The following is a 48,423-nucleotide window of genomic DNA, read 5'->3' as shown; positions in this document are numbered from 1 at the left end:
CCCCCCCCCTCAAACACGCTCGTGTCCATCCGGGGGGCGGCGGGGGCCCCGGCGCCGCCCCCGTCCTAATCTCTTGTGCCCGCGGGGGGGGGGGAGCCCACCCCCCCCCCCCTGGCACCGGCCGGGCAAGGCGCGGGGGGGTTGGGGGGTCCGGGGGGGGGGGGGCCGCGGGGGGGTTTCCCCGCGGGGCGCCCACCGCCTGTGGCGTCTCGCAGCCGACCCTGTCGGTCCAGCTGCGCAAACTCGAGGAGGAACTCGGCGTCGTCCTGATCGACCGCGCCGCGTCCCGCCCGGTATTGACCCCAACCGGTCAACGGGTGGTGGAGCGGGCCAGGACGGTACTGGCCGAGGCCGAGGCGATACGGGTGATCGCCAAGGAAGCGGCAGGTGCGACCACCGAGTTGCGACTGGGGGTTTTCCCCACCCTCGGTCCGTATCTGCTGCCCCACGTGCTACCCAACGTCGGGGAGCGTTTCCCGAATCTCCGGCTACTGCTGACCGAGGAGAGAACCCACCAGCTGGTGACGATGCTGCACTCGGGCGGGCTGGACGCCGCGCTGATCGCCGTGCCCGTCGATGACCCCCACATGGAGGTGCGCCCCCTCTTCCGTGAGGAGTTCGTCCTGGCCACCCCCACCGGACATCCACTGGCCGACGGGCCGGCTGCGGGGCTCAAGGACACACCCCCCACACCACCGGCCCGCGTGGCCGAGCACGAGTTGCTGGTCCTGGACGAGGGACACTGCCTGGGGGGGCAGGTGCAGTGGTGGGCCGCCGAGCACCGGGTCCGACTGCGGAAGGACTACCGCGCCACGAGCCTCGAGACCATGCGTCACATGATCGCGTCCGGCGGCGGCCTCAGCCTGCTGCCGGCCATGACGGTCCTGCCCCCCGTCCCGCCGACCCCCGGCCTGGTGCTGCGCAGGCCTTGACCAGATCCTTCTTGCGGTCGGTGATGGTCAGGTTGCCCTCGGCGTCGAACTCTCCCAGGTCACCGGTGTGGTACCAGCCGAGCCGGGACATCGCACTGGTGTGGCTCCGTACATCACCCCGCGCGGCGACCCTGGAGGCCTTGGCGCACGCCCTGATCCCCTCCGTCGCCCTGGTCCAGGAACTGTGAGCGGCCCCACCCGGACGCCACCGGGTGTGGTTCCGCCACGGTCGCCCCATCTGCTGGTGAGCTCTCAGCCGATGACCCTCCCCGACAGGTCCTGCCGAACCTCCTCCGGGAGCTCGACGGGTTTTCCCGTCCCGTCCGCGGCGACCAGGACGGTGCGGCCGCGGGCGAAGGTGGTTCCGTCGTCGGGGTTGAAGATCTCGGCTGCGAGAACCACGGAGGTTCGGCCCAGGGAAGCGGGAGCGGTACGCACCGCGTACGGTGCCAGTCGATGGGTGATCTGGTTGATGTAGTCGACGTCCTGCCGGGCGATCAGCCAGTTCAACCTGGACTCGCTGGTTCCGGAACGCGCCATCGCGGGGCTCCACGATGTGGTGGCGGCAATCCTGGCCTGCATCAGGTAGTCGAGGACCTTGACGTTGTTGACATGACCGTAGGAGTCCAGGTCAGACCAGCGCACCGGGCAGGGTGTCACCGACCCGTTCCTGCCGAGCTCCGGGACGTCGATGTGGCGCAGAGGCTCCACATCGGCCTCGTGATCCGCCAGCCATTCCCGGTCGGTCAGGGCGAGACGGGCCGGTTGCTGGGCATCGAAGTCGAAGGGGCACAGCACCGTCACGGCCCGGACCACCGGGGTCGCGTCCTGGAAGAGCGTGTAGGAAACGTCGAAGCGGGCCCCGCCCAACCGGGCGATCACCACGTCCGCACCGATCCCGGCCTCCGAGTAGCTGATCGGCGCCAGATAGCTGATCCGGTGGCCGACCACCACGACCCCGGAATCGAGCAGTCCGGAACACGGTCCGGCCCTGAAGAACGCGGTTCGCGCCTCCTGGAGGTAGTCGGCGATGACGGCGTTGTTGACGTGTCCCTGGGCGTCGAGGTCGGACCAGCGCAGAGCGATCGTGGTGCGGAACACGTCACTCCTCCGCGTCGTAGAGCGAATCGACGATGTCGCCGTAGCGTTTCGTCACCGCGGCGCGGCGAATCTTCATGTTGGGGGTGACACCGTCGTTGTCCACGGTCAACTCGTGATCGAGGATCGCGAATCGTTTCACGGTCTCCCAACGCTCGAGGCGCGCGTTGGCCTTCGCCATCTGCTTCTCGATCGAGGCCCGGATCTCGGGTCGCTGACTGAGTTCGGCATAGCTGAGGTGCCCGAGCTGGCGTTTCTCGGCCCAGGTCCGGAGCAGGGCCGGGTCGAGCACCAGCAGCGCTGAACAGTACTTGCGTCCGTCACCCACGGCGATGGCCTGCGAGATGTAGGGGATGTTCGCGGTGATCGCGCCCTCCACCTTCTGTGGGGCGACGTACTTGCCACCCGAGGTCTTGAACAGATCCTTCTTGCGGTCGGTGATGGTCAGGTTGCCCTCGGCGTCGAACTCTCCCAGGTCACCGGTGTGGTACCAGCCGTCGCTGAACACCTCCGCGGTGATGTCCGGAAGATTGTGGTACCCGGGGGTGACGATGGGGCCGCGCAGCAGCACCTCCCCGTCCTCGGCGAGTTTCGTCTCGATGCCCGGCATCACCTTGCCGACCGACCCGAAACGCGGCTCGGCCGGGACGTTGAGGAAGGCGATGGCGGAGGTTTCCGTGGATCCGTAACCCTCGACTATCAGCAGGCCCGCGGAGTAGAACCACTCCTGAACCTGGGCGGAAAGTTTCGCCGATCCGGAGATCATGAACTTCATCCGCCCCCCGAGCCTCGCCTTGAGCCTGGAGAACACCAGGGCGTCGGCCAGCCGGTACTTCAACGCCAGGGCACCGGGCATCGGGCGCCCCGCCAGCCGGTAGCCACGTGAATCGCGCCCCACGGCGAAGGCCCAGCGGGAAATCCGACCCTTCACGCCCGTGTTCGCGGTCATGACGGCGGCCCGCACCTTCTCGAAGATGCGGGGCGCACCGCACATGAACGTCGGTTTGACCTCCCCCAGGCCGTCGACGATCCGGTCGATCCGTCCGTCCACCGCGGACGCGAACCCGTAGGCGATCTGGCAGGCGATCAGCGCCTTCCCGAAGACATGACTGAGCGGCAGCCACAGGTACTGCAGGTCGGAGTCGTCGATGATCCTCCAGTGTTTGGTTCCCGCGCCCTCGTAGATCCAGGATGCGTGGTTGAGCCGTACCCCCTTCGGCTGTCCCGTCGTCCCGGACGTGTAGATGAGGGTGGAGAGGGTGTCGCGATCGGTGGATGCGATGGCCTCGTCGACGGCCCCGGGGTTCTGTTTCAACAGTTCCGCGCCGATCAGCTGCAACTGTGTGTAGGAGATGACCCGGTCGTTCAGCTCCACGTGGGCGGCGTCGATGACGACGATGGTGTGGATGCTCTCCTTCAGGACGGGACTGGCCTCCACCTTGGCCAGCTGGGCAGCGTCCTCGACCACCGCGACGCAGGTTCCCGAGTCCTCCAGGATGAACTCCACGTCACCCGCAGCGGTGTTCGGATAGACCGTCGTGGTGGCCCCGGCCGCACAGGCCACGGCCAGGTCGAGCAGGATCCACTCGAGCCGGGTTGTGGAGATGATCCCCACCCTTTGTTCCCGGGCCAGCCCTCGGGCCAGCAGACCGGCAGCCAGCTGATCGACCAAAGCCCTCGACTCAGCCCAGGTGTACCCGGACCAGGTGTTCGGGCCTTCCGGTGCACGGTCAGGGTCCAGAAAGGCCAGACCGTCGGGGGTCTCGGCCACCCGACGGCGGAACATGTCGCCGACCGAACCGGCAAAGCCGAGCAGTTCTTCTTGAAGACTCATCAAACACTCCTAAGGGACACGGCGTTGCGAGCCTAACCGAATTATGGAGGTCTTTACACAACTGGCCACGAAAGGACCATCCCCATGGTTAGGATTGCGAACTGTGACCAAGGTTGAATGGTTAGACGACGATCAGCAGCGGACCTGGCGTGCCTGGCTTCGGGCCACTCATCGCATACAGAGTTACCTCGACGCGGACCTCCGGCTGGCCGGTCTGGATCTGGCGGAATACGAGATACTCGTTACGCTCTCGGAAGCCCCGGGCCAGCAGTTACGAATGAGTGAGCTCGCCCATGCGGTCAGCCAGTCGCGTTCCCGTTTGACGCACACGGTCAAGCGTCTTGAGGCCCGGGGGCATGCGGAACGCGCCAACTGCGCCGACGACGGGCGAGGGGTACTTGCATCGCTGACCGCGGAAGGAATGCGTTTCCTGACCCAGGTCGCCCCCGGACACGTTGCAGCGGTGCGCCGGATCCTGATAGACGCCGTCACACCAGAGGACCTGGCGGCCCTGGGCCGCGCCTGCGACGCCATCCTGGCAGTACCGGACTACGATGAACATCCGTGAACCCAGTCGAGCTGCTTCGTGACCGACTCGGAGACCTGACAAACCTGCTGGACGAATCGCTTCTCACCCGGGGCATCTACTCCTCCGACGCCTCCCTCTACCGCGTGCCTCCCTTGGCCGTTGCCCGCCCCGAGAACCGCGACCAGTTGATCGCTCTCGTGCGAGCTGCCCTGAGCTGTCGCCTCCCCATCACCGTACGTGGAGCGGGAACCTCGTGTGCGGGCAACGCGGTCGGCGCGGGCCTCGTGATAGATGTCGCCAAGCACCTGAACCGCATCCACGTCGTCGACGAACGAACCCGCACCGCCGTGATCGACCCGGGAGTGGTGCAGGAAACCCTCCAGCGAGCGGCCTCCCCACACGGCCTGAGGCTCGGCCCGGACCCGTCCACCTCGTCACGCTGCACCGTCGGCGGGATGATCGGGAACAACGCCTGCGGGCCGCGGGCCCTCGGCTACGGCCGCATGTCCGACAACGTGGCGGAGCTGGAGATCATCGACGGCCACGGCCAGCTGCGGGTCCTGGGCCGCGACGACTTCCCCGAGCTGCGTTCACTGGTGATGGCCAACCTGGGTGTGATCCGCACCGAGTTCGGCCGCTTCTCCCGGCAGGTCTCCGGGTATTCGATGGAACACCTGCTGCCGGAGAAGAAGTTCGACGTGGCGAAGTTCTTCGCCGGCACCGAGGGCACCCTGGGAATCATCACCCGGGCCACGGTGCGTCTGAGCCCCGACCCCTCGCATCGCATCATGGTGACGCTCGGCTACCCGTCGATGGATCGCGCCGGGGACGACATCTCCCGGCTGTTGAAGTTCCGCCCCACCGCTTGCGAGGGCCTGGACCGGCGCATCGTGGACGTGGTGATCCGCAAACGGGGTGCCGATTCCGTCGGCCGGCTGCCCGCGGGCGAGGGCTGGATGTTCGTCGAACTCGCCGGGGAGGATCCCGCGGAGATCCGCGACCGCGCCGAGGCACTCCTCGCCGAGGCCGCGACCCGGGCCGGGTGGATCGTCGAGGACCAGGAGCAGGCTGCATCGCTGTGGAAGCTGCGGGCCGACGGGGCAGGACTGGCCGGGGTGTCGCTGGACAAACCCGCCTACGGGAGCTGGGAGGACGCGGCCGTGCCCCCGGAACACCTGGGCGACTACCTGCGCGACTTCGAGGCCCTCCTGGCCCGGCACGGCCTGCACTCGCTTCCCTACGGGCACTTCGGAGACGGCTGCGTCCACGCCCGCATCGACTTCCCCTTCGAGGCGCCCGACGGCCGGGCCCGGTACCGCGCCTTCATGCTGGAGGCCGCCGAGATGGTGGCCTCCCACGGCGGTTCGATGTCCGGTGAGCACGGCGACGGGCGCGCCCGTTCGGAACTGCTGCCGAGGATGTACTCCCCCGAGGCACTGAAACTGTTCGCCGCGGTCAAGCACCTGTTCGACCCCGGGAACCTGCTCAACCCGGGTGTGCTGGTCGATCCCGAACCCACCGACTCCAACCTGCGGATGGTGGCGGCGACCGTTTCCCCCCTGAACCTGGAGGATCCCGAGTTCGTGGCCCGGGTGCACCAGTGCTCCGGGGTCGGCAAGTGCCTGTCCAACACCACCGCCGCGGGCGGGGTGATGTGCCCGAGCTATCAGGCCACCCGCGACGAGAAGGACTCCACGCGGGGCCGGGCCAGGGCGTTGCAGGAAATGGTCAACGGTTCCCTCATCACGGACGGCTGGCGTTCACGGGAGGTGGCGGAGGCCCTCGATCTGTGCCTGTCCTGCAAGGGCTGTTCCCGTGACTGCCCCACCGGGATCGACATGGCCGCCTACAAGTCGCGCGTCACCCACGAACGCCTCAAGGGGCGGTTGCGGCCCCGCAACCACTACTCCCTGGGTTGGCTGCCGCGCTGGGGGCGTCTCATCACGAAACTCCCCGGCATCGGGCCGCTCATCAACGTCGTCGGTGCCGCCCCCGGGTTGGGGAGCCTGATGAAATGGGCCGCCGGGGTCGACGGGCGGCGGCAGATCCCGCGTTTCGCGTCGCGTTCCGCCCGCCGCCGCACCACGCTGCCGAAGGGTGGGGGCAAGGGGCCCGTCCTGATCTGGGTGGATTCGTTCAGCGACTGCTTCGAGTCGAACTCCTTCGCCGCGGTGGTGCAGGTCCTGGCCCGCCTCGGCTACGAACCCCGTGCGCTGGACGAGAAGGCCTGCTGCGGCCTGACCTGGATATCCACCGGCCAGCTCGACGGCGCCCGCCGCCAGCTCAGGCACGCCGCCGCCGTACTGGCGCCGTTCGTCGAGCAGGGCATCCCCATCGTCGGGGTGGAGCCGAGCTGCACCAGCGTGTGGCGTTCCGATGCGCCCGAGCTGCTGCCCGGGGACACCAACGTGAAGGCGTTGAAGGGCAAGGTCCTGACCCTGGCGGAGTTCCTCACCGGGGATCCCGACTTCCTGCCCCCGGACCTCACCGGTCACACCATCGTCGCCCAGCCCCACTGCCACCACGCCTCCGTGATCGGATGGCAGGCGGACCGGACCCTCTTGAAGGCGACGGGGGCCGAACTGGTGCAGGTGGGCGGCTGCTGCGGGCTGGCCGGGAACTTCGGTGTCGAGATCGGCCACCACGAGGTGAGCGTGAAGGTCTTCGAACACGACCTCGGCCCCGCGGTGGCGGCCAACCCGGAGGCCATGGTCCTGGCCGACGGTTTCAGCTGCCAGACCCAGCTGAAGGGGTTGGCGGGCCGCGAGGCCATGAGCCTGGCCGAGCTGTTGGCAACCCACCCGGCCCGCTCCACCTGACCTGCAGAACCACGAGGAAACCACTGCAGAAACACAATGAGCCAGGTGCAGAACAACAATGCCGCGCATAGTATTGCTTCCATGCGCATCCGGGAACGCAAACCTGAAACCCCTCGCCGATGAGGTGATGCGAACTTTCCCAGCGATGATGCTGTTGGGCGCACGCCAGGTCGGGAAATCCACCCTCACGCATCTGCTCGACCTGCCGCACGCCAGGTACGCGACCCTGGACGATGCCGTCACGTTGAGCAGTGCGCGGGAGGACCCGATTGGATTCGTGGCCTCCCCCGGATCGCAGACCCTGGTGATCGACGAGCTGCAGCGGTATCCGGAGCTTCTGTTGGAGATCAAGGCAGGCATCGACCGGGAGCGTCGCCCGGGCCGATTACGAATCACCGCTCTCCCGGGCCGATTACGCCGAGCTCCTCGTCCGGGGAGGTTTCCTCGAGGTGCAGGAACTCACCGCGCGTTCCCGTCGCCTGTGGTTCAACTCCTACCCCACCCAGGCGGTCCAGCGTGATGTCCGCGACGCAATCGCCACCAACCAGCCCGAACGGCTGTCCACCGTCCTCAGAGTGATCGCCGCCCGCCAGGGATACGAACTCGTGAAATCACACCTGGCATCGGACGCGGATCTTCCGGCTTCCACCGTCAGCCTTTACCTGGACGCGTTGTCCCGTCTCTACCTGAACTATCTGCTGCCCCCTGGACCAACAACTCCCTGAAACGGGTCACCGGGAAACCGAAAGCCGGCATCCGGGACGTTGGGCTCGCCGCACATCTGCTGGGGGCCACGTCCGAACGCCTCGCCGCTCTGGACAGCCCACACGTGGGAGGGCTGCTGGAAAGTTTCGTGGTGACCGAGTTGTTGAAGCAGCAGGGACGGTCGGATTCCGACTTCACGCTGAGCCACTACCGCGACTCGATGGGTGGTGAAATCGACATCATCGCCGAGCTGGCGGACGGGAGCGTCTGGGGATTGGAGGTCAAGACCACCCAGACACCGAGATCGGAACACTTCAAGCATTTGAGGAAGCTCAGGGACCGGACCGGTGACCGTTTCCGCGGGGGCATCGTCCTGAACCTGCATCCCGGGACCGTGAGGATGGGGCCCGGTTTCTGGAGCATGCCCGTTTCCGCTCTCTGGGATCACTGAGAACGCCGGTAACCCAGCCGCCCCCGGGTCACGGCAACGGCGATCACCGCCAGGACGGCCAGCCCCAGCACCGCCGGCCACAGGCTCGTCACCCTCTGACCCGTCGCTTTCTCCCACACGCTCAGCGCCCAGTTGATCGCATTGTGGGCCAGGATCGCGAGAAGGACGGATCCGCGTGCCGTGTTGGTGATCCAGGACAGGACGATCGACGCCACAACCGTTAACGCGAAGAAGGCAAGGAGATCCCCCGCGTCCCGGTGCGGGGTCTCCCATTCCGCGATCAGGAACAGGGGCAGGTGCCAGCCTCCCCAGACGATCCCGAGGATCACAGCGGCTGGAAGCGGTGAGGTGCGTTCCTGCAGTCTGGGCAGCGCGAATCCCCGCCACCCGACCTCCTCCTGGAGTGGCCCGCCGATCAGGTACGCCACCCCCATCACCAGAGGGGCGATGACCAGTGCGGGGCCGGCGAGCTCGGACCCACCCGCCGTTTCGCCCGGCAGAATTGCCAGGACCGCAATCACGGCCGCCGGGATCGCCACCAGGGCCAGCAGATAGGCCACCGGCGGCACCCGCCAACGCACCAGGGATGCCGTCCAGATCTTCAGCGACCCGGTCGTCAGCCGGGTCATCACCAAGGATGCCAGGAAGGGCCCGGCGAACAGGGCGAGTTGATTCAACACGATGTGCGCCGCCACGGGGAGTTCGTAGGGCAACAGCCCCAGGCTTTTCCGCCCCAGCAGGGCGGGCAGCCACAGGATCCAGGAACCCGCGTAGGCGAGTGCGATGTAACCGCTCAGGGGGTGTGACCGCAGCCAATTCTTCATTCCGCATCCTCTCCTCGTTCCGCGTCCTCGGCGACGGTCCTCCAGAAGTCCAGGTTGCTGCGGGTCTGCGTCCGTCCCCAGGCCAGCACCATGCGATGGTGGGGACGGTCCCCACCGAGATCATCGCGTTCCAGGAACTCCAGTCTGGATTCCAGTTCAGCCGCCCGCCGCCTCGCGAGGGGACCGACGATGGCCGGGTCCGCGTCGGCGAAGAACAGTTGCAGGAGCGCGGGATCCCGCGTCTGCGCGGCGTCAGCGGGTCGTTGCAGCCAGCCGCGCAGGGCACGAAGTCCGTCCTCCGTGATCGAGTAGACCCGGCGGCGGCGCCCGCCCTCCTCGGGGGCCACGTCCACCAGCCCTGCCTCCTCCAGTTTCCTGGGTTCGGCGTAGAGCTGCGAGTGCGGGAAGGGCCAGAAGAACCCGACGGAGATCCGCGCGTTGTGTTCCAGCTCGTACGAGGTCATGGGACCCGCGGTCGCGAGCATTCCCAGGACGATGTACGAAACCGGCCGAAGCGAATGGTCCGATTCGGAGGGTTTCATGATGTGAGGGTACACCCCGGCAAGGGCTTTTCCTCGTCAGGCGTCGCGACGGACCCAGACCACTGCGGCGATCACCCAGAATCCCAGCACCCACCCAGCCAGGGCTCCCGCCGATTCCACCAGGGGATGCGCCGGATCGGACGCGAACAGGTCGGTCCCGACGGAACCGGGCAGCCAAGTTGCCAGCCGGGTGTAGGGCCGCAGCACGGGAGCCGCCACGACGAGGAGGACGAGCGCCGTGGTGAGGGAGGCAACCAGCTGCCTGGCCACCAGGCCGATGGCGTATCCGAGCATGCCCATCACGGCAAGATGTGCCACCACCCCCGGAAGGGCCCACTCGCCCTCGGGAACCAACAGACGCACCCCGCCCGCGGCCAGCATCGCCGTCACAGTCAGCGCCACCGCTGCGGTCAGCGCCTTGGCCACCGCCACCGGGAACCGGCGGGGCATGGCTGTACAGGTGGTGGAGACCTGTCTTCCGGAGTACTCCCCCGTCGCCGCCGTCACACCGAGCAGGATGCACCCCATGGCCGTCAACGAGGGCACCAGCAGCAGGGTCTGCGCGGAACCGCTGGTCCCCGACATCAATGCCGCCGACACCCAGGATCCGGTGACCGTGAGCGCCGCAACCAGCCAGATGCCCGGGAGCCCGAGTTTGCGCCACTCCGCCGCGATGACCGCCATCTCAGGCCTCCCTTCTGGCGTGAAGCAGCACGGCCAGGATGATGGCGGCAACGCCCCAGGCGGCGCCCACCAGCATTCCGGCCCCGGGGCTGAGGGGATCCTCGATCGCGATGTCGGTCAGGAACGTGTGGGCCAGCGCAAGGTCCGGTGCGTAGCGGGCCAGAGGGGTCACCTTCGAGAGCAGGAACGAGAAGGACACGGCCGAGGAGTTGATCACCAGCAGCGTCAGGGGCAGGGCTCCACCGCGGACCAGCTCGGCCAGGGCGGCTGCGATCACTGTCATGGTCACCAGGAAGAGCACCACCCCCGCGACCCGGGGCCAGGGGTTCCCCCACGTGGCCTCCACCCCACCCAGTGCCCAGTGCGCGACCGCCAGGGTGCCCGCGGTGGCTGCCACGGCCAGGACCGTGGCGATTCCCAGGAGTACGGCGAGTTTCGCGACCATCCGTCTGGCTCCCCCGGGTGTGGCAACCATGCTGGTGGTGAGTTGCCTGCCCCGCCCGACGGCCTGGGCGTTGCGGACGTGCTCGCTGGAGACGGACAGCACACCGAGCACCACGAAACCTACCTGCGCCACGGTGAGCGCTGTGAATCCGGAGTCGGTCGTGGAGGTGTCGTACAGCGCTCCGAGCTGGCCGGTTTCCACCGCGCGCCTGGTCTGGGAGCTCGCCAGCCATGCCAGGAGCATCGGGACCGCCAGGGCCAGCAAACCGGCCAGCCAGATGCCGGGAAGGGTGCACAGTTTCAGCGCCTCGGCGCGCATCGCCCGCCTCATGCGCGCGCCTCCACGTGCGCGAAGAACGCTTCCTCCAGGCTGGGATGACCCGCCATGACGTCGGCCACCCCACCCCGGGCCTTGATCCGGCCGCCGTTGATGATCACGACGTCGTCGACGATCTCCGCCAGTTCACCGATCAGGTGGCTGGAGAGCAGAACCGTACCCCCCGCATCGGCGTGCGCCCGGAGCAGCCGGCGGATCCACCTGACCCCCTGCGGGTCGAGACCGTTGACCGGTTCGTCGAGAACCAATCGCTCCGGTTTCCCCAGCAGGGCGGTCGCCAATCCGAGGCGCTGTCCCATGCCCAGCGAATAGGTGCCGACCCGCCTATTGGCGTCGGCCGCCAACCCGACCTCCTCCAGGACCTGCTGGATCCGTCTTCCCGGGATGCCGTTGCTGGCCGCCACCCATCCGAGGTGGGCGCGTGCGGTGCGGGACGGGTGGGCGGCGGCCCCGTCGAGCATGGAGCCGACGTGCATCAGCGGATTCTGGAGCTCCCGGTAGGGACGGCCGTCGATGGTGGCGTGCCCGGCCGTGGCCCGGTCGAGGCCGAGCAGGATGCGCAGGCTCGATGACTTGCCGGCCCCGTTCGGTCCGACGAAACCCGTCACCCGCCCGGGCCTCGCCTCGAATCCCACCCCGTCCAGGATCTTCCGGCGGCCACGGACCTTGGAGACATCGTCAAATCTGATCATGGCACCGATCATGCTGCGGCGAACGTCCCCTGCCCGTCGGGCCCAGCACCGATTTCCGGTCCGCGCCTCGACCCCTGGGTTCTCAGCCCGTGGGGTGATGATTCCTCCCCTCTGCGCAACTAGCATCGTCCCATGCACCGTTTCTTCTCCGTCCAGGTATTGGCGGTGCTCGTGCTGCTCATGACCTTGTGCGGCGTCAGCACGGAGCCGGGTCCGAACAGCTTGGCCCAGTTCACGATCATTGTGTCGGCCGCCCTGCTGGTGTGCTGGATCTGGTGGGTGGCGAAGCGGGCCGGGCGGCGTCAGGCCGAGCAGCTGCGATCCCAGCAGATCGCCGCCGCCGTGACGACGGAACGGTTGACGATAGCCCGGGACCTGCACGATCTCGTCTCCCATGGCATCGGCCTGATAACGGTGCGCGCCGCGGTGGCCCGCAACGTCGACGCCGAGGACCCCGAACGCCTGGTGACCGCGCTCTGCGACATCGAACAGGCGAGCCGCGCCACCACCCTGGAGCTGCGCCGGATGCTCCAGGTGTTGCGCTCCGACCGGGACGCGCCCCTGTCCCCCACCAACCCGGGTGATCCTGACTGGAGCGGTCTCCTGGAAGCCGCTGAGCGGGCGGGACTCCACGTGACGATGTCCGATGGCGGGGGCACACCGAACAGCGAGGGGGTGGCGCTGGCCATCCACCGCATCCTTCAGGAGGGGCTGGCGAATGCCGCCAGGCACGCCGGGCCCACCAGCGTCCGCATCGAGCTCACCCGCCGCGGGGAAGTCCTGCACCTGGCCGTGACGGATGCCGGCCCGGCTCCCGGGTGGCGTTCACGTCCCGGGGCGGGCAGTGGCCTGATCGGGCTGCGGGAGCGCGTCACCGCACTGGGCGGGAACCTCCGGCACCACCGGTCCCCCGGTGGTTTCCGGCTCGAGGCAGAGTTACCGGATCCGGAGCCCGCCCGTGCCTGAGATCCGCGTCCTGATAGCCGACGACCAGCAGTTGCTGCGCCAGTCGCTGGCGCATCTGCTGGACTCCCAGCCGGGCTTCCGGGTCGTGGCGGAGGCCGCCACCGGCGTGGAGGCCGTCTCGCTGGCCCGCGAGCTGGTGCCGGAGGTCGTGTTGATGGACATCCGCATGCCGCAGCTCGACGGGATCGCGGCCACCCGTTCCATCGTCCGCGACCCGCGACTGTCCGAGGTCCGGGTGCTGGTGCTGACCATGTTCGACCTGGACGAGTACGTCTTCGGGGCCCTGCGCGCGGGAGCCTCCGGTTTCCTGTTGAAGGACGCGACCCCGGAGGCCCTGATCAACGCGGTGCGCACCGTCTCGGCCGGGCAGGCCCTCCTGGCGCCCTCCGCCATCACCACCCTGGTGGAGAGTTACCTCCCGGACGCGACTCCCTCCGGGAGGGTGGCGGACCTGACGCCGCGACAGACCGAGATCCTCCGCCTCGTGGCCCGAGGCCTGTCCAACGACCAGATCGAACGGGAACTGCACATCAGCCGCGCCACCTGCAAGACCCACATCTCCGCGCTGCTGAGCCGTCTTCAGGCCCGGGACCGCGCCCAGCTGGTGATCGCGGCCTACGAACACGGGCTGGTGCGTCCCGGAGGCCTGGGGAAACGAACCGGTTGAGCCAGCACGCAAGGCTCACACGAACGGCTGGGTCGAAACCACCGGCAGCCGAACGACAAGCCCAACACCGGCTTCCCGGACACCATCACCATGGTTTCGACACGACCCCCTCGCAGAGCGAGCAGACCGGCTCAACCAGCTTTGGCCGATTCAATGTGCCTTCAATGTGCCAGCAGCGGCGCCAGGAACTCTCCGGTGGCCGACTCCGTCACCTTCGCGACCTCCTCCGGGGTGCCGGTGGCCACCACCCGGCCGCCGCGGGATCCGCCGCCCGGGCCCATGTCGATGATCCAGTCGGCCGACTTGATGACGTCGAGGTTGTGTTCGATCACCACGACCGTGTTTCCCGCGTCGACGAGACGGTGCAGCACCGCGAGAAGTTTGCGGATGTCCTCGAAGTGCAGGCCCGTGGTGGGTTCGTCGAGCACGTAGAGGGTGCGCCCCGTGGAACGTTTCTGCAGCTCGGCGGCGAGTTTCACGCGCTGCGCCTCGCCTCCGGACAGGGTGGTCGCGGGCTGTCCGAGGCGGACGTAGCCGAGCCCCACCTCCTCGAGGGTCTTCAGGTGCCGGGCAATGGCCGGGATGGACTCGAAGAACCGCGTCCCCTCGCTGATGGACATCTGCAGCACATCGGAGATCGACCTGCCCTTGTAGTGCACCTCGAGGGTTTCGCGGTTGTACCGGGCCCCGTGGCAGATCTCGCAGGGAACGTAGACGTCCGGCAGGAAGTTCATCTCGATCTTGATGGTGCCGTCGCCCGAGCAGTTCTCGCAGCGCCCACCCTTGACGTTGAAGGAGAACCGTCCGGGCAGGTAGCCGCGGACCTTGGCCTCCGGGGTGGTGGCGAACAGTCCGCGGATCTTGTCGAAGACCCCCGTGTAGGTGGCAGGGTTGGAGCGCGGGGTGCGGCCGATCGGTGACTGATCCACCTGGATCACCTTGTCCAGGTTCTCCAGGCCCTTCAGTTTCCGGTGCCTGCCGGGCACCGCCTTGGCGCCGTAGATCTGCTTGGCGGCCGCGGTGTAGAGGATCGAGTTGACCAGCGACGACTTCCCCGATCCGGACACCCCGGTCACCGCGACGAGCCTGCCCAGAGGGAAGGAGACGTCCACGTCCTGGAGGTTGTTCTCCGACGCGCCGACGACGGTCACGGATCTGCCGTTGCCGGGGCGCCGCACCGCGGGCACGTCGATGGACAGCTTTCCCGACAGATAGCGGCCCGTCATGGACTCCTCGCTGGTGAGCAGTTCCTCGACGGGTCCGGAGACCACGACCTCACCGCCGTGCTCCCCAGCGCCCGGGCCGATGTCGACCACCCAGTCGGCGGCGCGGACGGTGTCCTCGTCGTGTTCGACGACGATGAGGGTGTTGCCGAGGTCACGCAACCGCACGAGGGTTTCGATCAGCCGCCGGTTGTCGCGCTGGTGCAGCCCGATGCTCGGCTCGTCCAGGACGTAGAGCACACCGACCAGGCCGGACCCGATCTGCGTGGCCAGCCGGATGCGCTGCGCCTCGCCGCCCGACAGCGACCCGGCCGACCGCGACAGCGTCAGGTAGTCCAGGCCGACATCCAGCAGGAAACGCAGCCGCTCCCGGATCTCCTTGACCACGCGCTCCGCGATCCGCGCCTCTCGTTCGTTGAGGGAGAGCGCATCCAGGTATTCGAAGGCCTCCCCGATGGACAGGTCCGCAACCTCCGCGATGTTCCTGCCGGCGACGGTGACGCACAGGGTCTCGGGCCTCAGCCGCGTGCCACCGCAGGAATGGCAGTTGATCTCCCGCATGTAACCTCCCCAGCGTTCGCGCGCCGAGTCGGTCTCGGACTCGGCGTAGCGGCGCCGGACGAACGGCAGGATGCCCTCGTATTTCTGCGAGAAGGACCGGGTCCGCCCGAACCGGTTGCGGAAACTCACCACCACGGCCCCGGGAACCCCGTTGAGCAGCACCTTCCGATGCTTGGCCGCCAGGTTCTGCCAAGGGGTGCGCATGTCGAAACCGGATTCGAGGGACAGGGCCTCCAGGACGTGTTCGAAGTGCCCCTTCAGATGCGGGGTATTCCAGGGGGCGATTGCCCCGTCGGCCAGGCTCAGGGTCTCGTCGGGGATGATGAGTTCCGGATCGGGTTCCAGCATCGTCCCGAGCCCGGAACACTCGGGGCAGGCCCCCCACGGCCCGTTGAAGGAGAACTGCCTGGGTTCCAGTTCGTCGATGGCGACGTCGTGCTCGTTGGGGCAGCCGAGTTTCTCCGAGAAACGTTTCTCGCGTTCGGGATCGTCCGCGGGAAGGCCCACGAACTCCACTCCGACCACCCCGTGGGCCAGCTGGAGGGCGGCCTCCACGGATTCGGTGATCCGCTGCTTGGCGGAGGCCTTCACCACCACCCGGTCCACCACCACGTCCACGTCGTGCTTGCGTTTCTTGTCGAGCACCGGGGGTTCGGTGAGAGGGTGGAGCCGCCCGTCGACCCGCACCCGGGCGTAGCCGTCGGCGACGAGCTGCCGGAAGGTTTCCTGGAACTCGCCCTTGCGGCCGCGCACGATGGGCGCGAGCACCTGGAAACGCGTGCCCTCGGCCAGACCCATCAGCCGGTCGACGATCTGCTGCGGGCTCTGCCTGCCGATGACAGCGCCACACACCGGGCAGTGCGGGATGCCGATGCGGGCGAACAGGAGACGCAGGTAGTCGTAGACCTCCGTGATGGTGCCGACCGTGGAGCGCGGGTTCCGGGAGGTGGACTTCTGGTCGATGGAAACCGCGGGCGAAAGCCCTTCGATGAAGTCGCAGTCCGGCTTGTCCATCTGCCCCAGGAACTGGCGGGCGTAGGCGGACAGGGACTCGACGTAGCGTCGTTGTCCCTCGGCGAAGATGGTGTCGAAGGCCAACGAGGATTTGCCCGACCCGCTCAGTCCCGTGAAAACGATCAGGGAGTCCCTGGGCAGGTCCAGGGAGACGTTCTTCAGGTTGTGGACGCGGGCGCCTCGCACGAGGATGCCACATTGAGCAGGTCGAGCATTCACGGTCACACATGCTATGCCGCCCGGCGCATCGATGCTGCGTGGGCAGGACGGGGCGGGTCCCGATCGGTTCCGCACCCGGAAGCCGGCGGGCGGGTGCCCGTGACGGACCGACGCGTGGCGGCGAGACCTGTGTGGCGACGGTGTGGGCGTACCGACCCGGGAGAGCACGGCGAAGTGCGTTTGTCCGGGGGTGACGTGCTCGGAAACGCATCCGGGGCGGCCAAAGTCAGCAGCGCCTGTCCGTGGGACCTCTCACTTTTGATAGGTTTGTCGGCATGCCGAGCGCCCCTGGCAAGCATTTCGACTCACATCTGCACGCTGTGCGGGAGCAGACCCACATGCTCCTGGGACGTACGATCGCCTACTCCCCTGAGGACTGGGCCGCGTCGACCCGTTTACCGGGCTGGACCCGCAGCCATGTCGCCGCCCACCTGATCAAGGGCGCCCGCAGCCTGGCGCAGGTGTGCCGGGGACTTCTCGGGGAGGGTGACGACGTCGACGGTTATGACTCCACGCTGGGGGACGACTGCGAGTTGTTGGCCATCTCCGATGGTCTTCATCTCCAGATCGAGCTCGACACGAGCGCAGGTGAGCTGGATCAGCTTCTCGTCCAGCTGTCGGGCCGAAAGGGCGACGTGTCACTGCGCCCGGGGATGCGGATCGCCGTCGAGGATCTTCCCCTGGTGCGGTTGCGCGAGTTGGTGCTGCACTGCTTCGACCTGGAACCGACTGCATCAGGACTCGATGTGGACGATGATGTCGCGATCCCGGTGCTTACTTTCGAGACCTCCCATCTCGCAAGTGGGAACGATGCCTTGGAGCTGGTCACCCTGGGAGGACATGTGCTGCGCACCGGGACGCAACCACCACGGCGGCGCGCGGCCGGCCCGGCCTCCTCCCTGCTCCTGTGGATGGCCCGGGGAATCGAATCCGACGACCTGGAGCAAGACAAAATTTGACAACCCTCTCGCCAACCCTTTTGATACGTCTTCAGTGAGATCTGCGGCCCAGCGGGGAGGAGCGGCCGTCAGCATCAAGGACTCTTCCATCGAAGGACAGTGATGACGCAACCGCCGAACCAGCCGTACAACCCCAACCAGCCCTACAACCAAGGACAGGGATACGACCCCAGCCAGGGGCAGGGATACAACTCGGGGCAGGGTCAGCCCTACAACCAAGGACAGGGATACGACCCCAGCCAGGGGCAGGGATACAACTCGGGGCAGGGTCAGCCCTACAACCAGGGACAGGGATACGACCCCAGCCAGGGGCAGGGTCAGCCCTACGACCCTGCCCAGGCCCAGCAGCAGTACATGGCCCAGCAGCAACAGGCGGCCCAGCAGTATGCCGCTCAACAGCAGTACGAGGCCCAGCAGCAGTACGTCACAGCCCAGCAGGCGACGCCGAAGAAGCGCTTCGGGGTGCGTCAGATCATCAGTCTCGTCACCGTCGTTGTTGTCCTCGGCGCCGGCGGCTGGTTCCTGTGGCAGAACTTCAAGACCAACGAGAACCTTCAGGTCGGCAACTGTCTGATCATCACCGGGACCACGACCGACGCCCAGGAGGAGAAGGTCGACTGCTCCGACAAATCGAAGTTCTCCTACGAGGTGAGCCAGGTCGTCTCCGACACCAAGTCCTGCCCGGCCAACACCTCGTCCTACGAGATCAGCAGCAAATCCCGCTACGGCAGCACCCGCACGGTGAAAGCCGTCTGCCTGATCCCGAACCTGCACCAGGACGTCTGCTACAAAGATTCGTCCAGCAGCACCGCGGCCTTCGATGTCGCGGAGTGCGGCTCGGCGAGGTTCAAGGTCACCAAACGCGTCGAGCAGGCGAACGCGTCCTGCGAAACCGGCGAGGAAGACCTCACCTACACCACCCCTGCCCGCACCTACTGCTTCGGGGAACCCAAGTGAGCCATGACGCACAACCGGTTCCCCAGTGACCGGTTGAGGCGACACAGCTAACCGCGGACGCGTATGCCGGGTCGGCCAGTGGCCGACCCGGCATACGTTTCTGTTTCCGCACTCCGTTGCAGCAATTCTTCCAGCGCCACCGAACCTCCCGCGGTGGCGAATGACTGCGCCCAGGCGAGCATCAAGGTCACCAAAAGCGCCGACCAGGCGAACGCGTCCTGCGAAACCGGCGAGGAAGACCTCACCTACACCACCCCGCCCGCACCTACTGCATCGCAACCCCGATGTGTTCCATGGCGCATAATCGGTTCCCATGAGACCGATTGACGAGCTTCGCCGCCAGGTGGCGCCTTTCCGGGTGCAGGCCGATTTCTCCCCCTCGGGGGACCAGCCGGCCGCGATCTCGGAACTGGAGCGCCGCATCCGTTCCGGCGAGAGGGATGTGGTGCTCCTGGGCGCCACGGGGACGGGCAAGACCGCCACGGTGGCCTGGCTGGCGGAACGACTGCAGCGTCCCGTCCTGGTGATGCAGCCGAACAAGACCCTCGCCGCGCAGTTCGCGAACGAGCTGCGCCAGTTCTTCCCGGACAACGCCGTCGAGTACTTCGTCTCCTACTACGACTACTACCAGCCCGAGGCCTACGTCCCGCAGACGGACACCTACATCGAGAAGGACTCCTCCTTGAACGAGGAGGTGGAACGCCTCAGGCACTCAGCGACGAGCTCGCTGCTGACCCGCCGAGACTGCATCGTGGTGGCCACCGTGTCCGCGATCTACGGGCTGGGCACCCCCCAGGAGTACCTCGACCAGCGCCTGACCCTGCGGGTCGGTGAGGAGTACGAACGCTCCACGCTGCTGCGGCACCTCGTCGACATCCAGTACAACCGAAACGACCTCTCCTCGGAACGGGGCAATTTCCGGGTGCGCGGGGACGTGCTGGAGATCTTCCCCATGTACGAGGAGAACGCGGTGCGTGTCGAGTTCTTCGGCGACGAGATCGAACGCATCTCCACCCTCGTACCGCTGACCGGCGAGGTGCTGCGCGAGGAGAACGAGATCTACGTCTTCCCCGCCACCCACTACTCCGCCGGACCGGAACGGATGGAACGCGCCATCGCCGGGATCGAGGCGGAGCTGGCGATCCGGCTGCAGGACCTGGAGGCCCGGAACAAGCTCCTGGAGGCGCAGCGGCTGCGGATGCGCACCAGCTACGACATCGAGATGATGCGCCAGATCGGCACCTGCTCCGGAATCGAGAACTACTCCCGTCACATCGACGGCCGGGCCGCGGGATCCGCACCTGCCTGCCTGCTGGACTACTTCCCCGAGGACTTCCTCCTGGTGGTGGACGAGTCCCATGTCACGATCCCGCAGATCGGTGGCATGTACGAGGGCGACGCCTCCCGGAAACGCACCCTCGTGGAGCACGGTTTCCGCCTGCCGAGCGCCCTGGACAACCGGCCCCTGAAGTTCGACGAATTCTGCCAGCGCATCGGGCAGACCGTCTACCTCTCCGCCACTCCCGGTCCCTACGAGCTGGAGCGGAGCGACGGTTTCGTCGAGCAGATCATCCGCCCCACCGGCCTGGTGGATCCGGAGATCGTCCTCAAACCGACCAAGGGCCAGATCGACGATCTCATCGGGGAGATCCGGACCCGGGCCGAGAACAACGAGCGGGTGCTGGTGACCACCCTGACCAAGAAGATGGCGGAGGACCTGACCGATTACCTGATGGCCGCCGGCATCCGGACCCGCTACCTGCACTCCGACATCGACACCCTCAAAAGGGTCGAGCTGCTGCGCGAGCTGCGGCTGGGTGATTACGACGTACTGGTGGGCATCAACCTGCTGCGGGAGGGTCTGGACCTGCCGGAGGTTTCACTGGTGGCCATCCTCGATGCCGACAAGGAAGGTTTCCTCCGTTCGGAACGTTCCCTGATCCAGACCATCGGCCGTGCCGCACGCAACGTCGCCGGACAGGTGCACATGTACGCCGACACCATCACCCCGTCGATGGAGGCCGCCATCGACGAGACCAACCGGCGGCGCGCCCGCCAGCTCGCCTACAACACCGAGCACGGTATCGACCCGCAGCCGTTGCGGAAGAAGATCGCCGACATCACGGACATGCTGAACAGGGAGGACGCCGACACAGAGTCCCTCCTTGATGGCCGCCGGGAGCGGGGCCTGAAGGCCGATCAGCTTCCCGAGCAGGAGCTGGCGAAGCTGATCGACGACCTCACCGCCCAGATGCACCAGGCCGCCGCCGATCTCCAGTTCGAGCTGGCGGCCCGCCACCGCGACGAGATCGCCGACCTGAAGAAGGAACTCCGGCAGATGATCGAGGCCAACAAATAACCCCGCCCCTTGACGCGGACGCTCGTCCACCCGGCATTCACGCCGCCCGCAACATACTTTCCCGGGGCCGACAGGAAGTTCCGCGCCTCACCTTGAGAGGCTCCACCACAGCTCACCGACCCGCCGCATGGTCTCCCGAACCGGGCCGGAGCTGTCGATGACATGCGTGGCCACCGCCAGTCGTTCCTCGCGGCTGGCCTGAGCGGCCACTCGTTGCTCTGCCTCGGTTTCCGTCAGGCCGTCGCGGCGCGTCAGTCTGCGCAGCTGCTCCTCGGCCGTGGTGTCCACCACGACCACTGCGTCAAAATTGTCCTGTTGCCCGGTTTCCACCAGCAATGGAATGACGTGCACCACCACCGCCCCCGCGGGAGCAGCGGCCTCGATCTCGGCAGCCCGTTCCCGCACGCGGGGATGGATGATGGCGTTCAGATCGGCTCGCGCCTGAGGGTCGGCGAAGACGATGCGGGCCAGCGCGCGACGATCCAGGCTCCCATCGGTGGCCAGCACCGATTCCCCGAAACGAGTGACCACCGCCTTCAACCCCTCGGTCCCCAGGGCCACCACGTCCCGGGCCAGAACGTCGGCGTCGATGATGACGGCGCCCAGCCGTTCCAGTTCCCGGGCCACCGTTGACTTGCCCGACGCGATCCCGCCCGTCAATCCGATCCGCACGGGACCACAGGGTATTACGGAACCTCGAGGAAGGTCAGTTCGGAGGCGTCTCCCGAGATCAGCGGCCCCAGTTTGTCGTTGAACACCGTGTTCTCGGGATCTGCCAGGTGTCCCTTGAAGGCGTCCTCGTCCCGGTAGCACTCGATGATCACGAACTGATTCGGGTTGTCGCGTTCCGTGTACACCTCGAAGCGCACCGTTCCCGGTGAGGCGTTCACGTGCTCGGCGTAGGCCCCGATCAGACCTGCCACGACTTCTCGCGCCCCATCCCGGCACTCGAACCGGGCAATCAGATTCACCGCCATGCCCCTTCTCCTTCCTTCCTCATCGAAGTTTCAGGCCGCTGTTTCCCAAGGGTACCCCCGAGACTTCCCTGCCTCTATCTGTATGCTGTGTCCTGTAGCGGGAGAACCGATCCAGATCGGTGCCGAAGGAGCAACCGCCCCGGAAACTCTCAGGCCCCAGGACCGCGACGACTTCCACACTCTGGAGAGAGACCCCGCCGGGGTCCGCCGAAGGATGAAACGATCTCAGGCAGCAGTGACAGAGGGGGCTCCGGGTGGGCCGCACCACCCAGCAACGTCGCACGTCGGCAGGAAGGGGTCCTCATGTCACTGTCAACCACCGTGTTGCACGAGCTGCACAAGGAATTGGGCGGCCGTCTGGTGGATTTCGCGGGGTGGGAGCTGCCCGTGCAGTTCGCCGGGATCATCGCGGAACACAACCACACCCGGCAGTCCGCATCGCTTTTCGACGTCAGCCACATGGGTCAGGTTCTGGTCCGTCCCGAGTCCGGAAACCTGGCCGATGCCGCGGCGGCCCTCGAAACGCTGATCCCGGCCAGCGTCGCCGGGTTGGCCGAGGGACGCCAGCGTTACGGATTGTTCACCGACGAGAACGGCGGGGTCCTGGACGACCTCATGTTCGCCCACCACGGTGATCGATACTTCCTGGTGGTCAACGCGGCCCGCTCCGATCACGACCTCGGGTTGCTGCGCACCCTCGAGGGGATCACGGTCGAACACCTCACGGATCGTTCGCTGCTGGCCCTGCAGGGCCCCCGGGCCGAGGAGGCCCTGGCCGGGCTGGTCCCGGCAGCAGCCGGATTGAAGTTCATGGATTCCCGGATCCTCGACTGGGAGGGTGTCCCGGTCTGGGTCTCGCGTTCCGGATACACCGGCGAGGACGGCTTCGAGATCTCCGTCCCCAGCGCCGATGCCGAACGCCTGGCCCGCGCCCTCCTGGGGTTCGACTGGGTGCTTCCGGCAGGGCTCGGTGCCCGGGACTCGTTGCGTCTCGAAGCGGGAATGCCCCTGTACGGGCACGATCTCAGCCCGCAGATCACACCGGTCGAGGCCGACCTGGGCTGGGCCATCCCGAAGGTGCGGCGCCTGGGGGGCTCCCGTGAGGGTGGTTTTCCCGGGGCCGATGTGATCCTGAACCAGCTTGCCGCGGGGGTTTCCCGTAAACGGGTCGGCCTGCGTGCCGAGGGCCGCGCCCCCGTGCGGGAGGGAGCGAAGCTGTTCCTGTCCGCCGAGGACACCGACCCGGTGGCCGAGGTCACATCCGGAGGTTTCGGGGCCACCGTGGGCGGTCCCGTCGCCATGGCGATGCTGCCCACCGGTGTCCAACCCGGAACCACCGTCCACGCCGAGGTGCGCGGCAAACGTCTTCCGTTGACGGTCACTGCACTACCGTTCATCACACCGTCCTACAAGCGCTGAGGAGAGCAGACATGATCAAATACACCAAGGACCACGATTGGCTCGACAGCGGCGACGACGGGGTCGCCGTCGGCCTCACCGACCATGCCACCGGCGAACTGGGTGATGTCGTCTACGTCGAACTTCCCGAGGTCGGGGCCGAGGTCGCAAAGGGCGACGAGATCGTCGTGATCGAGTCGACGAAGGCCACCTCCGGAATCGTCGCACCCTTCGACGGGGTGATCACCGAGATCAATCAGACGGTGGTCGACTCCCCCGAGACCGTCAACGAGGACCCGGCAGGTTCCTGGTTCTTCAAGATCCAGCCCAGCGACCCCTCCGCCCTGGATGAGTACCTCGACGAGGACGAGTACAAGGCGCTGATCGGCTGATGAGTGCCTGGAACCCGACCAGTTACGACCCGGACGACTTCGCCAATCGTCGTCACATCGGGCCGAGCCCGGCCGAGATGGAGACCATGCTCTCGGCGATCGGGGTCGACACCCTTGATGAACTGATCAACCAGACGGTTCCCACCGGGATTCGTCAGACAGAACCGCTGTCCTGGGGACCACTGACCGAGGGTGCCGTGCTGGGGAAACTGCGCAGGATGGCCGCCAAGAACAAGATCCGGACGTCGATGATCGGCCAGGGCTACTACGGCACGATCACTCCCCCGGCGATCCAGCGCAACATCCTGGAGAACCCGGCCTGGTACACCTCCTACACCCCGTATCAGCCGGAAATCTCGCAGGGAAGGCTGGAGGCGCTGCTGAATTTCCAGACCATGATCAGTGACCTGACCGGGCTGGAGATCGCCAACGCGTCCCTGCTCGACGAGGCCACCGCAGCCGCGGAGGCGATGAACATGGCGTTCGCGGCGGGCAAACGCAAGAAGTCGCGTTTCTTCGCCGCGGCCGACCTGCACCCGCAGATCCTCAGCGTCCTGGCCACCCGGGCCCGCCCGCTGGGCATCGACCTGATGGTCGGTGAGGTCGAGGACCTGGAGGTCGACGGCCTGTTCGGCGCCATCCTCGCCTATCCCGGCACCCACGGGCACCTGCGGGACCACACCGCACGATGCGAGGCCCTGCACGAGGCGGGTGCCCTGGCAATCGTGGCCGCCGACCCGCTGGCGCTGACCCTGCTGAAGGAACCGGGGGCGATGGGATTCGACATCGCGATCGGTTCGGCCCAACGTTTCGGGGTCCCGATGGGTTTCGGTGGTCCGCACGCCGCGTTCATGGCCTGCCGTGACAAGCTGAAACGCACCATGCCCGGGCGTCTCGTCGGGGTGTCCAGGGACAGCGCGGGCAATCGCGCCTACCGTCTGGCCCTCCAGACCCGGGAACAGCACATCAGACGCGAGAAGGCCACGTCGAACGTCTGCACGGCCCAGGCCCTGCTCGCGGTGATGGCGTCCTTCTACGCCGTCTTCCACGGCCCGGCCGGCCTCAAGGCCATCGGTCAGCGGGTCCACCTGATGGCGGTCACCCTCGCGGAACACCTGCGGGCCGGGGGCGCCGTCGTCGAACCGGACGAATTCTTCGACACGATCACGGTCCGGGTGGGAGTCGGCCAGGCGGGCATCATCGCAGCCGCCGAACAGCGGGGCATCAACCTGCGCCGCGTCGGCCGCGACAGGGTGGGCATCTCGGTGGATGAGACCACCACCCTGGAAACCCTCGCGCTGGTGCTGGACGCCTTCGGCATCGAACCGGCCACGGAACTCAGCCAGCATCCGGTGATCCCGGATTCGCTGCTGCGCACCTCCGAGTACCTGACCCACCCGGTCTTCCACATGAACCGGGCCGAGTCGGAGATGATGCGTTACATGCGCCGCCTCGCCGACCGGGACCTGGCCCTGGACCGGGCGATGATCTCGTTGGGTTCCTGCACCATGAAACTGAACGCCGCGGTCGAGATGATGCCGATCACCTGGCCGGAGTTCGCGGATCTGCACCCGTTCGCCCCCACCTCGCAGTCGGAGGGTTACCGGGAGCTGGCGGCGGACCTGGGCAGGCTGCTGTGTGAGATCACGGGCTACGACGCGTTCTCCATGCAACCCAACAGCGGCGCCCAGGGCGAGTACGCGGGGCTGCGGACGATCGCGGCCTATCACCGCGCCAACGGTGACGAGCGCGACGTCTGCTTGATCCCGACCTCGGCCCACGGCACGAACCCCGCCTCGGCGACCATGGCCGGAATGAGGGTCGTGGCGGTGAAGTCCGCGGAGAACGGCGACATCGACCTCGACGACTTCGCCGCCAGGGCGGAGGAGGCCGGGGACCGGTTGGCGGCCGCGATGATCACCTATCCGTCCACGCACGGCGTGTTCGAGGACACCGTCCGGAGGGTCTGCGAGATCACGCACGCCCACGGCGGGCAGGTCTACATCGACGGCGCGAACATGAACGCCCTGGTCGGTCTCGTGCGGCCGGGGGATCTGGGCGGCGACGTCAGCCACGTGAATCTGCACAAGACCTTCGCCATCCCGCACGGCGGCGGTGGTCCGGGCATGGGTCCCATCGGTGTCAAGGAACATCTGGAACCGTACCTGCCGGGTGATCCGGCCTCGGGTGAGGAGGGCGCGGTCTCGGCAGCGGCTCTCGGTTCTGCCTCGATCCTGCCGATCTCGTGGGCCTACATCCGGCTCATGGGCGGCAGCGGACTGACCCAGGCCACGCGGGTGGCGATCCTGAGCGCCAACTACATCGCCAGCAGGCTCTCGGAGGCGTACCCGATCCTGTACCGCGGCGGAAACGGACGGGTGGCACACGAGTGCATCGTGGACACGCGCATCTTCGCACGCCACGGAATCACTGTCGATGATGTCGCCAAGCGGCTGATCGATCACGGCTTCCACGCCCCCACCATGTCCTTCCCGGTGGCGGGCACGTTGATGGTGGAGCCCACGGAGTCGGAAACCCTGGCCGAGCTGGACCGCTTCGTCACCGCGATGCTGGACATCGCCCGCGAGGCCGACGACGTGGCCTCGGGGCGGATCGCGGCCGAGGAGTCGCCATTGCGCCGGGCTCCGCACACCGTGGAGGATCTCATCACGGACTGGGATCGTCCCTACTCCCGGGAAGAAGGGTGCTTCCCGCCCGGATCGTTCCGGGTGGACAAGTACTGGCCTCCCGTCGGAAGGGTGGACAACGCCTACGGTGACCGGCACCTGGTGTGCAGCTGCCCGCCCTGGGAGGGAACGCCGGGCTGAGCCACGGGCTTGCGAGAAGAAGAGGGCTGCTCCTTTCGGGGCAGCCCTCTTCTTCTCGTGAAGATGTCAGTCGGTTTCCTCCACCGGGATCAGAGGTTTCCAGAACGAGGCACCCGGTCGGGCCAGGGCGGCTTGTCCCACTGAGATGACGGTGCAGATCACGAACACCCACAGCCACACGTGCAGCATCGTCACTGCAAGAGGCAACTGCTTGAACCATCCGACCAGCAGAGAAGCGACGAACCCGACCGGCTGATAGACGGACATGGCGAAGGCGAAGCGCCGACCGAAGGTCCGCGGCCACACCCATTTCTTCGAAGTGGTGGACATGTCACATCACCTGCATGCAGCATCCCATTTGATCAAGAAGTCAACGAAAGCGGGAGCCTTGGAGAGTCGTTCGATGCCAGCGGCAACTCCATCGTCCGCTCTCGCGGCGGCAGAAGGTCCCAGCAGGGCTGCAGCCATCATCACGGTTGACACAAGGAGGCTTATTCACAGGCGGCGCGTCGACCAGTGAAACCCCTAGTCGGAGCGCGCTTGAGGATGGCTGTGAATAAGCCTCAAGGATTGATAAGTACCGGCTTCTCATGTTCATCTCCTTCCTTCGAGAACCGGGATACCTGCCATCCTGCGCTTCTCACCCTCACCGGGCAAGACCACAAGGCCAAATTCGACCGAAAGTCAATGCTGAATCCGAAAGTTAGCGCCCGAAGCGATGCTGTCGGATCTGCCAACTGGATCATGGAGGCTTGTTCATGACCCTCCTCAAGTGTGCGCTGACCAGGAGTTTTCTTGACCGACGCGCTGTCTGTGAACAAGCCTCATGGATTCTCCTGTTCCTGTGAACCTCGCAGGCTGATTTGATCAGTTCCGCACGATGCCTGTCCGCAGGATTCTCACACTATGATCCGGGCCCGCTTCCCTCAGAGGGAAGCGGGCCCGGATCGAGATTTCTCGGCGGATCAGTTGCTGCCGGTCAGCTTCTCGCGAAGGGCCTGGAGGGCCTCGTCGGATGCGAGGGAGCCCTCGACGGGTTCGGTGGAGGTGGAGGCGTAGCCGGTGCCGGCGGCGGTGGCTGCCTGACGTTCGGCCTCCGCGGCCTCGGCCACCTGGCGCTTGTGGGCCTCCCAGCGGGCCTGGGCCTCGGCATACTGCTGCTCCCAAGCGGCCTGCTGCTCCTCGTAGCCGGGCTTCCACTCGTTGGTCTCCGGATCGAAGCCCTCGGGGTAGATGTAGTTGCCCTGCTCGTCGTAGCTGTCGGCCATACCGTAGAGGGATGCGTCGAATTCCTCGGCGGCCACGTCAACGCCCTCGTTGGCCTGCTTGAGCGACAGCGAGACGCGACGACGTTCCAGGTCGATGTCAATGACCTTGACCATGACATCGTCACCGACGGAGACGACCTGCTCCGGGATCTCGACGTGCCGCTCCGCCAGCTCGGAGACGTGCACCAGGCCTTCGATACCGTCACCGACACGGACGAAGGCACCGAACGGAACCAGCTTGGTGACCTTGCCGGGCACGATCTGGCCGATCTGGTGCAAGCGGGCGAAGGTCTGCCACGGATCTTCCTGGGTGGCCTTCAGGGACAGGGACACGCGTTCGCGGTCCATGTCCACCTCGAGCACCTCGACGGTGACGGGGGTACCGACCTCGACGACCTCGTTCGGGTGGTCGATGTGCTTCCAGCTGAGCTCGGAGACGTGCACCAGGCCGTCGACCCCACCGAGATCCACGAATGCACCGAAGTTGACGATGGAGGAGACCACGCCCTTGCGGATCTGACCCTTCTGCAACTGGTTGAGGAAGGTCTGGCGAACCTCGGACTGGGTCTGTTCCAGCCAGGCGCGACGCGACAGCACCACATTGTTGCGGTTCTTGTCGAGCTCGATGATCTTGGCCTCGAGTTCCATGCCGACATAGGGCTGGAGGTCACGGACACGACGCATCTCGACCAGCGACGCGGGCAGGAAGCCGCGCAGGCCGATGTCGACGATCAAACCGCCCTTGACGACCTCGATGACGGAGCCGGAGACGACGCCGTCCTCCTCCTTGATCTTCTCGATCGTTCCCCAGGCGCGCTCGTACTGGGCGCGTTTCTTGGAGAGGATGAGACGACCCTCCTTGTCCTCCTTCTGCTGGACCAGGGCCTCGATCTCGTCGCCGACCTGAACCACGTCGAAAGGATCGACGTCATGCTTGATGGAGAGTTCCTTGGATGGGATGACGCCTTCGGTTTTGTAGCCGATGTCGAGCAGGACTTCGTCCCGGTCGACCTTGACAACGGTTCCGGAGACGATGTCGCCGTCGTTGAAGTACTTGATGGTGGCGTCGACGGCCGCCATGAAGGCTTCCGGGGAACCGAAATCGTCGACTGCCACGGTCGAGGCCTCAGTGGAGGAGGAGGACATGTAGTAGGGCTTTCACAATAAGGTTTCGCCCTGTGCCCTGTCCATCGTCCCGGGCCGGGATCGGACTCGGGAGGACGGACGTGCCAGCCCCACTCGGTCCGAGGGCAGGCAGGCCACAGCGCCCCTTCACCCTATCGTTGCCCCGGGAGCCGGTCAAGATCAAACCAATTCGACATCACCGGGGAAAACTAATCGCGGTAGGCCGGTTGGCGGTGGTTGGAGCAGGGATTAACCTGTTCCCGTGAATCTCGTCGAAGCTCTCAAGAACCGGAAGGTGCAGCTCGGTATAGCCGTGGTTGCAATTCTTCTGGCAGTAGCCCTGACCCTCGTATGGGTCCTTCAGCCCAAGAACGACAACCCCAACCAGGCTGACACCCCACCGGCGGCCAGCGCCAGTGGAAACGCCGATGGCACGGCCGTGACCTCTCCCGAAGCCACGACCCCCGCATCCCCGGGCGCATGCAGCGCAACGGATGAGGCGGGGTTCGTGCCGGTCAGCTACTCGATCGAGAAGCTGGGGGTCGAGGCCAACGTCCTCTCCTTGGGGAGCGACAGCGAAGGCCACATCGAAGCGCCGCCCAAGGACGAGCCGAAGACCGCTGCCTGGTGGAACCAGGGCCCGGCCGCCGGCTCCAACGCGGGCCAGGTCGTCCTCTCGATCCACACCTACCAGAGCGGTGAGGCCGTCGGTAATCAGCTCTACAAGGACGGCACAAGTCAGCTCGCGGCCGGAGACGTCCTGAAGCTCACCAGCGCGGATGGACGCACCGCCTGCTACCAGTTCACCGAGGCCCAGAAGATCATGGTCTCCGAGTTCGATCAGAACTCGGAGGTGTTGGAGCGCAAGAGCGGTGATCCCGAACTCGCCATCGTCATCTGTTGGGACCACAACAAGGACACCAACGAATGGGACTCGCGGATCTTCTTCAAGTTCAAGCCCGTGACCGACGGAGCCTGATCCCGCAGGGTCGGCGGCTCAGTGTGCCGCAGTGAACCACGAGTCGCCGACCCCGACCGAAACCTCCAGGGGCACCGCCAGATCCATGGCGGTGCCCATTTCCTTGCACACCAGCTCCTCCACCGCTTCCCTTTCCCCCGGATGGATTTCCAGGACGAGTTCGTCGTGCACCTGGAGCAGCATGCGGCTGCGCAACCCTTCCGCGATCAGACCGCGTTCGACCTCGAGCATCGCCAGTTTGATGATGTCGGCCGCAGAACCTTGGATCGGGGAGTTCAGCGCCGCTCTCTCCGCCATCTCGCGCCGCTGTCGGTTGCTGGAGTTCAGGTCCGGCAGATAACGCCGCCGCCCCAGCAGGGTCGAGGTGTATCCCACCTTCCGGGCCTCGGTCACCACCTCCGCCAGGTACTGCTGCACCCCACCCACTCGCGAGTTGTAGACCTCCATCAGTTCCTTCGCCTCGGTGACGGAGATCCCGAGCCGGGTGCTCAACCCGTAGGCGCCGAGCCCGTAGGCGAGACCGTAATTCATGGCCTTGACCCGGGCCCGCATCTGCCCCGTGACCTCTTCCGGGGCGACCCCGAAGACGATGGCCGCCATCTCCGCGTGGAAGTCTCTTCCGGACCTGAATGCGGCGATCAGCCCCTCATCGCCCGAGACGTGCGCCATGAGACGCATCTCGATCTGGGAGTAGTCGGCGCTCATCAGCGCCTCGAAACCGTCACCGGCCACGAAGGCGCTGCGGATCCGCCGCCCCAGCTCGGTGCGGATGGGAATGTTCTGCAGGTTCGGGTCGGTGGAGGACAGTCTTCCCGTCGCGGCGATGGTCTGCACGTAGGTGGTGTGGATGCGGCCGTCGGGCTGGATTGCGGCCAGCAACCCGTCGACGGTCTGCCGTAGCCGGATGCGGTCCCGGTGCGCCAGGAGATGCTCCAGGAACGGGTGCCCGGTGCGTTCGAAAAGCCCCTCGAGGGCCTCGGCGTCGGTGGTGTACCCGGACTTCGTGCGCCGGGTCTTCGGCATGTCGAGTTCCTCGAACAGCACCTTCTGCAGCTGTTTCGGGGAACCGAGGTTCACCTCGTGCCCCAGCACGTCCCACGCCGCCTGCTGGGCGGCCACGACGGCGGAGTCGAACTCGGCCCGCAGCCCGTCCAGGACATCCCGGTCCACAGCGATGCCGACGCGCTCGCATTTCGCCAGGGTCCGTTGCAGCGGCAGCTCCACATCTTTCAGGAGCTTCGCCGCGGGCTGGGACTCGAGTTCGGGCCGCAGCGCCCGAGCCAGCTCCGCGATCGCCCGGGCATTCAGCATGGCCGCCGCGGCCGTGGCTCCCTCGTCCACCTCGAACAGGGATTCCTGGGACTCGGTGGCCGTCTCCGCCACCAGCTCGCGGTGCAGGTACCGCTGCACCAGGGAGGCCAGTTCCTGCCCCCTGACGTCGGGGCGCAGCAGATAGGCCGCCAGGGCCACGTCCAGGACCACCCCGCCCAGTTCCCAGCCCCTGGCCCAGATCGCCAGCAGCGGGCCCTTTCCGTCGTGGACCACCTTGGAGCTTTCCTCATCCGCCAGCCACTGCGCCACCGCTTCGTCGTCGGTGGGGGTCAGGGACCCGGGGTCGATGAACGCCTCCGGCCCCCCGGCGGCAGCCAGGCCGAGGCCCCGCAGATCACCAGTCCCGGCCCCCCAGACGCCGACGAACGACAGCGCCACCTCCCCCGTGGCGTTCTCCTCCAGCCAGGCCGCCACCTCGCCGGGTTCCAGGGCCCTCCCCGTGATGGTGAAAGCTTCCCGGGTGTTGTTCTGTTCGTCCCCGTTGTTCCCGTACAGCTGGGCAAGCCGTTCCCGCAGGGACCGGAACTCGAGGGCGGCGAACAACTGGGTGATGGCCTCCCGGTTCCAGTCGCGGCGTTCGGTCTGCTCGAAGCCCAGGGGCAGCTCCAGGTCCCGCAGCAACCGGTTCAGGCGCCGGTTGCGTCGCACGTCGTCGAGGTGGTCCCGCAACGACTGACCCGCCTTGCCGGGAATTTGTTCGGCGCGTTCGATGATGTTGGCGAGACCGTCGTAGGTGTTGATCCACTTGGCGGCGGTCTTGGGGCCAACCCCGGGCACCCCGGGCAGGTTGTCGCTGGTCTCCCCCACCAGCGCCGCCAGCTCCGGGTAGCGCCGCGGCGGCACTAGGTACTTCTCCTCCACCACGGCCGGGGTCATCCGCACCAGGTCGCTCACCCCCTTGCGTGGGTACAGCACCGTGGTGCGGTCGGTCACCAGCTGCAGGGCGTCGCGGTCGCCCGTCGAGATCAGCACCTCGTAGCCTGCGGCCTCCGCCCGGGTGGCCATGGTCGCGATGATGTCGTCGGCCTCGTAGCCGGGCAGTTCGACGTGCGCTATCCGCAGCCCGTCGAGGACCTCCTTGATCAGTTCCACCTGCCCCCTGAACTCCTGCGGCGACGCGCTCCGGGTGGCCTTGTACTGAGGGTAGGACTCATTGCGGAAGGACTCCCGGCCCACGTCGAAGGCGACGGCCACGTGGCTCGGTTCCTCGGCGGTCAGCAAACCGATGAGCATGGAGACGAAACCGTGCACGGCGTTCGTGTGCTGTCCCGTCGAGGTCTGGAAGTTCTCGGCCGGAAGGGCGAAGAAGGCCCGGTAGGCCATGGAGTGTCCATCGATGAGGAGCAGGCGATTCACGTCCCCAATCTACTGTGCGAGACTGACGGTCATGATCGACGCCACCGCGATACCCCACTCTTCGCTGCACGAAAAACTGGGCATCGAGATCACCTCGGCCCGTGCGGTGGAGGTGGTCGGTTCCATGCCCGTGGCGGGGAACACACAGCCTGCCGGGCTGCTGCACGGCGGGGCGACCGCGGCGCTGGTGGAGGGCCTGGCCTCCCTGGCCGCCTGGCTGCACGCCCAGCCGGAACGGGTCGCGGTGGGCGTCGACCTCAGCGTCACCCACCTGCGCCCCGTCGCCTCCGGCAGGGTCACGGGCAGGGCTGTTCCCGTTCACCTGGGAAACGGGGGAGCCGTTCACACGGTCGAGGTGCGCGACGACACGGGACGGCTCACCGCTCTCGGCCGCCTGACCTCCCGATTCGTGACCCCCCGGGGATGATCATTTCTTTCGCTTGTGGGAGATGACGCCCTCGGCGACCTCGCGCATCGACTTGCGCAGGTCCATGGCCGTTTTCTGGATCCAACGGAACGCCTCGGGCTCGGTCAACCCGAGCCCTTCCTGCAGCATTCCCTTGGCCTGGTCGATGATCTTCCGGGATTCGAAACGATCCTCAAGATTCGCCAGCTCCTCCTCGATCGCCCTCAGCTCGGCGAAACGTCCGATGGCGACCTCGATGGCAGGCACCACCTCGTTGGCGCCAAAGGGTTTGACGAGGTACCCCATCACCCCGGCGTCCCGCGCCCGCTCAACCAGCTCGCTCTGGCTGAAGGCGGTGAGCATGAGAATGGGTGCGATACGTTCCTCACCGATGATCTCAGCCGCGGTGATGCCGTCCATGCCGGGCATCTTCACGTCCATGATGATCAGGTCGGGCTCCAACTCCCGGGCGAGCTTGACGGCCTCCTCGCCGTCAGCCGCCTGCCCCACCACTTCAAAACCTTCTTCGGTCAGCAACTCCACCAGGTCGAGACGAATGAGCGCCTCGTCCTCGGCGATGAGCACCTTCCTCGGCCGCTTCTGGCCCATGCTTCCAGCTCCATTCCCCTTCGAGTGGACCGACTAGGTCTCCAAGACATGGATTCAGCTGGCATTCTAGCGCGCCACTAGGGGTTTGGGCGAAGAAACGGCCAGTTGTGGCACAATGGTTCCCTGCTGCCCGGGTGGCGGAATGGTAGACGCGACTGACTCAAAATCAGTTGGCCCGCAGGGCCGTAGGGGTTCGAGTCCCCTGCCGGGTACGACGAGAGGGTGGGAACCGAGAAACCGGTTCCCACCCTCTCCTCGAGAGAAGCTCAGACGTCGATCTCGTTCTTGGCCTTGACCTTGTGGACACGCAGGTTGTTCGTCTTCCCGGGAACCCCCATGGGCGAACCGGACAGAATGACGATGCGCTCACCGACCTCGATCATGCCCCGCTCCCGGAGGAACGCGTCGACGGTCTCGACCATCTGCTCCTGAACCGTGAAATCCGGGGTGATGTGGGCCTCGACACCCCAGGTGAGGGTCATGGCCTGCCGGGTGGTGACCTCCGGGGTGAACACCAGCAGCGGGATGGAGGGGCGCAGACGGGACAGCCGCCGGGCGGTGTCGCCGGACTTGGTGAAGGCGACCAGGTAGCGGGCCCCGACCCTCCGGGTGACCTCCACCGCCGCGTGCGCCAGAACACCACCTGTGGTGTGGGGATCCCAGTCGATGGCGTGAATCTCGGCGTGACCGTCATGTTCCGTGGCCTCGACGATCCGGGCCATGGTCTGGACGGTCTCCACGGGGTAGTCACCGACCGAGGTCTCACCGGACAGCATCACGCCGTCCGCACCATCGAGAATCGCGTTCGCCACGTCGGAGGCCTCGGCGCGAGTGGGTCGCGGAGCCGAGATCATGGACTCCAGCATCTGGGTGGCGACGATGACGGGTTTGGCCCACTTGCGCGCCGCGCGGATGATCTGCTTCTGGACCAGCGGCACGTCCTCGAGCGGGAGCTCGACACCCAGATCACCGCGAGCAACCATGAAGGCGTCGAAGGCGTCGACGATCTCCTGGAGGTTTGCGATCGCCTGCGGCTTCTCCAGCTTCGCGATGACAGGGATGCGGCGGCCCTCCTCATCCATGATCTCGTGGACCCGCTTGATGTCATCGCCACTGCGGACGAAGGACAAAGCGATCATGTCGATGTCCTTCGAGAGCGCCCAGCGCAGATCCCTCTCGTCCTTCTCGCTCATGGCGGGAACGGAGACGGCGACCCCGGGAAGGTTGATTCCCTTGTTGTTGGACACGGGACCCGCGACGACCACTTCACAGAGCACCTCGGTGGGCGAGACCTCCAGCGCCCGAAGACCCACCTTGCCGTCGTCGATCAGGACCTGGTCCCCCGGCTTCACGTCCCCTGGGAGACCCTTGAAGGTGGTGGAACAGCGCTCCTTGGTGCCGATGACGTCCTCGATGGTGATGGTGAAGTGGTCCCCCGCTTCCAGGAAGTGTTTCTGGTCATCGGCGAACCTGCCGAGACGGATCTTCGGTCCTTGAAGATCAGCGAGGACGCCCACGGTGCGACCGGTGACCCTGGCGGCTTCACGGACGGCGTTGAGACGGCTTTCGTGCTCGGAGTAGTCCCCGTGACTCATGTTGAGGCGAGCGACATTCATTCCGGCGTTGATGAGTTGAACGAGACGGTCAGTCGTATTGGCGGACGGACCCAGAGTACAAACGATCTTTGCTCTACGCACGTCGCAACACTACCTCACGGCCTCAGTCCGACCTCACCTCGTGCAGGGCGTGTTCGAGGTCCTGCGACAACCCCGATTCGAACTCGACGCGGTTTCCCTTCACCGGGTGCTCGAAGGCCAACCGGGTGGCGTGGAGCCACTGCCTGTCGAGTCCCAGCCGTCTTGCCAGAGCCGGGTCCGAACCGTAGAGCGGATCCCCGCAACAGGGATGCCCGATCGCGGCGAAATGCACCCGGATCTGATGAGTGCGCCCGGTCTCCAACCGGACCTCGACGAGGGTGGCGGCGCGATGCGCCTCGAGGGTCTCGTAGTGCGTGACCGATTCCCGTCCCCCAGCCACGATCGCCATCTTCCACTCATGTCCCGGATGCCGACCGATCGGGGCGTCGATGGTTCCCGAGAACGGATCGGGATGTCCCTGCACGAGCGCCTGGTAGGTTTTGTCGACGGCCTTGTCCCGGAACGCCTGTTTCAACACGGAGTAGGCATGCTCGGAACGGGCCAGCACCATCAACCCGGAGGTCCCGACATCGAGCCGTGAGACCACCCCCTGCCGCTCCGGTGCTCCAGATGTGGCGATGGCGATCCCGGCAGCGGCCAGGTGTTCGGTGACGGAGGGACCCGCCCAGCCTAGGCTCGGATGGGCCGCAACCCCCGCCGGTTTGTCCACCACGACTATGTCCCGGTCCTCGTGGATGATCTCCAGGCCGCCGACCAGCCGGGGTTCCGCCGTAACCCGGGTGGGTCGGGGATCGGTGACCAGCTCCAGCATCGCCCCCGCGGCAACGACCTGCGAGGCCCGCTTCACGATCTCGCCGTCCAGCAGCATCCCCCCGGTCGCGATCAACTCGGCCACCCGGGAACGGCTGTGCCCCGTCACCCGGGAGGCAACGACATCGATCCGCTGGCCCGCCAGGGCGTCCGGTACCAGGAAAACGCTCATGCCCGCTTGGACCTTTTCTCCCCCTCGGAAGGGCTGCGCAGGCTCAACAGGATCACCAGGATGGCGGCGCTGGTGATGCACATGTCGGCTACGTTGAAGATGGCGAAGTGGGGAAGCTGGATGAAGTCGACGACATGCCCGAGCAGTGGCCCCGGAGCACGGAACAACCTGTCATGGAGATTCCCCGAGACACCTGCCATCAGTAACCCGACCGCCATCCCCTGGGGAAGGGTGCGCACCTTGCACAGGGCGACGAAGACGCAGACCGCCAGGGCGACGATCGCGAAGACGCTGAGCGCCAGCGTCATTGACGTCCCCAGGCTGAAGGCCGCTCCCGGGTTGAAGGTCAAATTGAACCGTACGAGGTCTCCAACGATCTCCGTGGGCTGCCCAGGGGACAGGGCCTCCAGCACGGCCCCCTTGGATGCCTGATCCACCCCCAAACCCAACAGGGCGACGCCCACGGCGAGCAGGGCCGGGGGCCTGCGGTTCAGCGGCGTTCCTCACGTTGTTTGCATGCGACGCACATCGTCGCCCGTGGGAAGACCTGAAGCCTGCCCTTCCCGATCGGATTCCCGCAGACCTCGCAGAGCCCGTACTGGCCCTCGTCGAACAGATGCAGGGCGAGCCTCGCCTGATCGGCCATCTCGCGGGCGTTCTGCGCCAAGGACAGTTCCTGGTCACGTTCAAAATTGGATGAGCCCACGTCCGCCGGGTCTCGTCCGGCGCCGTCATTGCCCTGGAGCAGAAGATCGCTCAGCTCGCTGTCGGTGGCGGCCACCTTTTTGTCCAGCCTGTCCAGCTCCTCAACGAGGACTTCGCGTTGCTCCTGGATCTCCTCCGGGGTCCATGGCTCCTCACCGTCACGAACTGGAAGGATCACAGGCTCTGGGGGGTTGCTGGGTGGCATTGTCGTCCTCGGGGGTTTTGAGTTGGATGGTCCGGCGAGAGTACACCCTCACCGGACCATCACCAGTTTTCTGCCTTTCACTCAGGCCAAGCGGTCCTGAGCGGCGAGCGCATCCAGACGCGGCGTCCTGGAGCGCTCGGCCAGTTCCGGAACATCCAAGGGTTCCGGCAGGTTCTGTTCAAGGGATTCGAGATGCCGTGACAGATAGCCGCGCATGTTCTCACGGTAGCTGGACTCGAAGCCACGCAGCGCCGCGACCTTCTGGGTGAGGATGCCTTGTTCCCGCTCCAGCTCGGCAAACAGTTCCGTGCGACGGCGATCCACCTCACCATTCATACGATCCGCACGGCTCTGGGCTTCGCGGTTGATCTGATCGGCGTTGACGCGGGCCTCGGATTCGATGCGTTCGGCCCGGGTACGGGCATCGCTGGTGATCTCGTAAGCCTGCTGCTTGGCCTCGTTGATCTTGCGCTGGGCCTCGTTGTTGGCCTCGTCCACGAGCCGTTCCGCCTGCTCCGTGGCCAACGACACCAACCGAACGACTGCGGGAGTCGCTTCTTCGCGAGTGGCGACCTGAAGGGTCTCCGTGTTTCCTGCCATGTGGCTGACACGAGAACTGCTGCGTGCCTCATCGAGTTCACGACGGGTGCGGTCGAGCTCGCTTCGAAGCCGCTCATTGTCCTGGGTGAGTTGCGCGACACGCTTGTCATCCAGCTGCCCGGGTGCTGCTACCGGAACCTGTTGCTTGGCCTGCTGCGCCATCTGGCTGCGCAGCCGTTCGATCTCACCTCGAAGTGAGTTGATCTCGTGATCCTTGGCCATCAAGGCCTCATCGTTGCCCGCAGGTGCCGGGTCCCCTGTTGTACGGGCGGCCTCGACCTCCCGGCGAAGCAGATCCCGTTCGTTCTCAAACTGCGCGAACGACTCCTCCACCTTGTCTATGAAAGTGTCGACGTCACCGACCTCGTAGCCGGTGGCGCCACGGCGTGCCATCCGGAACCGGACTCGGCGAACCTCTTCCAGGGTCAGGCTCATCTTTACTCCCACACGGTTGAAAAATCTTTGTACCCGATCCTGAGAAACCCCGGGCACAACGTTAAGGTTACTCTAATACTTCATCAGATCCAACGACGAAACCAGCACGACACGCCCGGATCAGAACGGGATCCAGCGGACGATGCTCCTGAGCAGGTAGATGATCAGGAACAGCACAAGCACCCCCAGGTCCAGTGAAACCGCTCCCATCCGCATGGGTTTGATGAACGAGCGAAGCAGCTTCAGGGGAGGATCGGTGACGAAGTAGACGGACTCCACCAGCACCAGCGCAATCCCGCGAGGAGTCCAGCCCCGACTCACCACCGGCACCCATGAGAGCAGGACCCTCGCCAGGAGGATCAGCATGTAGATCTGGAGGAGCCAGAACAGCGTCAGCGCAACCACGGGATCAACTCTGGTTGAAGAAACCGCCTGTGGCCAGCTTCTGCTTGTCCTCCGGGCCGACGACGAGGTTGTGCGGGCACAGCAGGAAGACCTGGCTGGAAATGCGCTCGATGTTGCCGCGCAACCCGAAGATCAGGCCAGCGGCGAAGTCCACGAGCCTCTTGTCCTCCCCGCGCTCCATGTCGGAGAGGTTCATGATGACGGGGATCCCGTCACGATAGTTCTCACCGATGGAGCGCGCCTCGTTGTAGCTGCGAGGTCGCACATAGATGATTCTGCTGAGGTCTGTCACCTGACGCGGCTCCAGGGTTGGGGTGGCGGGAAGAGAAGTCACCGCGGGGGCCGGAGCGGGACTGTGGACCTGCGCCGGAGCGGGTGCGGCAGGCTCGGGCCTGGCAGCATGAGGATGGCGGTGAAGCTTGGCCACGGGCTTGGGCTCGGGTTCCGGCTCCACGTACTCATCCACTGAGTACTCTTCGGACAGCTCGTCCTTGGGGTCGCTGTAGCGCCCGTCCTCGACGAGACCCATCCATTCAGCCAGCTTCCGTACACCCACGGCACGCCTCCCTAAAACACTTTCGCTTGAGACTACAGACAGGGTGCCCGCAACCGGGTGCAATGACTGCCGACACGCCGTCATTTCATGAAGTCGGGTACATCCAGGTCGTCGTCATCGTCCGCCCGCAGGGGCCGTGGCTCCGGACGACTCGGTTGCATGGGTGTGATGTGGGGGGGAGTCGCATGGGACGCGCGGGAACCGGTGAGAGGCGTCCCTCCCGCCAGTGGACTGGGGCCGCCGCTGGGACCGCCGAAACCACCGGCACGGGGTGGCGACTGCTGCTGATTGCCCCGGGTGGTCTCGAGGCGCGGCGGACGGGGCAGCGGATGTCCACCGTCGAAGCCGGCTGCGATGACGGTGATCCGGACCTCATCCCCCAATGCGTCGTCGATGACCGTGCCGAAGATGATGTTGGCCTCGTCGTGCGCGGCCTCCTCGATGAGCTGGGCCGCTGCCGAGACCTCGAACAAACCGAGATCCGAACCACCGGCGATCGACAGCAGCACACCATGGGCACCGTCGATGCTCGCCTCGAGCAGCGGCGAGGAGATGGCCATCTCCGCCGCGGCTCGGGCTCGATCCTCGCCTCGGGCCGACCCGATACCCATCAGGGCCGAACCCGCCTGGCTCATGATCGATTTGACGTCCGCGAAGTCAAGATTGATCAGGCCGGGAGTGGTGATCAGGTCCGTGATGCCGGAAACACCCTGCATCAGAACTTGGTCCGCCTGTTTGAAGGCATCGAGGATGGCCACCTGATGATCGGTCATCTGCAGCAGCTTGTCGTTGGGGATGACGATCAGTGTGTCGACTTCCTCCCGCAACGCCTCTATGCCGGAGTCGGCCTGAGTGGCACGACGGCGCCCCTCGAAGGAGAACGGGCGTGTCACCACCCCGATCGTGAGGGCTCCGAGGGAACGAGCGATCTTGGCGACGATGGGCGCGGCTCCCGTGCCGGTGCCGCCTCCCTCACCTGCCGTGACGAAAACCATGTCGGCTCCCTTGAGGGCCTCCTCGATGTCCTCGGCATGATCCTCGGCGGCCTGGCGTCCCTTGGAGGGATCCGCTCCGGCCCCCAGGCCACGGGTCAGCTCGCGACCGACATCGAGTTTGACGTCGGCATCACTCATGAGCAGCGCCTGAGCGTCGGTGTTGACGGCAATGAACTCAACACCGCGCAACCCGGCCTCGATCATTCGGTTGACGGCGTTCACCCCACCGCCGCCGACACCAACGACCTTTATAACCGCCAGGTAGTTCTGAGATGCGCTTGCCATGACCGCCATTCCTGTCCTCGTAGTCGAAAAGAAGGCTAGGGGCAGACGGGCGCACTATCCAACGACCATGCCGCAACTTCCAGAAATCACCTCAACCAGAGGTTGAGGGTTTCACGGGTTGTCAGCGTGTCGTCGGAGCGTGCGGAGCCGAGACGTCATAGACGCTGGCTTCCTGACTCAGCAGCACCGAAAGCACCCGGGCCTTCACCTGGGATTGTTCCGCACTACCCCACACGACGGTGTCACCGTCGGACAACTGGATCTCGATTCGATCCACGGCCGAGGCCTGGAGCAGTGCGACCCGTTCCCCCAACACCGGTACCACGGCGGAGACCACCGTGGCCACATCTTTCAATAGGCGCTGATCGGGGGCCGTGATACTGGCCGTGACGATCCCCTGCGCCGTTTCTCCTCCCTCGTGGAACACCACACCGTCCGCATCGACCCAGCGGGCCACACCCTCGTCCATCCACACGTAGGCGAGAGTGCGCTCGGTGACGGTGATCTCGATGGTGTGCGGAAAACGTCTCTCCACACGTACCTCGGCCACCGGCGCCAACGCAGCGACGCGAGCGCGAATGGCGTCCACGTCCTGTGTGGCGAGCGGGCCGCCGAGCTCGACGGCAGCGGCGTCGGTGACCTGCTGCTCGGTGAGCAGCGACACACCGTTGATCCTGACCTCGGTCGCTGCGAGCACCGACGAGAACCAGACCAGCCACGTGGCGATCCCGACCAGCAACGCCACCAGGAGCCCGGACCCCAGAATCACCCAACGGGCCCGGCGCCGCTTGCGGAGCTTGGTCTGCAACGCCTTCGCGAACTCACCCGGGGCGTTCGTCAACGGTTCTGCGCCTCCGGACGCCGGGCCAGGAGAGGTGCCAGCAAAGGACCCACGATCGTGACATCACCACATCCGAGGGTGATGATGAGGTCTCCGGGACGAGAGATCTCGTTCAGGGCCGCGGGGAGGTCATACTTGTCCACCACGTAGACCACGTCACGAACTCCGTGCCGCCGGGCGGCATCCACCACGAGCTGGCCCGTGACCCCTGGGATCGGATCCTCGCGATCGCCACAGACATCGTTGATCACCGCGATGTCGGCGAGGGTCAACACCTCGCCGAACTCCTCGTGGAAGTCCGCGGTCCGGGAGTACAGGTGGGGCTGGAAGCAGGCGATCAGCCGCCCTTCGAGTCCCGTGTCGTCGTTGCCGACCTCGGTGGCGTGCCGCGCGGCGGTCAGGGCCGCCCGGATCTCCGTCGGGTGGTGGGCGTAGTCGTCATAGACCCGGATCCCGGCGGTGTCGGTGATGAGCTGGAACCGGCGCAGCGTTCCCGTGAACCGCCCGAGCGCCGCCAGCGCCTCCTCGTGCCCGAGACCGAGGACCCGGCCCGCCGCGTAGGCGGCCGAGGCGTTGGACAGGTTGTGGTTGCCCGGCACCTTGAGCCGGAGCACACTCGTCTCGTCCCCGTATCGGAGGGTTCCGGTGATTCCCTCCCTGACCGGGCGGGCATCCGTGACCCGCACGTCGGCGTCCTCGGCGAATCCGTAGCGGATCACCTTCCGATCTTCGGCACGGAGCCTGTCGGCCAGCGCGCGGGCGCCGGGATCGTCCACGTTGATGATCACCCACTCGACGGTGGGGAGGGTCGCGAAGGTGTGGTATCCCTCGGTGTAGGCCTCCGGGGTGCCCCAGTTGACCAGGTGATCGGGTTCGACGCTGGTGATGATCGCGATCCGGGTCGGGTACTGGAGGAAGGACCCGTCCGACTCATCCGCCTCGATGACGAAGGCATCCCCCGTGCCTATGTCGGAGCTGACCCCGGTGGCCGCGAGCTTCCCTCCGATGACGTAGCTGGGATCTGCTCCGGCCTGTTGCAGCATGACGGCTGTCATGGCCGTGGTGGTGGTCTTGCCGTGGGTGCCGGCTATCGAGACCCCCCGCTTGCCCAGCATGAGGGCGGCCAGCGCCGCCGAACGATGCCAGACCCGCAGTCCGCGGCGGCGGGCCTCCGCGAGCTCCGGGTTGTCCTCACGGATCGCGGAGGAGATCACCACGGTCCTGGCATCACCGAGCTGGGATGCGTCGTGGCCGACGTAGCAGGTGATCCCGGCCTCCCGCAGGGATTCCAGCGTGGCGGATTCGGACCGGTCGGATCCGCTGGTGGGGATGCCGAGCTTCGCGTAGAGCCGGGCGATGCCGTTCATCCCGGAACCGCCGATGGCTATGAAATGAACGGGACCGACCTCGGCGGCGGGCTGGACCTCGATGGGGGTGAGCAAGCTCACGATGCCTCTTCTCCTCGAACAACGTTCACGGCGGCCCGCGCCAGGACGTCGGCGGCGTCCGCGGGCGAGTGAGGGCGAGCCAGCTCGGCCATGCGAGCCAGCTTCTCCGTATCCGTGATGGTGGGGATCACCAGGTCCGACAGTTTATCGGCGCTGAGCTCGGCCTCGGGAAGCAGGATGCCCGCCCCGTCCGCCACCAGGCCTGCAGCGTTTCGGGCCTGCTCACCGTTGCCCCATGGCAGGGGAATGAAGATCACGGGCAGTCCCAGGACCGCCGTCTCCATGACGGTGCCCGCCCCGGCCCGCCCGATCATCAGGTCCGCGGCCAAGTAGGCCTCGACCATGGCGTCGACGTAGGCGACCGGGATGTAGCGCGCCCCGTTCCCGGACTCGATCACGACATCCGCGTCCGTGAAATTCTTGGCTCCCAGCACGTGCAGCACCTGGATCCCGGCGTCCAGGATGGCCGGAACCGCGGCCGAGAGCGCCTGATTGATGGCCCGCGCGCCCTGGGAGCCCCCGCTGACGAGAAGCGTGGGCCGACCGGGGTCCAGTCCGAAACGCTCCCTGGCCTCGGCCCGGGTGATTCCGGGTCGCGTGATGGTGCGGTTCATCGGCATCCCGATCCGTCTTCCGCCCCGGATTCGGGTATCGGGGAAGGTGTAGCCGGTGAAGGCAGCGAACCTGGCCGCCACCTTGTTCGCGATGCCGACCACGAGGTTCGCCTCGTGTACGAGAACCGGGACCCGCATGGTGCGGGCGGCCAGATAGGCGGGAATGGCGACGTAGCCGCCGAACCCGATCAGCGCCTGGGCCTTCGCCCGGCGCAGGATGGCACGTGCTTCCCGCACGGACTGGGTCAGGTTCCAGGGCAGCTTCACGAGGTCGAGGTTCGGTTTCCGCGGCATGGGAACGGGGCGGATCAGCTCCAGCTTGAGCCCGGCCTGCGGGATCACCCTGGTCTCGAGCCCCTTGTTCGTCCCGATGCAGGTGATCTCCACCTCCGGATCCAGTTCGGCAAGCGCCTGGGCCGTGGCGATGAGAGGGGACGTGTGCCCTGCGGTGCCACCCCCGGCGAGTACGACGCGGGTCATGAAGTACCTCCTGCGGCGAGCACACTGGTCATGCGTGGGCCCGCTCCGCGGCGCCGGTTCTCGAGGTAGGCGCGGGCACTGGGGGTGTCCCGGGCGCAGGACAACAGAACGGCGACGGCCAGCAGATTGGCCATGAGGGCGGAACCTCCTGAGGAGATGAAGGGTAGCGGGACGCCGAGGACGGGCAGCAGGTTCATGACGACCATTATGTTGACGATCGCCTGGAGCAGGAACCATGCGGTCACACCGGAGGCAGCGATGCGATTGAACAGCTTGTCGGACTTGAGCGCCACCTGGAAACCGCTGCGCATCAGGAGGGCGAACAACCCGATCACGAGCAGCACCCCGAACAAGCCGAGCTCCTCACCCAGCACCGCGAACACGAAATCCGTGTGGGCGCCGTCCTTCAATCCACCCCATTTCTGTTTGCCCGCCCCTAGCCCCAGGCCCCACCAACCGCCACTGGCCAGTGCGTACAGAGCAGAAAGGGGCTGGGATGCCAGGTCGGGGTTCGCCTGCGGATCGAAGAAGGCCATGAAACGCGCCATGCGATTCTCCGAACCCATCACCAGCACCAGCACGACACCGACCGCCGCCAGCAGCGACGGCACCAGGATCCGCAGCGAGGTCCCGACGAAGAACAACAGGGCGAAGATCATGGCGCCAAATATCAACCCGGTGCCGAGATCCCGCCCGGCGAGGATCAGCCCCAGCATCGCCAACGCCCCCGGGATGAAGGGCAGCAGCAGCTGGGCGGGTTCCTCCAAGCGGCGACGTTTGTTGTGGAACAGGGCGGCTGCCCACAGCACCAGGACCAGTTTCGCGAACTCCGAGGGCTGGATGGTCAGCAGACCACCGATCCGGATCCAGTTGCGGTTGCCATTGGTCTCGTATCCCAGCGGGGTCTGGACGAGTATCAACCCGATCATGGCGGCAACCCACGCGGGAGCCGCGAGTTTTCGCAAGGTCTCCGGTTTCATACGGCTGACGGGGATCATCAGGAGCAAACCGACGATCAGGAAGATGAGCTGGCGAATCATGTAGTAGTAGGGGGATTCGCCCTGGAAGAGGGCGATCACCGACGACGACGACAACACCATCATCTCCCCGATGGCCGTGAGGATGACCGTCGCGAAGATGATGAGATGGTGATCGGCCATCGGGGACCGGGTCAGTGCACGCACCATGGTGCCGGACGACCGTCCGGCAGAGGGCGCTTTGGCCATTGGCGTGCCTAACTGCTCGGTGCCTGAAGGCTCCGGACCGCGGCGGCAAAACACTCTCCGCGGTCGTCGTAGCCCGTGAACATGTCGAGCGAGGCGCTTCCGGGGCTCAGGAGCACCGCGTCGCCCTCGCGGGCAAGACGCGCCGCGTGGGAGACCACCTCGTCCATCACCCCATGGTCGCTGCTGTCCAGGATGATCACCGGAACATCGGGCGCGTGTCGGGACAATGAGTCAGCTATGACCTGCCGGTCGACGCCGATGAGAATCGCGGCCCGGATCCGGTCACGATGAGTGGTGATCAGATCATCGAAGCTGGTTCCCTTGGTCTGACCGCCCGCCACCCACACGAACGACGGAAAGGCCTGCATCGCCGAATCCGCCGCGTGCGGGTTCGTCGCCTTCGAGTCGTCGATCCAGCGCACACCGTTGATCTCTGCCACCTCCGCGATGCGGTGCCCCGCGAGTCGCAGGTCGTGAAGCCCCTGGGCCACGGCCCTCGCCGGAACCCCTAGGCTGCGCACCAGCGCGGCCGCGGCGCAGGCGTTGGCGACGTTGTGTGGGGCGTAGGGTTGCACGTCGGTGACCTTGGCGAGTTCCAGCGCGGAGCTGTGCCGCTGGGGGACGAAGGCGCGATCGACAATCAGGCCGTCCACCACACCGACCATGGAGATCGCCGGGATGCCGGTGGTGAAACCGATGGCCCGGGCCCCTTCCGTGACCTCGGCCTCCTCCACCAGGCGTTCGGTCTCCGGCTCGGCCACGTTGTAGACGCAGGCGTTCGTGACCCGTTCGAAGATCCTTGCCTTGTCGGCCACGTAGCGTTCGTACCCGCCGGGTCCGTCGTAGAACTCGAGGTGATCCTCGTGCAGGTTCAGCACCGCCGCGGAGTGGAGGGCGAGGGTGTGCACCCAGTGCAGCTGGAAACTGGACAGCTCGACCACCAGCGCGTCGTAGGGTTCGTCGTCGAGAATGGCCTCCACGATGGGGCGGCCGATGTTCCCGACCGCCGCCGCCCGCATCCCGGCGGCCCGGAGCATGGACTCGGCCATCTGGGTGGTGGTGGTCTTGCCGTTGGTTCCGGTGACCCCGAGCCACGGAATCACACGGTCGGGCTGCTGCATCCGCCAGGCGAGTTCGATGTCCCCCCACACCGGGATCCCGCGGGACAGCGCCCGGGTGAGCAGCGGGGCGTCGGGCCGCCACCCCGGGGATGTGACCACCAGGTCCGTGTCCCCGGGCAGCTCGGCGGTTACCCCCTTTCCGAGCCGCACCGTGGCGTCGAGGGTCTCCAGAATGGCCGCCTTGTCGGCGTGGGCCGTCGACTCGTCGAGGACCGTGACCCGTGCACCGAGCGACAACAGCCCGTCGGCCGCCGAGTACCCCGAGACGCCAAGACCCGCCACGACGGCGTGCACCCGGCTCCAGTCACTCAGCCGATTCGCCGTCAACAGGAACTCCCTCACTGACCAACCACCCATTCCGCGTAGAAGATACCGACACCGATGGCAACGCACAGGCCGCAGATGATCCAGAACCGGATCACCACCGTGACCTCCTGCCACCCGAGAAGCTCGAAATGGTGGTGGATGGGCGACATCTTGAAGATGCGTTTGCCCTTCGTCGCCTTGAAATACCCCACCTGGAGCGCCACGGAGCCGGCCTCCATGACGAACAGGAAACCCATGATCACCAACAGCAGCTCCGTGCGGGTCATGATCGACAATCCCGCCAGGGCCGCGCCGATGGCCATGGAGCCGGTGTCGCCCATGAAGATCCGGGCGGGTTTGGCGTTCCACCACAGGAAGCCGAAACAGGAACCGGCGAGCGCTGTCGAGACCACCGCCAGGTCGTACGGGTCACGCACCTCGTAGCAGAGGGGACCGACGCTGGAAACTCTTCCGCACCACTGGTTGAACTGCCAGATGTTGACCAACGAGAAGGTCGCGAACACCAGTGTCGCGCTGCCCGCGAGCAGCCCGTCGAGACCGTCGGTCAGGTTGGTGGCGTTGGGCCAGGCCATCAGCAGGAAGACGATCCAGATCACGGCCAGGAAGAACGGGAGGTGCAACCAGGGCAGGTCGCGCAGGAAGGACACGAACTCCGATGCGGGGCGGAGTCCGCGTTCGTCGGGGAAGTTGAGAGCCAGCACCGCGAAGACCCCGCCGATCGCGAATTGCCCGATCAGCTTCCCCCTCGGGGTGAGTCCCAGGGAGCGTTCCTTGGATATCTTCGCCCAGTCATCCAGGAAACCCAGGAAACCCAGGGCGGTCATGACCCCGACCAGCAGCACCCCGGAGACCGTCACCGATTCCCACAGGATCAGATGGGCCAGGAAATAGGACAGCACCACGGATGCGATGATGACGACACCGCCCATGGTCGGGGTACCGCGCTTGGTCAGGTGCTCCTTGGGGCCGTCGTCGCGGATGAACTGACCGTACTGACGCCGGGTCAGGAACTTGATGAACTGCGGGGTGACCAGCAGGGTCAGCAGGAGGGACAGACCGCCCGCCGCCAGGATAGTTCTCACTTGGGGACGCCTCCGATCCGTTTCGTCACGGCGTCGGCCACCAGCTCCAGACCCACGCTGCGCGAACCCTTGACCAGGAGAAGATCTCCCGGTGCGAGCTCCAGCTGCGAGGCCTCCTCACGGGTGGCCACCCGGGCCTCGATTCCCCGTTCGCGTGCCGCTTCCGCCACGATCCCGGCGTACTCCCCGACCGAGACCACCTCGTCGATCCCGAGGTCAGCGGCCAGCGCCCCGGCCTCGGCGTGCAGTCTCCCCGATTCGGGGCCGAGTTCGAGCATGTCCCCCAGCACTGCAACGGCGCGGGCCCCGGGATGGCGCCCACGCTGCCCTGCGATCAGGCGCGCAGCGGTCCGCAAAGCGGCGGCCATCGAGTCAGGGTTGGCGTTGTAGGCGTCGTTCAGGATGATCCGATCCTGATCACAACGCACCAGTTCCATCCTCCAGTCCGAACGGGGCTCGGCGGCCGACAGGGCCCCGGCCACCTCGGGGACGGTCATGCCAACCGCCAGCCCTGCGGCGGCCGCGGCCAGGGCGTTGGACACCTGGTGCCGGCCGATCACACGGAGCGACACCGGAGCCGATGCGGTTTCCCCGTCCCGGGTGACGGCCAGCGTGAAGGTGGCCCGCGCGGAATCGTCGCTCGCGACGTCACGGGCACTCACCAGCAAATCCCCTGCGGGAGGCTCCCCCTCCCCGAACCAGGCCACCCGTGCCGCGGTCGTGTCCCGCATCGCGCGGCAGGCCGGGTCGTCGGCGTTCAACACCGCCCATCCCCCGGATCCCAGTCCCGCAATGATCTCCGACTTCGCCCGGGCGGTCCGCTCCACCCCGCCGAACTCGCCCACGTGGGCACGCCCGACGTTCAGGACCACCCCGACGTCGAGGCCCACCAGTGATGTGAGCCACTCGATGTGCCCGATCCCCCGGGACCCCATCTCGCTGACGAGGAACTGCGTTGTCCCATCGATCCGG

43 protein-coding genes, 1 tRNA gene, 2 pseudogenes and 1 riboswitch (1 of these 47 only partly in view) are annotated in these 48,423 nt (G+C 66.4%); of the genes and pseudogenes, 17 read left to right on the top strand and 29 right to left on the bottom strand.

Translation table 11 applies throughout. From position 1 onward, the window contains the following. The first annotated feature begins 68 nt into the window (after positions 1-68). The gene (locus E0E39_RS05590) at positions 69-932 is read left to right on the top strand and encodes a LysR substrate-binding domain-containing protein (RefSeq protein ID WP_342770213.1); all 864 of its coding nucleotides are present in this window, start codon (positions 69-71) and stop codon (positions 930-932) included. Next, the gene (locus E0E39_RS16565; protein WP_281275621.1) at positions 929-1,120 is read left to right on the top strand and encodes a hypothetical protein; all 192 of its coding nucleotides are present in this window, start codon (positions 929-931) and stop codon (positions 1,118-1,120) included. Before E0E39_RS05590 ends, E0E39_RS16565 begins: the two co-directional genes overlap by 4 nt. Before the next feature lie 64 nt (positions 1,121-1,184). Here the strand turns inward: E0E39_RS16565 and E0E39_RS05580 are convergent, their stop codons facing one another. After that, positions 1,185-2,033: an acyl-CoA thioesterase gene (locus E0E39_RS05580; RefSeq protein ID WP_130873845.1), complete on the bottom strand. Its 849-nt coding sequence runs from the start codon at positions 2,031-2,033 to the stop codon at positions 1,185-1,187. 1 nt (position 2,034) lies between these two features. Continuing rightward, the gene (locus E0E39_RS05575) at positions 2,035-3,864 is read right to left on the bottom strand and encodes an AMP-dependent synthetase/ligase (RefSeq protein ID WP_130873844.1); all 1,830 of its coding nucleotides are present in this window, start codon (positions 3,862-3,864) and stop codon (positions 2,035-2,037) included. Between the two features lie 103 nt (positions 3,865-3,967). Between E0E39_RS05575 and E0E39_RS05570 the strand changes: the two genes are divergently transcribed. The 4 genes and pseudogenes from E0E39_RS05570 (at position 3,968) to E0E39_RS05555 (ending at position 8,368) form a co-directional block, all read left to right on the top strand. After that, positions 3,968-4,432 carry a MarR family winged helix-turn-helix transcriptional regulator gene (locus tag E0E39_RS05570; RefSeq protein ID WP_130873843.1) on the top strand — a complete coding sequence of 155 codons (465 nt, stop codon included), beginning with the start codon at positions 3,968-3,970 and terminating at the stop codon, positions 4,430-4,432. Next, a complete protein-coding gene (locus E0E39_RS05565) occupies positions 4,429-7,212 on the top strand; it encodes an FAD-binding and (Fe-S)-binding domain-containing protein (RefSeq protein WP_130873842.1) in 2,784 nt (927 codons plus the stop codon). Before E0E39_RS05570 ends, E0E39_RS05565 begins: the two co-directional genes overlap by 4 nt. Before the next feature lie 58 nt (positions 7,213-7,270). After that, entirely contained in the window at positions 7,271-7,732 is a 462-nt protein-coding gene (locus tag E0E39_RS16760; protein ID WP_130873841.1) for an AAA family ATPase, read from the top strand. Further along, positions 7,662-8,368 (top strand): annotated as a pseudogene (locus tag E0E39_RS05555) (ATP-binding protein). The gene E0E39_RS16760 and the pseudogene E0E39_RS05555 overlap by 71 nt, the downstream one beginning before the upstream one ends. Here E0E39_RS05555 and E0E39_RS05550 read toward each other — a convergent pair. Genes E0E39_RS05550 through E0E39_RS05530 form a run of 5 tightly spaced genes read right to left on the bottom strand, consistent with a single transcriptional unit; the run spans position 8,362 to position 11,891 of the window. Beyond that, on the bottom strand, positions 8,362-9,192 hold the full coding sequence (locus E0E39_RS05550) for a CPBP family intramembrane glutamic endopeptidase (protein WP_130873839.1): 831 nt from the start codon (positions 9,190-9,192) through the stop codon (positions 8,362-8,364). The pseudogene E0E39_RS05555 and the gene E0E39_RS05550 overlap by 7 nt on opposite strands. Beyond that, on the bottom strand, positions 9,189-9,734 hold the full coding sequence (locus E0E39_RS05545; RefSeq protein WP_130873838.1) for a PadR family transcriptional regulator: 546 nt from the start codon (positions 9,732-9,734) through the stop codon (positions 9,189-9,191). Before E0E39_RS05545 ends, E0E39_RS05550 begins: the two co-directional genes overlap by 4 nt. Positions 9,735-9,770: 36 nt before the next feature. Next, positions 9,771-10,418, bottom strand: coding sequence for a hypothetical protein (locus E0E39_RS05540; protein ID WP_130873837.1), 648 nt, complete (start codon positions 10,416-10,418; stop codon positions 9,771-9,773). 1 nt (position 10,419) lies between these two features. Then, entirely contained in the window at positions 10,420-11,193 is a 774-nt protein-coding gene (locus tag E0E39_RS05535; protein ID WP_130873836.1) for a hypothetical protein, read from the bottom strand. Next, positions 11,190-11,891: an ABC transporter ATP-binding protein gene (locus tag E0E39_RS05530; RefSeq protein WP_245988210.1), complete on the bottom strand. Its 702-nt coding sequence runs from the start codon at positions 11,889-11,891 to the stop codon at positions 11,190-11,192. Before E0E39_RS05530 ends, E0E39_RS05535 begins: the two co-directional genes overlap by 4 nt. Before the next feature lie 132 nt (positions 11,892-12,023). On the opposite strand from E0E39_RS05530, the gene E0E39_RS05525 reads away from it, so the two are divergent. Beyond that, the gene (locus E0E39_RS05525) at positions 12,024-12,857 is read left to right on the top strand and encodes a sensor histidine kinase (protein WP_130873834.1); all 834 of its coding nucleotides are present in this window, start codon (positions 12,024-12,026) and stop codon (positions 12,855-12,857) included. Beyond that, entirely contained in the window at positions 12,850-13,524 is a 675-nt protein-coding gene (locus E0E39_RS05520; protein WP_207302430.1) for a response regulator, read from the top strand. Before E0E39_RS05525 ends, E0E39_RS05520 begins: the two co-directional genes overlap by 8 nt. 161 nt (positions 13,525-13,685) lie before the next feature. On the opposite strand, the gene uvrA is transcribed toward E0E39_RS05520, so the two are convergent. Beyond that, positions 13,686-16,514 (bottom strand): excinuclease ABC subunit UvrA, encoded by a 2,829-nt coding sequence (gene uvrA / locus E0E39_RS05515; RefSeq protein WP_342770211.1) that lies wholly within the window; start codon positions 16,512-16,514, stop codon positions 13,686-13,688. A 302-nt stretch (positions 16,515-16,816) separates the two neighbouring features. Between uvrA and E0E39_RS05510 the strand changes: the two genes are divergently transcribed. The 3 genes from E0E39_RS05510 (at position 16,817) to uvrB (ending at position 20,816) form a co-directional block, all read left to right on the top strand. Then, the gene (locus tag E0E39_RS05510) at positions 16,817-17,500 is read left to right on the top strand and encodes a maleylpyruvate isomerase family mycothiol-dependent enzyme (RefSeq protein ID WP_130873831.1); all 684 of its coding nucleotides are present in this window, start codon (positions 16,817-16,819) and stop codon (positions 17,498-17,500) included. 102 nt (positions 17,501-17,602) lie between these two features. Then, a complete protein-coding gene (locus tag E0E39_RS05505; protein WP_130873830.1) occupies positions 17,603-18,457 on the top strand; it encodes an LppU/SCO3897 family protein in 855 nt (284 codons plus the stop codon). Positions 18,458-18,770: 313 nt separating this feature from the next. Continuing rightward, entirely contained in the window at positions 18,771-20,816 is a 2,046-nt protein-coding gene (uvrB, locus tag E0E39_RS05500) for an excinuclease ABC subunit UvrB (protein WP_130873829.1), read from the top strand. Between the two features lie 87 nt (positions 20,817-20,903). On the opposite strand, the gene coaE is transcribed toward uvrB, so the two are convergent. Both coaE and E0E39_RS05490 read right to left on the bottom strand, forming a co-directional pair. After that, complete coding sequence (coaE, locus tag E0E39_RS05495) at positions 20,904-21,488, bottom strand: dephospho-CoA kinase (protein WP_130873828.1); 585 nt, start codon at positions 21,486-21,488, stop codon at positions 20,904-20,906. Positions 21,489-21,502: 14 nt separating this feature from the next. After that, on the bottom strand, positions 21,503-21,793 hold the full coding sequence (locus tag E0E39_RS05490; RefSeq protein WP_130873827.1) for a putative quinol monooxygenase: 291 nt from the start codon (positions 21,791-21,793) through the stop codon (positions 21,503-21,505). 88 nt (positions 21,794-21,881) lie between these two features. Then, positions 21,882-21,968: riboswitch (glycine riboswitch) on the top strand. Positions 21,969-22,096: 128 nt separating this feature from the next. On the opposite strand from E0E39_RS05490, the gene gcvT reads away from it, so the two are divergent. Genes gcvT through gcvP form a run of 3 tightly spaced genes read left to right on the top strand, consistent with a single transcriptional unit; the run spans position 22,097 to position 26,411 of the window. Then, positions 22,097-23,212, top strand: coding sequence for a glycine cleavage system aminomethyltransferase GcvT (gene gcvT / locus E0E39_RS05485; protein ID WP_130873826.1), 1,116 nt, complete (start codon positions 22,097-22,099; stop codon positions 23,210-23,212). Between the two features lie 11 nt (positions 23,213-23,223). Next, the gene (gene gcvH / locus E0E39_RS05480; RefSeq protein ID WP_207302429.1) at positions 23,224-23,583 is read left to right on the top strand and encodes a glycine cleavage system protein GcvH; all 360 of its coding nucleotides are present in this window, start codon (positions 23,224-23,226) and stop codon (positions 23,581-23,583) included. Continuing rightward, positions 23,583-26,411, top strand: coding sequence for an aminomethyl-transferring glycine dehydrogenase (gene gcvP, locus E0E39_RS05475; protein ID WP_130873825.1), 2,829 nt, complete (start codon positions 23,583-23,585; stop codon positions 26,409-26,411). Before gcvH ends, gcvP begins: the two co-directional genes overlap by 1 nt. Before the next feature lie 66 nt (positions 26,412-26,477). Here the strand turns inward: gcvP and E0E39_RS05470 are convergent, their stop codons facing one another. Further along, positions 26,478-26,741: a hypothetical protein gene (locus E0E39_RS05470; protein ID WP_130873824.1), complete on the bottom strand. Its 264-nt coding sequence runs from the start codon at positions 26,739-26,741 to the stop codon at positions 26,478-26,480. A 635-nt stretch (positions 26,742-27,376) separates the two neighbouring features. Further along, positions 27,377-28,825: a 30S ribosomal protein S1 gene (gene rpsA, locus E0E39_RS05465; RefSeq protein ID WP_130873823.1), complete on the bottom strand. Its 1,449-nt coding sequence runs from the start codon at positions 28,823-28,825 to the stop codon at positions 27,377-27,379. A gap of 241 nt (positions 28,826-29,066) precedes the next feature. On the opposite strand from rpsA, the gene E0E39_RS05460 reads away from it, so the two are divergent. Further along, on the top strand, positions 29,067-29,783 hold the full coding sequence (locus E0E39_RS05460; protein WP_130873822.1) for a class F sortase: 717 nt from the start codon (positions 29,067-29,069) through the stop codon (positions 29,781-29,783). A gap of 18 nt (positions 29,784-29,801) precedes the next feature. Here the strand turns inward: E0E39_RS05460 and polA are convergent, their stop codons facing one another. Continuing rightward, positions 29,802-32,471 (bottom strand): DNA polymerase I, encoded by a 2,670-nt coding sequence (gene polA / locus E0E39_RS05455; RefSeq protein WP_130873821.1) that lies wholly within the window; start codon positions 32,469-32,471, stop codon positions 29,802-29,804. Between the two features lie 31 nt (positions 32,472-32,502). On the opposite strand from polA, the gene E0E39_RS05450 reads away from it, so the two are divergent. Continuing rightward, the gene (locus tag E0E39_RS05450) at positions 32,503-32,898 is read left to right on the top strand and encodes a PaaI family thioesterase (RefSeq protein ID WP_130873820.1); all 396 of its coding nucleotides are present in this window, start codon (positions 32,503-32,505) and stop codon (positions 32,896-32,898) included. Here the strand turns inward: E0E39_RS05450 and E0E39_RS05445 are convergent, their stop codons facing one another. Further along, on the bottom strand, positions 32,899-33,486 hold the full coding sequence (locus tag E0E39_RS05445) for an ANTAR domain-containing response regulator (protein ID WP_130873819.1): 588 nt from the start codon (positions 33,484-33,486) through the stop codon (positions 32,899-32,901). Positions 33,487-33,614: 128 nt separating this feature from the next. On the opposite strand from E0E39_RS05445, the gene E0E39_RS05440 reads away from it, so the two are divergent. Continuing rightward, positions 33,615-33,698 (top strand) — tRNA-Leu (locus E0E39_RS05440). Between the two features lie 54 nt (positions 33,699-33,752). Here the strand turns inward: E0E39_RS05440 and pyk are convergent. From pyk to E0E39_RS05365, 15 genes and pseudogenes are all read right to left on the bottom strand, one after another. Further along, positions 33,753-35,183: a pyruvate kinase gene (gene pyk / locus E0E39_RS05435; RefSeq protein WP_130873818.1), complete on the bottom strand. Its 1,431-nt coding sequence runs from the start codon at positions 35,181-35,183 to the stop codon at positions 33,753-33,755. A 22-nt stretch (positions 35,184-35,205) separates the two neighbouring features. Continuing rightward, positions 35,206-36,126 (bottom strand): RluA family pseudouridine synthase, encoded by a 921-nt coding sequence (locus E0E39_RS05430; RefSeq protein WP_130873817.1) that lies wholly within the window; start codon positions 36,124-36,126, stop codon positions 35,206-35,208. Then, entirely contained in the window at positions 36,123-36,590 is a 468-nt protein-coding gene (gene lspA, locus E0E39_RS05425; protein WP_425470610.1) for a signal peptidase II, read from the bottom strand. Before lspA ends, E0E39_RS05430 begins: the two co-directional genes overlap by 4 nt. 26 nt (positions 36,591-36,616) lie before the next feature. Then, positions 36,617-37,036, bottom strand: a complete 420-nt coding sequence (locus E0E39_RS05420) for a TraR/DksA family transcriptional regulator (RefSeq protein ID WP_130873815.1) — start codon at positions 37,034-37,036, stop codon at positions 36,617-36,619. An 81-nt stretch (positions 37,037-37,117) separates the two neighbouring features. Next, positions 37,118-38,071, bottom strand: a complete 954-nt coding sequence (locus E0E39_RS05415; protein WP_130873814.1) for a DivIVA domain-containing protein — start codon at positions 38,069-38,071, stop codon at positions 37,118-37,120. Positions 38,072-38,191: 120 nt separating this feature from the next. Next, a complete protein-coding gene (locus E0E39_RS05410; RefSeq protein ID WP_130873813.1) occupies positions 38,192-38,476 on the bottom strand; it encodes a YggT family protein in 285 nt (94 codons plus the stop codon). Positions 38,477-38,480: 4 nt separating this feature from the next. After that, a complete protein-coding gene (locus E0E39_RS05405; RefSeq protein ID WP_245988406.1) occupies positions 38,481-39,005 on the bottom strand; it encodes a cell division protein SepF in 525 nt (174 codons plus the stop codon). Positions 39,006-39,363: 358 nt separating this feature from the next. Further along, positions 39,364-40,312: pseudogene (ftsZ, locus tag E0E39_RS05400) on the bottom strand (cell division protein FtsZ); the annotation flags it as partial. Positions 40,313-40,433: 121 nt separating this feature from the next. Then, the gene (locus tag E0E39_RS05395; RefSeq protein ID WP_130873810.1) at positions 40,434-41,153 is read right to left on the bottom strand and encodes a cell division protein FtsQ/DivIB; all 720 of its coding nucleotides are present in this window, start codon (positions 41,151-41,153) and stop codon (positions 40,434-40,436) included. Then, on the bottom strand, positions 41,150-42,601 hold the full coding sequence (gene murC, locus E0E39_RS05390) for a UDP-N-acetylmuramate--L-alanine ligase (protein ID WP_130873809.1): 1,452 nt from the start codon (positions 42,599-42,601) through the stop codon (positions 41,150-41,152). Before murC ends, E0E39_RS05395 begins: the two co-directional genes overlap by 4 nt. Then, entirely contained in the window at positions 42,598-43,695 is a 1,098-nt protein-coding gene (gene murG, locus E0E39_RS05385) for an undecaprenyldiphospho-muramoylpentapeptide beta-N-acetylglucosaminyltransferase (protein WP_130873808.1), read from the bottom strand. Before murG ends, murC begins: the two co-directional genes overlap by 4 nt. Further along, a complete protein-coding gene (gene ftsW, locus E0E39_RS05380) occupies positions 43,692-44,882 on the bottom strand; it encodes a putative lipid II flippase FtsW (RefSeq protein WP_165444651.1) in 1,191 nt (396 codons plus the stop codon). The genes murG and ftsW overlap by 4 nt, the downstream gene beginning before the upstream one ends. Before the next feature lie 47 nt (positions 44,883-44,929). Next, complete coding sequence (murD, locus tag E0E39_RS05375) at positions 44,930-46,399, bottom strand: UDP-N-acetylmuramoyl-L-alanine--D-glutamate ligase (protein ID WP_130873806.1); 1,470 nt, start codon at positions 46,397-46,399, stop codon at positions 44,930-44,932. Then, positions 46,381-47,451, bottom strand: a complete 1,071-nt coding sequence (gene mraY / locus E0E39_RS05370) for a phospho-N-acetylmuramoyl-pentapeptide-transferase (protein ID WP_130873805.1) — start codon at positions 47,449-47,451, stop codon at positions 46,381-46,383. The genes murD and mraY overlap by 19 nt, the downstream gene beginning before the upstream one ends. Further along, a protein-coding gene (locus tag E0E39_RS05365; RefSeq protein WP_130873804.1) for a UDP-N-acetylmuramoyl-tripeptide--D-alanyl-D-alanine ligase crosses the window boundary here: on the bottom strand, positions 47,448-48,423 show its 3' portion. Its footprint extends 458 nt past the window's final position; 976 of the gene's 1,434 nt are visible here — the last part of the coding sequence; the start codon falls outside the window, past its right edge; the stop codon is at positions 47,448-47,450. Before E0E39_RS05365 ends, mraY begins: the two co-directional genes overlap by 4 nt.

The organism is [Pseudopropionibacterium] massiliense (assembly GCF_900607225.1).
GTDB lineage: Bacteria > Actinomycetota > Actinomycetes > Propionibacteriales > Propionibacteriaceae > Arachnia > Arachnia massiliensis.
The sequence above is the reverse complement of the archived record's forward strand: the minus strand, read 5'-3'. Positions and strand labels throughout refer to the sequence as shown.

Coding starts and splice junctions, on each gene's coding strand:
- E0E39_RS05550 (WP_130873839.1), bottom strand. CDS start 9,192: ATGAAGAATTGGCTGCGGTCACACCCCCTGAGCGGTTACATCGCACTC.
- E0E39_RS05505 (WP_130873830.1), top strand. CDS start 17,603: ATGACGCAACCGCCGAACCAGCCGTACAACCCCAACCAGCCCTACAAC.
- gcvH (WP_207302429.1), top strand. CDS start 23,224: ATGATCAAATACACCAAGGACCACGATTGGCTCGACAGCGGCGACGAC.
- E0E39_RS05530 (WP_245988210.1), bottom strand. CDS start 11,891: ATGATCAGATTTGACGATGTCTCCAAGGTCCGTGGCCGCCGGAAGATC.
- murG (WP_130873808.1), bottom strand. CDS start 43,695: ATGACCCGCGTCGTACTCGCCGGGGGTGGCACCGCAGGGCACACGTCC.
- E0E39_RS05430 (WP_130873817.1), bottom strand. CDS start 36,126: ATGAGCGTTTTCCTGGTACCGGACGCCCTGGCGGGCCAGCGGATCGAT.
- E0E39_RS05450 (WP_130873820.1), top strand. CDS start 32,503: ATGATCGACGCCACCGCGATACCCCACTCTTCGCTGCACGAAAAACTG.
- E0E39_RS05545 (WP_130873838.1), bottom strand. CDS start 9,734: ATGAAACCCTCCGAATCGGACCATTCGCTTCGGCCGGTTTCGTACATC.
- E0E39_RS05525 (WP_130873834.1), top strand. CDS start 12,024: ATGCACCGTTTCTTCTCCGTCCAGGTATTGGCGGTGCTCGTGCTGCTC.
- gcvT (WP_130873826.1), top strand. CDS start 22,097: ATGTCACTGTCAACCACCGTGTTGCACGAGCTGCACAAGGAATTGGGC.
- E0E39_RS05415 (WP_130873814.1), bottom strand. CDS start 38,071: ATGAGCCTGACCCTGGAAGAGGTTCGCCGAGTCCGGTTCCGGATGGCA.
- E0E39_RS05445 (WP_130873819.1), bottom strand. CDS start 33,486: ATGGGCCAGAAGCGGCCGAGGAAGGTGCTCATCGCCGAGGACGAGGCG.
- E0E39_RS05490 (WP_130873827.1), bottom strand. CDS start 21,793: ATGGCGGTGAATCTGATTGCCCGGTTCGAGTGCCGGGATGGGGCGCGA.
- E0E39_RS16760 (WP_130873841.1), top strand. CDS start 7,271: ATGCCGCGCATAGTATTGCTTCCATGCGCATCCGGGAACGCAAACCTG.
- ftsW (WP_165444651.1), bottom strand. CDS start 44,882: ATGGTGCGTGCACTGACCCGGTCCCCGATGGCCGATCACCATCTCATC.
- uvrB (WP_130873829.1), top strand. CDS start 18,771: ATGAGACCGATTGACGAGCTTCGCCGCCAGGTGGCGCCTTTCCGGGTG.
- E0E39_RS05405 (WP_245988406.1), bottom strand. CDS start 39,005: ATGGGTCTCGTCGAGGACGGGCGCTACAGCGACCCCAAGGACGAGCTG.
- E0E39_RS05575 (WP_130873844.1), bottom strand. CDS start 3,864: ATGAGTCTTCAAGAAGAACTGCTCGGCTTTGCCGGTTCGGTCGGCGAC.
- E0E39_RS05510 (WP_130873831.1), top strand. CDS start 16,817: ATGCCGAGCGCCCCTGGCAAGCATTTCGACTCACATCTGCACGCTGTG.
- E0E39_RS05535 (WP_130873836.1), bottom strand. CDS start 11,193: ATGAGGCGGGCGATGCGCGCCGAGGCGCTGAAACTGTGCACCCTTCCC.
- E0E39_RS05470 (WP_130873824.1), bottom strand. CDS start 26,741: ATGTCCACCACTTCGAAGAAATGGGTGTGGCCGCGGACCTTCGGTCGG.
- murD (WP_130873806.1), bottom strand. CDS start 46,399: ATGGGTGGTTGGTCAGTGAGGGAGTTCCTGTTGACGGCGAATCGGCTG.
- E0E39_RS05420 (WP_130873815.1), bottom strand. CDS start 37,036: ATGCCACCCAGCAACCCCCCAGAGCCTGTGATCCTTCCAGTTCGTGAC.
- gcvP (WP_130873825.1), top strand. CDS start 23,583: ATGAGTGCCTGGAACCCGACCAGTTACGACCCGGACGACTTCGCCAAT.
- rpsA (WP_130873823.1), bottom strand. CDS start 28,825: ATGTCCTCCTCCTCCACTGAGGCCTCGACCGTGGCAGTCGACGATTTC.
- E0E39_RS05540 (WP_130873837.1), bottom strand. CDS start 10,418: ATGGCGGTCATCGCGGCGGAGTGGCGCAAACTCGGGCTCCCGGGCATC.